The 41,616-nt window shown below is 55.7% G+C and carries 17 protein-coding genes and 2 pseudogenes; 11 read left to right on the forward strand and 8 right to left on the reverse strand.

Features of this window, described 5'->3' with window-relative positions; all coding sequences use genetic code 11:
* On the reverse strand, positions 1-1,658 hold a 1,658-nt coding region (gene ybaL / locus A7589_RS20160), incomplete at its 3' end, for a YbaL family putative K(+) efflux transporter (protein WP_108188984.1).
* Positions 1,659-1,895: 237 nt separating this feature from the next.
* Positions 1,896-3,116 (reverse strand): fosmidomycin MFS transporter, encoded by a 1,221-nt coding sequence (gene fsr, locus A7589_RS20165; protein WP_001251623.1) that lies wholly within the window; start codon positions 3,114-3,116, stop codon positions 1,896-1,898.
* A 220-nt stretch (positions 3,117-3,336) separates the two neighbouring features.
* Between fsr and ushA the strand changes: the two genes are divergently transcribed.
* Complete coding sequence (ushA, locus tag A7589_RS20175) at positions 3,337-4,989, forward strand: bifunctional UDP-sugar hydrolase/5'-nucleotidase (RefSeq protein WP_108188985.1); 1,653 nt, start codon at positions 3,337-3,339, stop codon at positions 4,987-4,989.
* Between the two features lie 36 nt (positions 4,990-5,025).
* Here ushA and ybaK read toward each other — a convergent pair whose 3' ends face one another.
* Both ybaK and A7589_RS20190 read right to left on the reverse strand, forming a co-directional pair.
* On the reverse strand, positions 5,026-5,505 hold the full coding sequence (ybaK, locus tag A7589_RS20180; RefSeq protein ID WP_000186623.1) for a Cys-tRNA(Pro)/Cys-tRNA(Cys) deacylase YbaK: 480 nt from the start codon (positions 5,503-5,505) through the stop codon (positions 5,026-5,028).
* A 202-nt stretch (positions 5,506-5,707) separates the two neighbouring features.
* Positions 5,708-6,502, reverse strand: coding sequence for a TraB/GumN family protein (locus tag A7589_RS20190; RefSeq protein ID WP_000365168.1), 795 nt, complete (start codon positions 6,500-6,502; stop codon positions 5,708-5,710).
* 132 nt (positions 6,503-6,634) lie between these two features.
* Between A7589_RS20190 and A7589_RS20195 the strand changes: the two genes are divergently transcribed.
* Together A7589_RS20195 and A7589_RS20200 are read left to right on the forward strand one after the other, a co-directional pair.
* Positions 6,635-6,937: a type II toxin-antitoxin system RelE/ParE family toxin gene (locus A7589_RS20195; RefSeq protein WP_000372162.1), complete on the forward strand. Its 303-nt coding sequence runs from the start codon at positions 6,635-6,637 to the stop codon at positions 6,935-6,937.
* Between the two features lie 35 nt (positions 6,938-6,972).
* Positions 6,973-7,314 carry a HigA family addiction module antitoxin gene (locus tag A7589_RS20200; RefSeq protein WP_000806437.1) on the forward strand — a complete coding sequence of 114 codons (342 nt, stop codon included), beginning with the start codon at positions 6,973-6,975 and terminating at the stop codon, positions 7,312-7,314.
* Positions 7,315-7,371: 57 nt separating this feature from the next.
* Here A7589_RS20200 and copA read toward each other — a convergent pair whose 3' ends face one another.
* The gene (copA, locus tag A7589_RS20205) at positions 7,372-9,876 is read right to left on the reverse strand and encodes a copper-exporting P-type ATPase CopA (protein WP_000084003.1); all 2,505 of its coding nucleotides are present in this window, start codon (positions 9,874-9,876) and stop codon (positions 7,372-7,374) included.
* Between the two features lie 261 nt (positions 9,877-10,137).
* On the opposite strand from copA, the gene glsA reads away from it, so the two are divergent.
* The 7 genes and pseudogenes from glsA (at position 10,138) to cueR (ending at position 38,592) form a co-directional block, all read left to right on the forward strand.
* On the forward strand, positions 10,138-11,070 hold the full coding sequence (gene glsA / locus A7589_RS20210) for a glutaminase A (RefSeq protein ID WP_001278187.1): 933 nt from the start codon (positions 10,138-10,140) through the stop codon (positions 11,068-11,070).
* Between the two features lie 2 nt (positions 11,071-11,072).
* Positions 11,073-12,365, forward strand: a complete 1,293-nt coding sequence (locus A7589_RS20215; RefSeq protein ID WP_000982145.1) for an APC family permease — start codon at positions 11,073-11,075, stop codon at positions 12,363-12,365.
* A 341-nt stretch (positions 12,366-12,706) separates the two neighbouring features.
* Positions 12,707-14,062, forward strand: coding sequence for a TolC family outer membrane protein (locus A7589_RS20220; protein WP_000113316.1), 1,356 nt, complete (start codon positions 12,707-12,709; stop codon positions 14,060-14,062).
* A gap of 108 nt (positions 14,063-14,170) precedes the next feature.
* Positions 14,171-34,850: pseudogene (siiEA, locus tag A7589_RS20225) on the forward strand (BapA-related adhesin SiiEA).
* 3 nt (positions 34,851-34,853) lie between these two features.
* Positions 34,854-37,016 carry a type I secretion system permease/ATPase gene (locus A7589_RS20230; RefSeq protein WP_108188986.1) on the forward strand — a complete coding sequence of 721 codons (2,163 nt, stop codon included), beginning with the start codon at positions 34,854-34,856 and terminating at the stop codon, positions 37,014-37,016.
* Complete coding sequence (locus A7589_RS20235; RefSeq protein ID WP_001014327.1) at positions 37,013-38,188, forward strand: HlyD family type I secretion periplasmic adaptor subunit; 1,176 nt, start codon at positions 37,013-37,015, stop codon at positions 38,186-38,188. Before A7589_RS20230 ends, A7589_RS20235 begins: the two co-directional genes overlap by 4 nt.
* Positions 38,185-38,592 (forward strand): Cu(I)-responsive transcriptional regulator, encoded by a 408-nt coding sequence (gene cueR, locus A7589_RS20240; RefSeq protein ID WP_001026751.1) that lies wholly within the window; start codon positions 38,185-38,187, stop codon positions 38,590-38,592. Before A7589_RS20235 ends, cueR begins: the two co-directional genes overlap by 4 nt.
* 4 nt (positions 38,593-38,596) lie before the next feature.
* On the opposite strand, the gene A7589_RS20245 is transcribed toward cueR, so the two are convergent.
* The 3 genes and pseudogenes from A7589_RS20245 to A7589_RS23730 form a co-directional block, all read right to left on the reverse strand.
* The gene (locus A7589_RS20245) at positions 38,597-38,800 is read right to left on the reverse strand and encodes a hypothetical protein (protein ID WP_024257417.1); all 204 of its coding nucleotides are present in this window, start codon (positions 38,798-38,800) and stop codon (positions 38,597-38,599) included.
* Positions 38,797-39,219 carry a hypothetical protein gene (locus A7589_RS20250; protein WP_024257418.1) on the reverse strand — a complete coding sequence of 141 codons (423 nt, stop codon included), beginning with the start codon at positions 39,217-39,219 and terminating at the stop codon, positions 38,797-38,799. Before A7589_RS20250 ends, A7589_RS20245 begins: the two co-directional genes overlap by 4 nt.
* A gap of 101 nt (positions 39,220-39,320) precedes the next feature.
* Positions 39,321-39,704 (reverse strand): annotated as a pseudogene (locus A7589_RS23730) (YadA C-terminal domain-containing protein); the annotation flags it as partial.
* A 1,424-nt stretch (positions 39,705-41,128) separates the two neighbouring features.
* Here A7589_RS23730 and A7589_RS20260 point away from each other — a divergent pair.
* Positions 41,129-41,491, forward strand: a complete 363-nt coding sequence (locus tag A7589_RS20260) for a hypothetical protein (RefSeq protein WP_001001642.1) — start codon at positions 41,129-41,131, stop codon at positions 41,489-41,491.
* Positions 41,492-41,616 lie beyond the last annotated feature (125 nt).

Raw genomic sequence — 41,616 nt, forward strand, 5'->3', positions numbered from 1 at the left:
CCCGCCGGTGGCGTTTCCAGCAGTTCCAGCATAGTACGGGCGATTTCACGCTCACCCATCACCACCTGATTCGCGCCACGTTCGGTGATATACGCCACCTCATCGTCATAATGGGCGCGGGCGATAATCTCAATATCCGGGTTTTTGGCGCGAGCAGAGGCCACAATCTCGCCAGCTTCGTAACCGTTAGGAATGGTCAGAATCAGCCATTTTGCGCACTCCAGATGCGCCAGGTGCATAATCTCTTCATTCGCCGCGTTGCCCAGTACCGCGCGAACGCCACGCTCACGCAGTTCATCGACACGGGTTCGTGATGTTTCAATCACCACTAACGGAATATCAGAGGCGAGTAATTTCTCCCCCAGCAGACTGCCTACACGACCGTAGCCAACCAGTAGCGCATGGTTGCAAATATCCACCGGGATCTGCTTCTCTTCTTCGATAGCCTCTTCCAGCGTCTGTTCTTCCAGCGTTTCGGTCTTTGCCAGATATTTTTCCAGCAGCGCGAACAGCACCGGGTTGAGCATAATCGACAGGATCGCGCCTGCCAGTACCAGGTTTTGCCCGGCCTGCGGCAGTAAATTTAATGCCATTCCCAGCCCCGCTAGGATAAACGCGAACTCACCAATCTGCGCGAGGCTGGCGGCGATGGTTAACGCCGTGCGCTGGGAGTGACCAAACAACCGAACGAGGAACAGCGCCGCGACCGATTTACCAAACAGAATAATCGCCAGCGTTGCCAGCACCGCCAGCGGTTGCTGAATCAGAATTAACGGATCAAATAGCATCCCAACGGAGACGAAAAATAGCACCGCAAACGCATCGCGCAATGGCAGTGTATCATGCGCCGCGCGGTGGCTAAGTTCGGATTCATTCAGCACCATCCCGGCGAAGAACGCGCCGAGTGCAAAGGAGACGTCAAACAGTTCTACCGCACCAAAAGCAATGCCTAATGCCAGCGCCAGCACCGACAGGGTAAACAGTTCTCGCGAACCGGTTGCTGCGCTTCGCGCCATAATCCACGGCACCAGACGGCGACCCACTAACATCATAATGGCGATAAATGCCACCACCTTGCCGATGGTGATTCCCATATCAACCGCCAGCGTCGCAAAGCCCACGTCGCCCTGTTCCAGCATTCCAGCCACTGCGGGCAGCAACACCAGCGTCAGAACCATTACCAGGTCTTCCACAATCAACCAGCCGATGGCGATTTGCCCGCGCTGGCTGTCTATCAACTGCCGTTCTTCAAGCGCACGCAGCAGTACCACGGTACTGGCGGTAGAAAGACACAAACCGAACACAATGCCAGTCATTAACGACCAGCCGATCACGGCAGAAAGAGCCATACCCAGCAACGTCGCTACCGCTATCTGGGCGATCGCGCCGGGAATGGCGATGGACTTTACCGCCATCAAATCCTTGAGCGAAAAATGCAAACCGACGCCGAACATCAGCAGAATAACGCCCAGCTCCGCCAGCTCTGGTGCCAGTTTGGTGTCGGCAACAAACCCTGGAGTAAAAGGTCCTGCCAGCACGCCTGCTAACAGATATCCCACCAGAGGAGAAATACGCAGTTTATTAGCAATCATGCCGAGGATAAAAGCGAGCACAAGGCCGCCAACAATGGTGGTGATAAGCGGGGTGGCGTGATGCATTCCGTCTCCTGTTCCTGGTGGTTGTTGTCCATTTTTGGCTGGGAAAACCAAAATTACAGGTAATAGTTTATGACAATTTCATAGTTGATGTTTATGAATAATTGTTGAATTTTGCAGAAAAATGGAATTAACCGCAAAAAAGGCACGGATCGGAAAAGTGATAAGGTGTAGGAAGAGGAAAGGCTTATGGCTACTGTAAAATGAAGCAGCCAAAGTTTACCTTTGGCTGCCTGGAAATCAGGATTTATGCCGGTTATCAGGCAAGAATATGGTCAACATACCAAGAAGTGGAAGGAAAGCACAGATTTTATAAACTAACTCGATACTGGTATGGTCGGCGATAAGCCCCAGAACCGCAGCACCCAGCCCCCCCATACCGAAAGCGAAACCAAAAAACAGTCCAGAAACCATGCCTATACGCCCCGGAAGTAGCTCCTGAGCGTAGACCAGAATGGCAGAAAACGCCGAGGCGAGGATAAATCCAATAATCACCGTTAAAACCCCCGTCCAGTACAGGCTGGCGTAGGGTAAAATCAGCGTAAACGGCGCAACGCCGAGGATAGAGCCCCAAATTACATATTTTCGACCAATTTTATCCCCGACAGGCCCGCCAATCACCGTACCCGCTGCGACGGCAAACAGGAAGGCAAACAGATGAAGCTGGGCATTCTGGATGGATAATCCGAATTTTTGCATCAGATAAAAGGTGTAATAGCTGCTGATGCTCGCCATATAGAAATATTTCGAGAAAATCAGCACTAACAGCACGCAAACAGCCAGTACGACCTTATTACGCGGCAGTGGATTGATTATTATTGCTTTCGGTTTGCCTTTACTCATCCGATGCTGTGCAGAGTACCAACGGCTGATTTGCGCCAGAACCACTATAGCCAGCAACGCCGCCAGCACAAACCATGCAACGTTGCCTTTGCCGTAAGGGGCAATGATGACCGCCGCCAGCAATGGCCCCAACGAACTGCCAAAGTTACCGCCCACCTGGAAGATAGATTGCGCCAGGCCATGACGTCCACCAGACGCCATACGCGCCACGCGGGAAGATTCCGGGTGAAAGACCGACGAACCCGTACCGACCAGCGCCGCCGCCAGCAGAACCGTACCAAAACTACCCGCCAGCGCCAGCAGTATCAGGCCGCTCATGGTAAAGCACATGCCAATCGGTAATGACCATGGCATTGGGTATTTATCTGTCCAGTAGCCGACTACCGGTTGCAGCAGCGAAGAGGCGAGCTGAAAGGTGAGGGTAATCATCCCAATCTGCATAAACGTCAGGGAAAACTCTGACTGAAGCAGCGGATAAATCGCCAGAATTAGCGATTGGATCATGTCGTTCAGCAGATGCGAGAGGCTGATTGCGCCTAAAATACCAAATGATGTACGAGCCTTAGTGGTCGATGCAGCCGCGCCCGCCGCAGGCTGGGTTTGTTCACTCATTGCCATAGGAAAGTCACTTTTTCAGAGTTGCGATGTAAAGAATTATCTTATTTGTGATTATTACCCGACTAACATACCTGTATGCGCTGTCTGAAGGAAGTCTCAATGCTTAATACAGAATTTCCATTTTTGCATGTAGATTTACCATCACCGAACACAGACTTGTCTATTATGTCGCGTCATACTAATTTTCAACACGTTGATATCTGGTCAGGGAGAGAGAAATATGAAGTTTTTGCAGCGGGGTGTGGCATTAGCATTATTAGCCGCATTTACACTGGCGAGTGAAACCGCCCAGGCTTATGAGCAGGATAAAACCTACAAAATTACGGTACTTCATACCAACGACCACCACGGTCATTTCTGGCGTAATGAATATGGCGAATATGGTCTGGCGGCGCAAAAAACGCTGGTGGATGGTATCCGCAAAGAAGTCGCGGCTGAAGGCGGTAGCGTGCTGTTACTTTCAGGTGGTGACATTAACACTGGTGTACCGGAATCAGATTTACAGGACGCCGAACCGGATTTTCGCGGCATGAATCTGGTGGGTTATGACGCGATGGCAATCGGTAATCATGAATTTGATAACCCGCTCACCGTATTACGTCAGCAGGAAAAATGGGCAAAGTTCCCGTTGCTCTCCGCCAATATCTATCAAAAAAGTACCGGCGAGCGCCTGTTTAAACCCTGGGCGTTGTTTAAGCGTCAGGATCTGAAAATCGCGGTAATTGGCCTGACGACCGATGACACGGCGAAAATTGGTAACCCGGAATATTTCACTGATATCGAATTTCGTAAGCCCGCCGATGAAGCGAAGCTGGTGATTCAGGAGCTGCAACAGACAGAAAAGCCAGACATTATTATTGCAGCCACGCATATGGGGCATTACGACAATGGTGAACACGGTTCAAACGCACCGGGCGATGTAGAGATGGCGCGCAGCCTGCCTGCCGGATCGTTGGCGATGATCGTCGGCGGTCACTCGCAAGATCCGGTCTGCATGGCAGCAGAAAATAAAAAACAGGTGGATTACGTGCCGGGTACGCCTTGTAAGCCGGATCAACAAAACGGCATCTGGATTGTCCAGGCGCATGAGTGGGGCAAGTACGTGGGACGAGCCGATTTTGAGTTTCGCAATGGCGAAATGAAAATGGTCAATTACCAGTTGATTCCGGTGAACCTGAAGAAAAAAGTGACCTGGGAAGACGGAAAAAGCGAACGCGTGCTGTACACCCCGGAAATCGCTGAAAACCAGCAAATGATCTCGCTGTTATCCCCGTTCCAGAACAAAGGCAAAGCGCAACTGGAAGTGAAAATTGGTGAGGTTAGTGACCGCCTTGAAGGCGACCGCAGCAAAGTTCGTTTCGTACAGACCAATATGGGACGGTTGATTCTGGCAGCACAAATGGATCGCACTGGCGCCGACTTTGCGGTGATGAGCGGAGATGGGATTCGTGACTCCATCGACGCGGGTAACATCAGTTATAAAAATGTGCTGAAAGTGCAGCCGTTCGGCAATGTGGTGGTGTATGCCGACATGACCGGTAAAGAGGTGATTGATTACCTCACCGCCGTCGCGCAAATGAAACCAGATTCCGGTGCCTATCCGCAATTTGCCAACGTCAGCTTTGTGGCGAAAGACGGCAAACTGAACGACCTGAAAATCAAAGGCGAACCGGTCGATCCGGCAAAAACTTACCGTATGGCGACATTAAACTTCAATGCCACCGGCGGTGATGGTTATCCGCGCCTTGATAACAAACCGGGCTATGTGAATACCGGCTTTATTGATGCCGAAGTGCTGAAAGACTATATCCAGAAAAACTCGCCGCTGGATGCGAGTGCGTATGAGCCGAAAGGTGAGGTAAGCTGGCAGTAATCTGAAAGTGCCGGATGTTCGCATCCGGCACAATGCTTAATCGCGGCGGGCGATATCGGCAAATTTGGCATCGAGGATCTTCGCCAGATCGCCTGCCGCAAGTTCAATATCCAACCCGCGCTTGCCGCCGGAAACATAAATAGTGGCAAATTCTTGCGCGGGGGCATCAATAATCGTCGGCAGACGTTTTTTCTGCCCCAGTGGGCTAATTCCCCCAACCAGATATCCCGTCGAACGCTGCGCGACCATCGGATCGGCCATTTCCACTTTTTTGGCACCCAGCGCCTTTGCTACCTTTTTAAGATCCAGTTGGCCGGCGACAGGCGTAACGGCCACCGCCAGATGTTTCATATCGCCGTTCACTGCGACCAACAGCGTTTTGTACACCTGATCCGCATTCAACCCTAATTTTTTGACCACTTCATCGCCAAAGTTGGTTTCAGCCGGATCGTGATCGTAGGTATGAATCTGGAATGAAATCTTGTTTTTTTCGAGTAATTTAACTGCGGGTGTCATCGTAATTTTCCTGCCTCAAACAAAAAACGGAGAAAGCATACGCCTGATGGCGGCTCAAAAAAAAGAGTCATCTTGCCTAATAGTATTGGCAGGATGGTGAGATTGAGCGACAATCGAGTTACACCGTCGCTTAAAGTGACGGCATAATAATAAAAATATGAAATTCCTCTTTGACGGGCCAATAGCGATATTGGCCATTTTTTTAGCGCAACATTTGTGGCAAATTCCCTTCTCCATAAAGATGTAACGCACCGACCGCGACCACATAGCGCCCCGGTGGCATAGCGCGTAATTTATCCCGCCAGGCAAGATTTCGCCGATGCATCAGCACGTCGTACAGCGACTGGCTGAACGTATTGGGCAGTGTTATTTCATTATTTTGCGGCGGCGCATTCAGCCACCAGCTCATCATTTGTTGTAGTAGCCGTGCGTTGGTATGCCAGTGGGTCAGCGTATCGTCCAGCAGCGCCAGTCCTTTGTCGGGGAGCTGGAGCAACATGGCAATCTGGTTTTCTGCCCCTTCCAGTTCAATCACGGTTTTATGTTGTTGTTTCGCCGCCTGCAATAGCTGGTAATCGATACCATATTCAGCCCTCAGCCCCAGTTTTTGCGCCTGCGTCGCCTGAAGAACCATCGCGATTTGCCACAGTGGTTGGGTAGAAAAGAGCGACGGAGAAATGCCCATCTCCTGGCTGATGTGCTGCAGATTTTGCCATTGTTCTTCGCTGATGCGCTCTTCCAGCGCCTCGCAGGCAGGTAAATTAGCAAAAGGCGTATCGCTGGTGGAAACGTCCGCCTCGACAATCAGCGCATCGGCTTGTTTGAGCTTTTTAAGCAAACGGGCGGGTAGAGGAGCCATATCGTGGCTACCCATATGAATACTGCCAATCAGATGAAAATGGCGATTGCCGGTGAGAGAGATATCGATGGCAGGCCAGGTGTAATGATTACCGCGCAGCGCGGCCCAAAGTGTTTTTACCCGGTACAACAGATCCATACGACCTCCCTTTGTGAAATATCATGCTAGCGCGCGGGGAGGGATGGCGCAAATGGAGTTGATTGTTGCACTTGTGCACAGTGCTTGTGTGCATTATAATGATTAAATAATGGACAAGGAGATGAGAATGGAATGGATCAAAAAATCAACATAAGGAGTTTTCGTGATGCCTGGCTGGCTGATTTTTTTGTCCACTCAACGCCACATCGAAAGATCCCTGCTGAAATCCATAACGCGTTATCAAGAAAATTGGACATCATTAATGCTGCAACTTCTCATCGGGATTTACGTTCCCCACCAGGGAACCGGTACGAAGAGTTATCGGGGAAATTGCAGGAATACTCCTCCATTAGAGTGAATAAACAGTACCGACTGATTTTTAAATGGGTTAATGGCAAGGCCGAAGAATTGTATTTAGATCCACACGACTACTAAAACATAGCTGTCGCGATGACGAGAAAGGTAAAACCATGAAACAGGCAACAAGAAAACCGACGACACCCGGAGATATTCTGCTCTATGAATATCTGGAACCGTTCGATTTGAAAATCAATGAGTTAGCAGAGTTGCTACATGTTCATCGTAATAGCGTCAGTGCACTGATTAATAACAATCGTAAACTCACAACGGATATGGCATTTCGTCTGGCGAAAGTTTTTGATACCACAGTCGATTTTTGGCTAAACCTCCAGGCGGCAGTTGATCTTTGGGAAGTTGAAAACAACATGCGCACCCAGGAAGAATTGGGACGGATTGAAACAGCGGCTGAATATTTGGCACGCCGTGAAAAGCGAGCAAAGAAGGTCGCGTAGAATAATTTCCCCATAACGGATGCGCCACCCTAAAGCAGCGCATCCGCAATGACGTACTTATTCCTTCGGTTTAAACCGCAGCAACCGGTTGGCGTTACTCACTACGGTAATCGACGAGAGCGCCATTGCCGCTCCGGCAACTACCGGGTTAAGTAGCGTTCCGGTGAACGGCCACAAAATACCGGCGGCGACCGGAATACCGATACTGTTGTAGATAAACGCGCCAAGCAGGTTTTGCTTCATATTGCGCAGCGTCGCGCGGGAGATGGCGAGTGCGTCTGCAACCCCCATCAGGCTATGGCGCATCAGGGTAATCGCCGCTGTTTCAATGGCAACATCACTGCCGCCACCCATCGCAATACCTACATCCGCCTGGGCCAACGCCGGCGCGTCGTTAATGCCGTCGCCCACCATCGCCACCTGGCGTCCCTCGCTTTGCAGACGTTTAATCGCTTCGGCTTTACCATCCGGCAATACACCCGCAATCACTTCATCAATCCCTGCTTCTTTGGCGATCGCATTGGCGGTGGTTGGGTTATCGCCGGTTAACATTACCAGACGATATCCTGCTTTATGCAGGCGTTGCAGCGCCGCCACGCTATCGCTACGCAATGGATCGCGTACCGCCAACAGAGCCACCGCTTTGCCATCAACGGCCAGCAACACCGGCGTTGCGCCTTGTGATGCCTGGGCTGAAATATCAGCTTCAATCGCTTTCGTATCGACTTGCTGGTCATTTAACAGCGCCTGATTCCCCAGCAGCAGTGAATGGCCTTCCACTTCGCCACTTACCCCTAGTCCGCGCAATGTGCGGAAGCCATTGACCTGTGGCAGCGTGATATTGCCTGCTTTATCGAGGATCGCCCGTGCCAGCGGATGGCTGGAACCTTGCTCCAGCGCCGCCGCCAGACGCAACGCCTGCGCTTCATCAACATCAGAAAACGTTTTTACTGCGACAACCTGCGGTTTACCTTCGGTCAGCGTCCCGGTTTTATCGAACACCACGGTGTCGAGCGTGCTGGCACGTTGCAATGCGTCGGCGTCACGCACCAGCACACCAAATTCTGCCGCGCGCCCGACGCCGGAAATAATCGACATCGGTGTTGCCAGCCCCAGCGCACATGGACAGGCGATAATCAGCACCGTGGTGGCAATCACCAGGGTATAAACAATTTGCGGTGCTGGCCCAAAGAAATACCAGATTGCCGCACTGATCAACGCAATCACCACTACCACCGGTACAAATACGGCAGAGATTTTATCCGCCAACTGACCGATTTCTGGCTTACTGCTCTGGGCCTGGCGCACCATGCGAATGATCCGCGACAGCGTGGTATGGCTGCCGACTGCGCTGGCGCGAAACAGCACACTACCGTCCTGCACCACCGTCCCGGCATGAACGCTGTCGCCTTCGCCTTTTTGCTGTGGAATAGGTTCGCCCGTCAGCATCGCCTCATCCAGCCACGCTTCGCCCTGAGTGATTTCGCCATCCACCGGCACACGGTCACCGGTTGTCAGGCGCAGCAACATACCTGGCTGAACGTCTGCCAGCGGCACACTCTTTTCACCTTCGTCAGTGACCAGTCTCGCCGTCGGTGGGGTTAAATCGAGTAATTTCTCCAGCGCCTTCGATGAACGCTGGCGTGCACGCGCTTCCAGCATATGACCGAGGTTGATCAGACCGATAATCATCGCGCTGGCTTCGTAATAAAGATGCCGCGCTTCCATCGGGAACCACTGCGGCCACAGGTTAACGCTCATCGAATAGAGCCACGCCACGCCAGTACCCAGCGCCACCAGCGTATCCATCGTCGCCGCGCCGTTGAGCAGGCTTTTCCATGCACTGCGGTAAAAATGCCCGCCCGCGAAAACCATTACCGCCAGCGTTATCAGACCGATTACCAGCCACAGGCTGCGGTTGTCGGCGGTGACCATCATGTTATCGCCGATCATCCCCCAGACCATTACCGGGATACCCACCGCCAGGGCGACAATTGCCTGCCAGCGGAAGCGTTTCATGGTTGCGACGACAGTTTCTTGCTGGCGCTCACGGCGTTTAGCGTCATCTTCAATCGCTTCCGCGCCGTAGCCTGCTTTTTCCACCGCCTGCACTAAATCTTGTGCGGAGGCACTGCCCATCACCAGCGCAGTGCGCTCCGCCAGGTTTACCCGTGCCTGGGTGACGCCCGGTACGCTTTGCAGCGCATTTTGTACGCGGGTGACACAGCTGGCGCAGCTCATGCCGCTCAACAGCAACTGCTGGCTATCGTCGTCATCGGCGGTTGCTGCCGGAAGCTCCTCAGAAACCGCTGTCAGTGCTTCCGACGGGATTGATGACTCCGCCAGCGGTTTAGCCTTTGGGTGGCTTACAGATGCGTCATAACCCGCTTGCTTGATGGTTTCGATAAGCTGTTCCGCGCTGGCAGTACCGGTGACGTGCGCTTCCGTAATTGACACCTCTGCCTGCTCAACGTCCGGGCGCTGTTCGAGACTTTCTTTCACGCGTTTAACGCAGTGACCGCAGGACAGGCCGTCCAGGGTCAGGTCGATAGTTTGTGACATAACGTACTCCTTTAAGACAGTTTTGACTGACTGTGATAAAGGGTAAACCTTCCAGCAAGGGGAAGGTCAAGAAATTATTTCGTCGCGCAATGAAAACGCGGTAGAGATTAAAAAATTGGCTCAATTTGCATCAGGATCAGACATTTATCTCTTTGTTTTCCTGTGGTTAAGTTGCGGGTGCTAAGTTAAATCAGGATGCCTGAAAATTGGCATCGGGATGAGGAATAGCCTCCCGCATCTATAAAAAGGAGTTAACAACAGATGTCAGATGCAAAAAATTTACAGCAGGCAGTGGATCAGGCATATACCCAATTTCACTCACTTAACGGCGGGCAAAATGCCGATTACATTCCCTTTCTGGCGAATGTCCCCAGCCAACTGGCGGGGGTAGCTATTGTGACTTGCGATGGCAATATCTATCGCGCGGGTGATAGCGATTACCGCTTTGCGCTGGAGTCCATCTCGAAAGTCTGTACTTTAGCCCTCGCGCTGGAAGATGTCGGCCCGCAGGCGGTACAGGACAAAATTGGCGCTGACCCGACCGGATTGCCTTTTAACTCAGTTATTGCCTTAGAACTTCATGGTGGCAAGCCATTGTCGCCACTGGTGAATGCTGGCGCTATCGCCACTACCAGTCTGATCAAAGCCGATAATGCTGAACAACGCTGGCAGAGAATTTTACATATCCAACAACAACTTGCTGGTGAGCAGGTGGTGCTCTCTGAGGAAGTAAACCAGTCGGAACAGACCACCAACTTCCACAACCGGGCGATTGCCTGGCTGCTGTATTCCTCCGGATATCTCTATTGTGATGCGATGGAAGCCTGCGACGTGTACACCCGCCAGTGCTCCACGCTTATCAATACCGTTGAACTGGCTACGCTTGGCGCGACGCTGGCGGCGGGCGGTGTTAATCCGCTAAGCCAAAAACGCGTTCTTCAGGCCGACAATGTGCCGTACATCCTGGCCGAAATGATGATGGAAGGGCTGTATGGTCGCTCCGGTGACTGGGCGTATCGCGTTGGCTTACCCGGCAAAAGCGGCGTCGGTGGCGGCATTCTGGCAGTAGTGCCAGGTGTGATGGGTATTGCCGCGTTCTCGCCACCATTGGATGAAGAAGGCAACAGTGTTCGTGGACAAAAAATGGTGGCATCGGTCGCTAAACAACTCGGCTATAACGTGTTTAAGGGCTGATCATGATGAACACGGAAGGTAATAACGGTGACAAACCCCTGGGACTATGGAATGTGGTTTCCATAGGCATCGGGGCGATGGTAGGGGCGGGGATCTTTGCCCTGCTGGGGCAGGCGGCGTTGCTAATGGAAGCCTCGACCTGGGTCGCTTTTGCTTTTGGCGGCATTGTGGCGATGTTTTCTGGATATGCCTATGCGCGCCTTGGCGCAAGTTATCCCAGCAATGGCGGGATTATTGACTTCTTTCGCCGGGGATTAGGCAACGGTGTTTTTTCGCTGGCGCTCTCGTTGCTGTACCTGATGACGCTGGCGGTGAGCATCGCGATGGTTGCCCGTGCCTTTGGTGCTTATGCCGTGCAGTTTTTGCATGAGGGCAGCCAGGATGAGCATCTTATTTTGCTCTACGCGCTGGCGATCATTGCCCTGATGACGCTGTTCAACTCTTTAAGCAACCATGCGGTAGGGCGGCTGGAAGTGATCCTTGTCGGCATCAAAATGATGATCCTGCTGTTGCTGATTATTGCGGGCGTCTGGTCGCTGCAACCGGCGCATATTTCCGTCTCTGCGCCCCCCAGCTCCGGCGCGTTCTTCTCCTGCATCGGGATTACTTTCCTCGCCTATGCGGGCTTTGGCATGATGGCGAACGCGGCGGATAAAGTGAAAGATCCGGCGGTCATTATGCCGCGAGCATTTTTGCTGGCGATAGGCGTTACCACGCTGCTCTATATTTCCCTGGCACTGGTACTGCTTAGTGATGTTTCGGCATTAGAGTTAGAAAAATATGCTGATACCGCCGTAGCGCAGGCTGCTTCTCCACTGCTCGGGCATGTGGGTTATGTGATAGTGGTGATAGGTGCCTTGCTGGCGACGGCATCAGCCATCAACGCAAACCTGTTTGCGGTGTTTAATATCATGGACAACATGGGCAGCGAGCGCGAGTTGCCAAAGATAATGAATAGATCCCTGTGGCGGCAGAGTACGTGGGGTAACATCATCATCGTGGTGTTGATCATGCTGATGACGGCGGCGCTTAATTTAGGTTCCCTGGCCAGCGTTGCCAGCGCCACCTTTTTGATCTGCTACCTTGCGGTGTTTGTGGTGGCGATCCGTCTGCGTCATGATATTCACGCCTCGTTGCCAATTCTCATTGTCGGTATGCTGGTCATGCTGTTGGTAATCATCGGTTTTATTTACAGTTTATGGTCCCAGGGCAGCAGCGCACTAATGTGGATTATTGGCGCACTATTACTAAGCCTTATTGTGGCAATGGTAATGAAACGGAATAAAACCATATAAAATCTACCTGCGCGCAGTGCTTTCTGCGCTGCGCCTTTATTTTTTCTTAATCAAATCCTCCGTCTTATACCTTTAATAAATAAGTCACAAAAAAATGGTATATACAGGATAAAACTGTGATTCTTATCACTTCTTCCTATAGATTATTCTCAATGCGGATGATGGTAATCTGAAACTCGTAGTGTATTCTTAATAAATAACGTATAAGATTTTTAGCTGCATTTCTTTTAATAGGGGGAATAAAAACGAAAGAGATGCACAAGTTATTACCCTTCTTAAATAAAATGAGGCTGGTTATAAAAACCAGTTAAAATAATGACCTGGAAGGAAGTGACTTATCTATGGCGCGATTACAATTAAAAAACCGTAAAAATAAATGCCTGATATTTTTAATAAGTTTTATTGTGATGGGAGAAAACGCGCTTGCAGCGCCATTACCACAATGGGCTAACGCCCCTGCGGTTACGCCAGTTGCCAGTTTATCCTTACAGGAAAGTATATTACGCGCATTTGCGCGAAACCCCGACGTCACCCAACAGGCGGCGCAGATAGGTATTGGCGAAGCGCAAATCGATGAAGCCAAAAGTGCCTGGTATCCGCACATTGGCTTAACCGGTAACGCGGGGCCGTCCCGACAAACGGACTCCAGCGGCAGGCTTGATAACAACGTTTCGTATGGCATAACCCTGACGCAGCTAGTATATGACTTTGGTAAAACGAACAACGATATCAAACTGCAAACTGCCGCTCGTGACAGCTACCGCTTTAAATTGATGGCAACCCTAACCGATGTCGCAGAGAAAACGGCGACCACCTATATGGAAGTTAGCCGTTATCAGGCTTTGTGCGATGCGGCTCAACGCAATATTCACTCGCTGGAAAATGTCTACAACATGGCGGCACTGCGCGCCAACGCCGGCCTGAATTCATCTTCTGATGAATTGCAGGCTCAGACACGCATTGCCGGAATGCGCTCGACGCTGGAGCAATATCAGGCGCAAATGGCGAGCGCCAAAGCGCAACTGGCGGTGCTGACTGGCGTACAGCCGGAGGCGATAGCCGCGCCACCTGCGGAATTAGCCGAGCAGTCGGTATCGCTAAAAAATATTGATTACCAGTCCATTCCGCTGGTGCTGGCGGCAGAAAATTTACGCCAGTCGGCACAGTACGGCGTGGAAAAAACCAAAGCGCAATACTGGCCGACGCTCAGTATTCAGGGGGGTAAAACGCGCTACCAGACCAGCGATCGCTCGTACTGGGACGACCAGTTACAGCTGAACGTTAACGCGCCGTTGTATCAGGGCGGCGCGGTTTCAGCCCAGGTACAACAGGCCGAAGGGCAACAAAAAATCTCCGCCTCGCAGGTCGAACAGGCAAAACTGGATGTATTACAACGGGCATCGGTGGCGTATGCCAACTGGACTGGCGCACGGGGGCGCGAAGAAGCCGGTTTAGCGCAATCCGAAAGCGCACACAAAACGCGAGATGTGTACCAAAATGAATATAAATTAGGTAAACGCAGTCTGAATGATCTATTAACCGTCGAGCAAGATGTCTTTCAGGCGCAATCGGCTGAAATAAATGCCAATTATGATGGCTGGGTTGCCGCAGTAAATTATGCCGCTGCGGTTAATAACCTTATTCCATTAGCGGGAATTAAACAGGGCTTATACAACGACTTACCCGACTTAAAATAATCCTGCCATTATTAATATCAGGTAGGCATCGTTGTTGAGTTATTACCTTTGTCTTATTTAGATAAATGGACTCGCTAAGGATGTGCGCCATTTATCAGGAATGCCATTATGAGCCTGATTATTGATGTTATTTCGCGTAAAACATCCGTCAAACAAACGCTGATTAATCCTGGCGACGTCACGGTTGTTATTTATGAGCCCTCTGTGGTGCAGGTTCATGCTCAGGCATCTGCCGTTGCGCGTTACGTTCGCGAAGGAAATGACCTGCTGATCTATATGCAGGATGGCACGGTTATCCGTTGCAACGGCTATTTCCTGCAAGCGACAAATACCAGTGAACAATCTGAACTGGTCTTTACCGATGGACAACAGCTAACCCACGTAACCTTTGCCGATGCCGCAGCGGGGGGATTAGCCCCCGTAGAACTGACCGCCCAGACCACCGCTATTGAAAGTATTGCACCATTTCTTGATACCGTTGCTCAGACCAGCACCTTCCCGTGGGGATGGTTAGCGGGGGCAGCGGTAGGTGGCGGTGCGCTTGGCGCTTTACTGGCAAGCGGTGGTGATGACGATTCAAAAACTGAAGTGGTTAACAACCCTCCGCCACCCGCCGAGCCAGGCAATGCAACCCCATCATTTTTAGTCACCGATAATCAGGGCGATCAGCGCGGCATTCTCGCCACCAATGACATCACAGATGACACCACGCCAACCTTTAGCGGTAGCGGGCAGGCGGGGGCGACCATCCAGATCAATGACAGCAACGGCAACACCATCGCCAGTACCCAGGTAGACAGCAACGGGCACTGGAGCGTCTCTTTACCCACGCAAAGCGCAGGTGAACATACCTGGTCAGTGGTGCAAATTGTCGGCAGCACCATCACTGACGCTGGTTCGATAACGTTAACCATCGACGACAGCCAGGCCAGCGTGCAGGTCGCCACCACCGCAGGCGATAACATTATTAACGCCAGCGAACAGGCCGCTGGATTTACGCTTTCAGGCACGACGAGCAACTTGCCGCAGGGAACAGAACTCAGCGTCACGCTAAACGGCAAAACCTACACGACCAGCGTAGGTGCTAACGGCGCGTGGAGCGTGCAGGTGCCGACCGCTGACGCCCAGGCGTTAGGCGAAGGGAATCAGGCAGTGCTGGTCAGCGGGAAAGATGCCACGGGCAATACGGTCACCGGCGCGCAGCTGTTAACCGTCGATACCCAGCCGCCGACGCTTGCTATCAACACCATCGCCCAGGACAACATTGTCAGCGCCGCAGAACATAACGCCGTGCTGGTACTGAGCGGTACTTCGAATGCTGAAGCCGGGCAAATCGTTACACTGACAGTAAACGGTAAAAGCCATACAGCAACCGTCGGTAGCGACGGCACATGGCAGGTGGCGCTGCCTGCCGCAGAAGTGCAGGCGCTGGCAGATGGTAACTACGCCGTAAATGCCAGCGTCAGCGACCGGGCAGGAAATACCACCAGCAACAGCGCGAATTTCGCGGTAGATACCAGCGCGCCGACGATCAACGTCAACACCGTGGCGGGCGACGATATTCTTAATAATGCCGAACAGGCCGTTGCGCAGATCATCTCCGGAAACGTCAGCGGTGCTTCTCCTGGCGATACGGTGACTGTGAAATTGGGCGCTCATGTCCTGACGGGCGTCGTGCTGGCAGACGGTAGCTGGAATGTGGCGCTGGACCCGGCGGTAACCCGCACGCTGGATCGCGGAGCCAATACGATTTTCGTCACCGTGACAGATGCCGCCGGAAATACTGGCACGGCATCACGTGCAATCACGCTGGTGGGTGTTTCTCCGTTGATCACCATTAACACGGTTTCCGGCGATGACATTATCAGTGGTGCAGAAAAAAATGCGCCACTGACCCTCACCGGCAGCACTCAACAAGCTGAGCCAGGACAAACGGTTACAGTAACCCTCGCCGGACAGAGTTTTACCACTACTGTGCAGGTCGATGGCTCCTGGAGTCTGACAGTACCCGCTGCCGATATGGGTAATCTGCCTGACGGTGCGGTGGCAATTACTGCATCTGTGACGGATCTCAGCGGTAATACCGGGAACACCTCCCGCACCATTACCGTCGACAGCCAGGCGCCGGCCTTAAGCATCGACTCGCTGACCGCCGACAACATCATCAACGCCGCCGAAAGCGGGCAGGATTTGCTCATCACTGGCACTACCGACGCCCAGCCAGGGCAGACGGTTACCGTCACGCTGAATGGACAGACCTATCAGGGCATAGTGCAGTCAGATGGCACCTGGAGCGTGACCGTTCCCGCCGCCAACGTTGACGCGCTGGCTGACGGCAACGCCACGGTCACCGCCAGCGTGAACGATGTCGCCGGTAACCCGACCAGCGTCTCACGCGTGGCGCTGGTCGATGCCACGCCGCCGGTGGTGACCATTAATCCGGTGGCAAGCGATAACGTCATCAATACGCCGGAACACACCCAGGCGCAAATCATCAGCGGCACGGTTACCGGCGCGCAGGCTGGCGATATCGTCACCGTGACCCTCAATAATGTGGATTACACCACGGTGGTGGATGCTTCTGGCAACTGGAGTCTGGGCGTTCCGGCTTCCGTCGTCAGCGGACTGGTGGACGGCAGTTATCCGATCAACGTTTCAGTCACTGACCGCGCCGGAAACAGCGGCAGCCAGTCACTCACTGTCACGGTCAACACCGCCGCGCCGGTCATCGGTATTAACACCATTGCTGGCGATGATGTGATTAACGCCAGCGAAAAAGGAGCCGATGTCCAGATTACCGGCACCAGCGATCAACCTGCTAATACCGCCATCACCGTGACGCTGAACGGGCAAAATTATGCGGCGACGACCGACGCCTCCGGCAACTGGAGCGTCACGGTTCCGGCATCGGCGGTAACCGCATTAGGCCAGGCCAACTACACGGTAACGGCAGCGGTGACCAGTAGTATCGGCAACAGCGCCACCGCCAGCCATAACGTGCTGGTCGATAGCGCACTGCCCGGCGTGACCATCAATCCGGTGGCAACCGACGATATTATTAACGCCGCCGAAGCGGGCGCAGCGCAAACCATCAGCGGACAGGTGACTGGCGCAGCCGTTGGCGACACGGTAACTATTACGTTGGGCGGCAATACCTATACGACTACCGTCCAGGCTGGTTTAAGCTGGAGTGTGAGCGTTCCGGCAGCAGATATTCAGGCGCTGGGTAATGGTGATTTAACGGTTAATGCCTCGGTCACCAATCAAAACGGCAACATTGGCAGCGGCTCGCGTGATATCACCATCGACGCCAATCTGCCTGGCCTGCGGGTCGATACGGTAGCGGGTGATGATGTGGTCAATATCATCGAGCACGGGCAGGCACTGGTGGTCACCGGCAGCAGCTCGGGGCTGGCTGAAGGCACGCCGCTTACCGTCACGATTAATAACGTCGAATACACTACAGCGGTGCAGGCCGATGGTAGCTGGAGCGTGGGCGTTACAGCGGCGCAGGTTAGCGCCTGGCCTGCGGGGACGGTGACGGTTGCCGTGTCCGGGGAAAGTAGCGCCGGAAATCCGGTGAGCATCACCCATCCCGTTACGGTCGATCTCACTCCGGCAGCGATCACCATCAACACCATCGCCACGGACGACGTGATTAACGCCGCAGAAAAAGGCACCGATTTAACCCTTTCCGGCACCACCACTAACGTAGAAGCCGGACAAACGGTCACCGTCACTTTTGGCGGTAAAAATTACACAGCCACGGTTGCAGGCGATGGTAGCTGGACAACCACTGTACCCGCTGCCGATTTAGCGTCATTAACCGATGGTAGCGCCACCGCGCAGGCCAGCGTCAGCAACGTCAACGGCAATAGCGCCTCGGCGGTGCATAACTACAGTGTTGATAGCAGCGCGCCGACCATCATTATCAATACTGTTGCCAGCGACAATATCGTCAACGCCAGTGAAGCCGATGCGGGCGTGACGGTGGGCGGCAGCACCACCGCCGAAGCGGGGCAGATTGTTACTATAACGCTCAATAGCCCGACCGTGCAGACGTATCAGGCAACGGTACAGGCCGACGGCAGCTGGAGCATCAATATTCCGGCGGCAGATCTTGCCGCTCTGACCGATGGCAGCCATACCCTGACGGCGACGGTCAATGACAAAGCGGGCAACCCGGCGAGCACCACGCATAATCTGGAGGTGGATCTCACTGTTCCGGTGCTGACCATCAACACCATTGCGGGCGATGACATTATTAACGCCACCGAGCACGGGCAGGCGCTGGTGATCTCCGGTTCCAGCACCGGCGGGGACGCGGGGGATGTCGTTACCGTCACGCTAAACAGTAAAACCTATACCACGACGCTGGATGCCTCCGGCAACTGGAGCGTCGGCGTTCCGGCAGCGGACGTCACCGCGCTGGGCAGCGGTTCACAAACCGTAACGGCGAGCGTTACCGATGCGGCGGGCAATAGCGATATTGAGACGCACACGGTCACCGTCAACCTTACCGCGCCAACCATTGGCATTAACACCATCGCTACCGATGACATAATTAACGCCACGGAAAAAGGCTCGGATCTGCAAATTACCGGCACCAGTAATCAGCCAGCAGGCACCACAATTACGGTGACGCTGAACGGGCAAAATTACACCGCGACGACGGACGCCGCAGGCAACTGGAGCACCACGGTGCCCGCTTCCGCAGTAGGTGCGCTGGGCGAAGCCAGCTACGTGGTGACAGCGAACGTCACCGACAGCGCGGGCAACAGCAATTCCGCCAGCCATAACGTACAGGTGAATACCGCGCTACCTGGCGTCACTATTAATCCGGTGGCGTCCGACGATATTATTAACGCCGCCGAATCGGGCGTAGCGCAGACCATCAGCGGGCAAGTGACGGGCGCGGCGGCGGGCGATACCGTCACCGTGACGCTTGGCGGGAAAACGTATACCGCCACCGTACAGGGCAATTTAAGCTGGAGCGTGGACGTTCCGGCGACGGATATTCAGGCCATCGGTAATGGCTCTCTCACGGTTAACGCCTCGGTGACCAACGGCGTTGGCAACACCGGCAGCGGCACGCGTGAGATCGCGATAGACGCTAATCTTCCGGGGCTGCGCGTCGATACCGTGGCGGGTGATGATGTGGTCAACAGCATCGAGCACGCTCAGGCGCTGGTGATAACCGGTAGCAGCAGCGGGCTGGCGGCGGGCGCGGCGCTGACGGTGGTGATTAACACGGTCACTTACGCTGCGACCGTATTAGCCGATGGCACATGGAGCGTTGGTGTTCCGGCGGCAGATGTGGGCAACTGGCCTGCGGGTACGGTGAATATTACGGTTTCAGGTGCTACTAGCGCAGGAAACCCGGTCACTATCACTCATCCGGTCACCGTCGATCTGGCAGCGGTGGCGATTTCCATTAACACCGTTTCTGGTGATGATGTGATTAACGCCGCCGAAAAAGGGGGAGAGTTAACCCTTTCCGGCAGCACCTCCGGCGTGGAAGCGGGGCAAACGGTCACCGTCACCTTTGGCGGGAAAAGCTATACCGCCGCCGTAGCGGGCGATGGTAGCTGGACAACCACCGTACCTGCCGCCGATCTTGCTACATTACGCGACGGCGACGCCACCGCGCAGGCCAGCGTCAGCACTATTAACGGCAACACGGCTTCGGCAACGCACGCCTACAGCGTCGATGCCACAGCCCCGACACTTGCCATTAACACCATCGCCACCGACGATATTCTGAACGCCGCCGAGGCGGGCAATCCGTTAACCATCAGCGGCAGCAGTAACGCCGAAGCGGGTCAGACGGTGACCGTCACGCTTAATGGCGTGACTTACACCGGCACTGTCCAGGCGGACGGAAGCTGGAGCGTCAGCGTGCCGACGGCAGATCTCAGCAATCTGACCGCCAGCCCGTACACGGTCAGCGCCTCGGTAAACGACAAAGCGGGTAACCCGGCGTCCGCCACTCACGGGCTGGCGGTGGATCTCACCGTGCCGGTGCTGACCATTAACACCGTCTCGGGCGATGGCATTATTAACGCCGCCGAACACGGACAGGCGCTGGTGATCTCCGGTTCCAGCACTGGCGGCGAAGCGGGCGATGTCATCACCGTCACGCTAAACAGTAAAACCTACACCACCTCGCTGGATGCTTCCGGCAACTGGAGCGTCGGCGTTCCGGCGGCAGATGTCACCGCGCTTGGCAGCGGCGCGCAAACCATCACCGCGACCATTACCGACGCGGCAGGCAACAGCGACGACGCCAGCCACACGATCACTGTGAATCTCACCTCGCCAACCATTGGTATCAACACTATCGCCAGCGATGACGTGATTAACGCCACGGAAAAAGGCGCAGATCTGCAAATTTCCGGCACCAGTAATCAGCCTGCTGGCACTACGGTTACGGTGACGCTGAACGGGAAAAATTACACCGCCACCACAGATGCTTCCGGTAACTGGAGCGCCACGGTGCCAGCCTCGGCGGTTAGCGCGCTGGGTGAAGCCAACTACCCGGTAACGGCAAACGTCACCGACACGGCAGGCAACAGCAATTCCGCCAGCCATAATGTGCTGGTCAACAGCGCCTTACCTGCTGTCACCATTAACGCGGTGGCGACCGACGATATTATTAACGCTGCTGAATCCGGCAACGCGCAAACCATCAGCGGGCAGGTCACGGGCGCAGCGCAGGGAGATACGGTCACCGTTACGTTGGGCGGCAACACCTACACCGCCACGGTGCAGGCCAATTTAAGCTGGAGCGTGGACGTTCCGGCGGCGGATATTCAGGCTATCGGCAACGGTTCTCTCACCGTACACGCCTCGGTGACCAACGTCGTAGGCAATACCGGCAGCGGTTCGCGAGACATCACTATCGACGCTAATCTGCCTGGCCTGCGGGTTGATACCGTGGCGGGCGATGACGTCATAAACAGCATTGAGCACAATCAGGCGCTGGTGATCACCGGTAGCAGCACCGGGCTAACGGCGGGAACGGCGTTAACGGTCGTGATTAACAGCGTCACCTATGGCGCAACGGTGTTAGCTGATGGTACATGGAACCTCGGCGTTCCGGCGGCAGACGTCAGCAACTGGCCTGCGGGAACGGTCGATATTACGGTAAGCGGCACCAACAGTGCCGGAACAACCTCCACCATTACCCATCCAGTCACCGTCGATCTGGCGGCGGTCGCTATCACCATTAACACCCTTTCCGGCGATGATGTGATCAACGCCGTCGAAAAAGGCGAAACGCTGGTCGTAAGCGGCAGCACCAGCGGTGTGGAAGCCGGGCAAACGGTGACCGTGACCTTTGGCGGCAAAAATTACACCACCACCGTGGAAGCCAACGGTAGCTGGACGGTGAATGTGCCGCCTGCCGATCTCGCTGCGCTGCCGGACGGCGCGGGCAATGTGCAGGCGAGCGTCAGCAACATTAACGGCAACAGCGCCCAGGCGGATCGCGCGTATAGCGTCGATACCACCGCGCCGCTTGTGACCATTAACACCATCGCCAGTGACGATATTCTCAACGTGAGCGAAGCGGGCGCGGGAGTAACCATCAGCGGCACCACCACGGCGCAGGCCGGGCAGACGCTGACCGTCACGCTCAATAACAACACTTACCAGACCACCGTCCAGGCCGATGGCACCTGGAGCGTGAACGTTCCGGCAACGGAATTAAGCGGATTAACCGCCAGCACTTATACCGTGACTGCGACGGTGAGCGACAAAGCGGGCAACCCGGCAAGCGCCGACCATGCGCTGGCGGTGGATGTCACCGCGCCGGATCTCACCATTAACACCGTCGCGGGCGATGACATCATCAACGCCATCGAACACGGGCAGGCGCTGGTGGTGAGCGGAACCAGTACGGGCGCGGCGGCGGGCGATGTGGTTACGGTTAGCCTGAACGGTAAAAACTACACCACCACGCTGGATGCCTCCGGTAACTGGAGCGTGGGTATTCCGGCGGCGGATGTCACGGCGCTGGCAACCGGCAGCCAGACCATCACCGCCAGCCTGATCGATCGCGCGGGCAACAGCGACAGCACGACTCACGATGTGACCGTTGATCTCAGCGGCCCGACGTTGACCATCAATACCGTTTCCGGCGATGACATCATTAATAATGTGGAGAAAACTCAGGATCTGACCATCAGCGGCGGCTCCAGCGGTCTGGCGACCGGCACCACGGTCACGGTGATGTTGAACGGCCTGGCGTACAGCGCCACCACCGACGGTTCTGGCAACTGGAGCGTTACCGTGCCAGCTTCGGCGGTCGGCGCCCTGGGCGAGGCGGTTTATTCGATTAGCGCCAGCGCCACCGACAGCGCGGGCAACAGCGGCAGTACTACCCATACAGTGAATGTCGAATCACTCCTGCCAGGGGTGATCATTAATACCGTGGCGGGCGATGACATTATCAACGCCGCTGAAATCGCCGTTAACCAGACCATTAGCGGTCAGGTAACGGGAACGGCGCAGGCGGGGAATACGGTCACAGTCACGCTCGGCGGCAACCAATACGTCGCCACCGTGCAACCAGATTTAAGCTGGAGCGTCAGCGTGCCTGCGGCAGATTTGCAGGCGTTGGGTAGCGGTGAGCTGACCATCAGCGCCTCGGTCACCAACACTACAGGCAATACCGGCACCGCCACACACGACATCGTGATAGATGCCAACCTGCCAGGTTTGCGCGTCGATACCGTAGCAGGCGATGATGTGGTCAATATTATCGAACACGGTCAGGCACTGGTGGTAACCGGCAGCAGTACCGGGCTGGCGGTGGGAACGCCACTGACAGTGGAAATCAACAGCGTCACCTACGGCGCAACGATACTCGCCGATGGCACCTGGAGCGTCGGCGTTCCGGCGGCAGATGTCGCTAACTGGCCGGCGGGGACGATCGATATTGCGGTTTCAGGCACCAATACCGCCGGAACGACTACCAGCATTAGCCATCCGGTTACGGTCGATCTCGCTACTGTGGCGATCACCATCAACACTCTTTCTACTGACGATGTGATTAACGCCGCCGAAAAAGGCAGTGATTTACAGCTCTCCGGCACCACCTTCGGCGTGGAAGCGGGGCAGACCATTACCGTCATATTTGGCGGCAAAAGCTACACCACCACGGTGGCAACGGGCGGGAGCTGGGGGCTGACGGTTCCAGCCGCCGATCTCGCAACCTTGCCAGACGGCATAGCAAACGTACAAGCCAGCGTCAGCAACGTAGCTGGCAACATTGCCCAGACAACACATGCTTACAGCGTTGATGCCACCGCGCCTTCCGTTACTATCAACACCATCGCCACGGACGATATTCTTAACGCCGCCGAAGCCGGAACGGCGCTGACCATCAGCGGCACCAGTACGGCGGAAGCCGGGCAGACGGTGACCGTGACGCTTAACGGCGTTAATTACAGCGGCAACGTACAGGCAGACGGAAGCTGGAGCGTCAGCGTACCGACTGGCGATTTAGCGAATCTCACCGCCAGCCCGTATACCGTCAACGCAGCGGTCAGCGACAAAGCCGGAAATCCGGCCTCGGCAACGCATAATCTGGCGGTGGATATGCTTGCCCCGGTCGTGACTATCAACACGGTAGCGGGCGATGACATCATCAATGCCACTGAACACAGCCAGGCGCAGATTATCAGCGGCTCGGCAACGGGCGCGACGACGGGTAACACGGTTTCCGTGACGATTGGCACGACCACCTACACCACCGTGCTGGACGCCAACGGCAACTGGAGCATCGGCGTGCCTGCCAGCGTGATTTCCGCACTGGCGCAGGGCGATGTGACCATTACCGCCACGGTCACCGACTCCGCAGGCAACAGCGGCACAGCCTCGCACACTGTCAGCGTGGCGCTCGGCGCGCCGGTGCTCGGCATTAACACCATCGCCGTCGACGACATTATCAACGCCACGGAGAAAGGCGCGGTTCTGGCAATTTCCGGCACCAGCAACCAGCCTGCGGGCACGCAGATTACCGTTACGCTAAACGGGCAAAATTACACCACCACTGCCGATGCTTCCGGTAACTGGAGCGTGACCGTTCCGGCGTCTGCGGTTGGTACGCTTGGTGAAGCGACTTATACCGTGACCGCCGCCGCAACCGATGCTGATGGCAACAGCGGTTCCGCCAGCCATAACGTGCAGGTTAATACCGCGCTGCCGGGCGTCACCATTAACGTTGTGGCGACGGACGATATTATTAACGCTGCCGAAGCCGGGGCAGATCAAACCATCAGCGGTCAGGTTACAGGCGCGGCGGCAGGCGACACGGTAACCGTAACGCTGGGTGGCGAGACTTACACGGCGACAGTGCAGGCCAATTTAAGCTGGAGTATTAATGTTCCGGCAGCCGCTTTACAGGCGTTGGGTAACGGCGAACTAACAATTTCTGCGTCAGTCACAAACAGCGTGGGCAATACTGGCAGCGGTACGCGCGAAATTGTGATTGACGCTAATCTCCCTGGTCTTCGGGTCGATACCGTCGCTGGCGATGATGTGGTGAATATTATCGAGCACGGGCAGGCACTGGTGGTAACCGGCAGCAGTTCTGGTCTGGCAGCGGGGGCGGTACTCACGGTTTCGATTAATAGCCAGACCTATAGCGCAACGGTTTTAGCCGATGGCTCATGGAGCGTCGGCGTTCCGGCGGTGGATGTCAGCGCCTGGCCTGCGGGGACGGTCACCATTACGGTAAACGGTATCAGCAGTGCCGGAAATCCGGTCAGTGTCACGCATCCGGTCACCGTCGATCTCACGGCGATCGCTATCAGCATTAACACCATTACCGCCGATGATGTGATTAACGTCGCCGAAAAAGGCGCGGCGTTAACGCTCTCCGGCAGCACGTCCGGCGTGGAATCAGGGCAAACGGTCACCGTCACCTTTGGCGGCAAAAACTACACGGCAATCGTCGCGGCAGATGGTTCCTGGAGCACCACGGTTCCGGCGGCGGATATGGCAACCCTGCGTGATGGCGATGCCAGCGCACAGGCCAGCGTCAGCAACGTTAATGGCAACAGCGCCACCACCACCCACGTTTACAGCGTCGATGCCAGCGCGCCAACGGTGACCATCAACACTATTGCGGGCGACGACATTCTTAACGCCACCGAAGCCGGTACGGCGCTGACCATCACCGGCAGCAGCACGGCGGAAGCGGGGCAAACGGTCACCGTCACGCTCAATGGCGCAAACTATAGCGGCACGGTACAAACGGACGGTAGCTGGAGCGTCAGTGTGCCGCCAGCAGCGTTAAGCGCCTTGACCGCCAGTAACTACACCGTTAGTGCGGCAGTGACGGACAAAGCCGGAAACCCGGCCTCGGTTAACCACAACCTGACGGTGGATACTTCCGTTCCGCTCGTCACCATCAACACGGTGGCGGGCGATGATGTGATCAACGCAACGGAACACGCTCAGGCGCAGATTATCAGCGGCTCCGCCACTGGTGCGGCAACCGGTAGCACCGTCACGGTAACTATCGGCACAAATACCTTCACCACCGTGTTGGATGCCAGCGGTAACTGGAGCGTCGGCGTACCGGCAAGCGTTGTCTCGGCGCTGGCGAACGGCACGGTGACCATCAACGCCAGCGTCACCGATGCCGGGGGTAACAGCGGCAGCGCCACGCATCAGGTGACGGTCAATACCGGGCTGCCGACCATTACCTTTAACGCCATCAGCGGCGATAACGTGCTGAATGCCGATGAAAAAGGCCAGCCGTTGACCATCAGCGGCGGCAGTACGGGGCTGGCGACCGGCGCACAGGTTACCGTCACGCTCAACGGTCACAACTACAGCGCCACCACCGACGCGGCGGGCAACTGGACGTTAACCGTACCGGTGAGCGATCTGGCGGCCTTAGGCCAGGCTAACTATACCGTCAGCGCCAGTGCCACCAGTGCGGTGGGTAACACCGCCAGCAGCCAGGCGAATTTACTGGTCGACAGCGGTCTTCCGGGCGTCACCATCAACACGGTTGCGGGCGACGATATTATCAACGCGGCTGAAGCGGGCGCCGATCAAACCATCAGCGGGGTGGTGACCCGCGCCGCCGCAGGCGATACGGTTACCATCACGCTGGGCGGTAATACTTACACAGCGCAAGTTCAGCCCGATTTAAGCTGGAGCGTCAGCGTTCCGGCAGCCGATCTCCAGGCGCTGGGCAATGGCGATTTAACCATTAACGCCTCCGTCACTAACGCCAGTGGCAACACGGGTAGCGGCACGCGCGACATAACTATTGACGCCAACCTGCCAGGTCTGCGGGTGGATACCGTCGCGGGCGATGATATCGTCAACAGCATCGAACACGGGCAGGCGCTGGTGATCACCGGCGGCAGCAGCGGCCTGAATGCAGGCGTGCCGTTGACGATCACGATTAACGGTACGGCTTATTCCGCCACGGTACAGGCGGACGGGAGCTGGAGCGTCGGTATTCCGGCAGCAAACGTCAGCGCCTGGCCTGCGGGGCCGTTAACTGTTGACGTGACAGGCGAGAGCAGCGCCGGAAATCAGGTCAGCGTCAGCCATCCGTTCACCGTCGATTTAACGGCGGTGGCTATCAGCATCAACACCGTTGCCAGCGACGACGTAATTAATGCCGCCGAAAAAGGCACCGACCTGACCCTTTCCGGCAGCACCAGCGGGATTGAAAGCGGGCAAACCGTTACCGTTACTTTTGGCGGCAAAACCTACACTGCAAGCGTCGCCGCCAACGGAAGCTGGAGCGTAACTGTTCCGGCGGCGGATCTGGCAACCCTGCCAGACGGCGCGGCAAACGTGCAGGCCAGTATCAGTAGTGCGAGCGGCAATAACGCTTCGGCGACCCATGCGTACAGCGTCGATGCCAGTGCGCCGACGCTCACCATTAACACCATCGCCAGCGACGATATTCTTAACGCCGCAGAGGCCGGAAGCCCGCTCACTATCAGCGGCACCAGCACCGCCGAAACCGGGCAGACGGTGAGCGTCACCCTTAACGGCGTAACCTACACCGGTAATGTACAGGCGGACGGTAGCTGGAGCGTTAGCGTCCCTGCGTCATCACTCGTGGCGCTGACCGCAAGCAATTACACCGTCAGCGCCACGGTCAACGACAAAGCGGGCAACCCCGGCAGCGCCAGCCATAATCTGGCGATAGACACCACCGCGCCGGTTCTCACCATTAACACCGTAGCGGGCGATGACATCATCAACGATGCCGAACACGCGCAGGCGCTGGTGATCTCCGGCACCAGCAGCGGCGGATGTGACGGCGCTGGGTAGCGGTGCGCAGACCATCACCGCCAGCGTCAGCGATCGGGCAGGCAACAGCGACGACGCCAGCCGCACCGTGACCGTCAGCCTCAGCGCGCCAGTGATTAGCATTAACACCATCGCGGGCGATGATGTGATCAACGCGACGGAAAAAGGATCCGATCTGGCGCTTTCTGGCACCAGCGATCAGCCTGCGGGTACGGCGATCACCGTCACCCTGAACGGACAAAACTACAGCACCACTACCGACGCCTCCGGTAACTGGAGCGTCACCGTTCCCGCCTCGGCGGTTAGTGCGCTGGGCGAAGCGACATATAGCGTCACGGCGAGCGTTACCAATGCTCAGGGCAACAGCAGCACCGCCAGTCATAACGTACAGGTCAATACCGCGCTGCCGGGCGTTACCATTAATCCGGTCGCAACTGACGACATTATCAATGCCGCCGAAGCAGGCAGCGCGCAAACCATCAGCGGCCAGGTAACCGGTGCGGCGGCGGGCAGTACCGTCACCGTTGCGCTGGGCGGTAAAACTTACAGTGCCACTGTACAGCCAGATTTGAGCTGGAGCATCAGCGTACCTTCCGCCGACTGGCAGGCGCTGGGTAACGGTGAGTTAACCGTTAACGCCTCGGTGACCAACGGCGTTGGCAACACCGGCAGCGGCACGCGCGATATCACCATCGACGCCAGTCTGCCTGGTCTGCGGGTCGATACCGTCGCAGGTGATGATGTGGTCAATATCATCGAACACGGTCAGGCGCAGGTGATCACCGGCAGCAGTTCCGGCTTTGCGGCAGGCACGGCGCTGACGGTGGTGATTAATAACCAAACTTACGCCGCCACAGTGCTGGCGAATGGCAACTGGAGCGTCGGCGTTCCGGCGGCAGATGTCAGTAACTGGCCTGCGGGAACGCTGAATATTACCGTTAGCGGGGCGAACAGTGCCGGAACGCAAACCAGCATTACCCATCCGCTGACCGTTGATCTCAACGCCGTCGCCATCAGCATGAACAGCATCACCAGCGATGATGTGATTAATGCCGTTGAAAAAGGCGCGGCATTAACGCTCTCCGGCAGCACATCCGGCGTCGAAGCGGGGCAAACCGTCACCGTTACCTTTGGCGGTAAAACCTACACCACCACGGTGGCGGCTAACGGTAGCTGGACCACCACCGTTCCGGCGGCGGATATGGCGACGTTACGTGATGGCGATGCCAGCGCCCAGGTGCGGGTAACTAACGTCAACGGCAACAGCGCCACGGCAACGCATGAATACAGCGTCGATAGCGCCGCGCCAACGGTGACCATCAACACCATTGCCAGCGATAACATCATCAATGCCAGCGAAGCGGCAGCGGGCGTAACGGTGTCCGGCACCAGCACGGCGGAAACCGGGCAGACGCTCACCATCACGCTTAACGGCACTACCTACCAGACCACGGTGCAGGTAGACGGCAGCTGGAGCTTAACGCTGCCTGCCAGTGCTTTAACCACGCTTGCTAATAACAGTTACACGCTCACCGCAACGGTCAGCGATCTGGCGGGTAACTCCGGCAGCGCCAGCAAAGGCGTAACCGTCGATACCACCGCGCCGGTGATCAGTTTTAACACCGTGGCGGGCGATGACGTAATTAACAACGTCGAACACACTCAGGCGCAGATTATCAGCGGCACCGCCACGGGCGCGGTGGCGGGCGACCGCCTGGTGGTGACCATCGCCGGGCAGCAGTATGTCACCAGCACCGATGCCAGCGGCAACTGGAGCGTCGGCGTGCCTGCCAGCGTGATTTCTGGCCTTGCGGACGGCACGGTGACTATCAGCGCCACCATCACTGATAGCGCAGGCAACAGCAGCACGCAAACGCATAATGTGCAGGTGAATACGGCGGCGGTGTCGCTCTCGGTCAGCACCATCAGCGGCGATAACCTTATTAATGCCGCCGAAGCAGGCAGTGCGCTGACCCTGAGCGGCACCGGCACCAATTTTGCGACAGGCACTGTGGTGACCGTGCTGCTTAACGGCAAAGGCTACAGCGCCACCATTCAAAGCAACGGGAGCTGGAGCGTAAATGTGCCAGCGGCAGACGTTGCGGCACTTGCTGATGGCACCAGCTATACGGTTAGCGCCTCCGCCCAGGACAGCGCAGGAAACAGCGCCACGGCCTCGCGCAGCGTGGCCGTGGATCTCACCGCGCCGGTTATCAGCATTAATACCGTTTCGACGGACGACCGACTCAACGCAGCCGAACAGCAGCAGCCGTTAACCCTTAACGGCTCGACCAGCGCGGAAGTCGGGCAGACGGTCACCGTGACCTTTGGCGGCAAAACCTATACCGCCACGGTTGCCGCCAATGGCACCTGGGCGCTGAACGTACCTGCGGCGGATCTGGCAACGCTCGGGCAGGGCGCGCAGACCATCACCGCCAGCGTGAACGATCGCGCGGGCAACCCCGGTCAAACCACGCACACCCTGACCGTTGACACCGCTGCGCCGACGGTGACCATCGCCACGGTAGCGGGCGACGATATTATTAACAACGCCGAGCAGCTTGCCGGGCAGACCATCAGCGGCACCACCACCGCCGAAGTGGGACAGACGGTAACCGTCACCTTTAACGGTCAGAGCTGGACCGCAACGGTCGCCAGCGGTGGAAGCTGGTCGGTATTTATTCCGGCGCAGCAGTTTGCCGGATTAAGCGACGGCAGTTACACCATTAGCGCGACGGTCAGCGATCAGGCCGGAAACCCCGGCAGCGCCAGCCGTGGCGTCACGTTGAACGGTGACGTCCCCACCGTCACCATCAACACCTTTGCGGGCGATGATGTGGTGAATGCGGCGGAACATGGCTCATCTCTGGTTATCAGCGGCACCACCACCGCGCCAGTCGGGCAGACGCTGACCCTGACCTTAAACGGCAAAACCTACACCACCACCGTGCAGACGGGCGGTAGCTGGAGCTACACTCTCGGCAGCGCCGATGTCACCGCGCTGGCGGACGGCAACGCCTACGTGATTAACGCCTCGGTGAGCAACGCCATTGGCAATACCGGCAGCAGCAATCACAGTATTACCGTCGATCTCAGCGCCCCGGCGATGGGGATTAATATCGATTCCCTGCAAGCCGACACCGGCCTTAGCGCCAGCGACTTTATCACCAGCGTCAGCCCGGTAGTGGTCAATGGCTCGCTCACCGCCGCGCTTGCCAGTAACGAGACGGCGCAAATCAGTATCGACGGCGGCGCAACCTGGAGCACGCTCACCGTGACCGGCACGACCTGGCGCTATAACGACAGCCGCACGCTGACTGATGGCAATTATCTCTATCAGGTGCGGGTGATTGATGCGGCGGGCAACGTCGGCGCGACTGACAGCCAGAATGTGGTGATCGACACCATCGCGCCAGATCCAGCGGTGAAAACCATCGCCATCAGCGCGATCACCACCGATACGGGCTTGATCACTAACGATTTTGTCACCAGCGATACGACGCTTGCGGTGAGCGGCTCGCTGGGGGCGACGCTGGCTGCCGGTGAGTTCGCGCAAATCAGCATCGACGGCGGTATAACCTGGCAGAATCTTTCCGTAAGCGGTTTGACCTGGACGTACCTTGACGGGCGCACGCTGACTGACGGCAACTACAACTATCAGGTGCGGGTTATCGACACCGCCGGAAATATCGGCGCGACCGCCAGCCAGATTGTCACCGTTGACACCAGCGCGCCGCTGGCGAGCAAAACCATCGCCATTGCGGGCATTAGCGATGACACCGGTTTAAGCAGCAGCGATTTTGTTACCCGTGACACGACGCTGACCGTGCGCGGGACGCTCGGCGCGACGCTTGCCGCCGATGAACGGGCGCAAATCAGCCTCGATGGCGGCGTTACCTGGACCACGTTAACCGTTATCGGCACCAACTGGAGCTATGCCGATGGTCGCACGCTGACCGACGGCACCTGGAACTACACGGTGCGGGTAGTGGATCTGGCGGGGAACGTCGGGCAGACCGCGACGCAAAACGTGGTGGTCGATACCACCAGTCCCGAAGCGGCGAAAAGCATCACCATTATCGGTATCAGCGATGACACCGGCGCCAGCAGCAGCGACTTTATTACCAGCGATACCACGCTTACCGTTCGCGGCGTGCTGGGCGCGGCGCTCGGTGCTAACGAGTTCGCGCAAATCAGTACCGACAACGGCGCAACCTGGGTGAATGTGACGCTGGCGGCTGACGGCCTGAACTGGACATACGTGGATGGGCGCACGTTGACTAACGGCACGACCACCTGGCAGGTGCGAGTGGTCGATCTGGCAGGCAACGTCGGCGCAACGGGCAGCCAGACGGCGCAAATCGACACCGTTAACCCGGCGCAGGTGTTGACCATCGCCAGCATCAGCACCGACACGGGGAGTTCAGCCACCGATTTTATCACCAGCGATACCACGCTCACACTGACCGGTTCGCTGGGGGCGGGGCTTGCCAGCGGCGAAGTGGCGCAGATTAGCCTCGACGGCGGCGCGACCTGGACTACGCTCACCACTAACGGCACGCAATGGACTTACACCGACAGCCGCACGCTGACCGACGGTAGCTATGTTTATCAGGTGCGGGTACTGGATCTGGCGGGAAATACCGGTCCGGTGGTATCGAAAACGGTGGTGGTCGATACGATTAACCCCACCGCCACGCCAACCATTGTGTCGTATACCGATGATGTCGGGCAGCGACAGGGGACGTTAAGCAGTTCGCAGGCTACCGACGACACCACGCCGCTGCTGAACGGTGTGCTCTCCGGCCCGCTGGCCAGCGGCGAAGTGGTTTACCTCTACCGCAACGGCCTGCTGTTAGGCGCGGTGACGATGGTCGGCGCACTGAACTGGACCTACAGCGACAGCGGGCTGGTCAGCGGTGCCTATACCTACAGTGCGCGAGTAGTGGATTTGGCAGGGAACATCACCTCCTCCAGCGATTTTATCCTGACGGTGGATACCTCTATTCCGACCACGCTGGCGCAAATCACCAGCCAGACCACCCGCGACACCACGCCAATTATCAGCGGGGTGATCACTGCCGCACTTGCCAGTGGGCAGTATGTTGAAGTGGTGATCAACGGTAAAACGTACACCTCGCAGCCGGGCGGTGCGGTGGTGGTCGATCCGGCGCACAATACCTGGTATGTGCAACTGCCGGATACCGATGTGCTGGCAACATCTGCTACTGCGTATAACGTCACCGCGCAGGTGAAAAGCTCGGCGGGCAACGGCAACACCGCCAACGTCAGCAACGGCACGGTGACGGTCAACGCGGCGATTGATTACACGCCAGCCTGGACGACCGCCAATAAAACGACGGCCTGGGGGCTGACCTACGGCCTCGACAACCACGGGATGTGGACGGTGCTTGCCAACCAGCAGGTGATGCAATCAACCGACCCGCTCACCTGGTCGAAAACCGCCCTGACGCTGGTGCAAAGCGGTAACAACTACGCCACCAGTTCTATTGCCGATTACGATCGTAACGGCACGGGCGATCTGTTTATCACGCGTGATGACTACGGCACGGGGTATATCAACGGCTTTACCAATAACGGCGACGGTACGTTTTCCAGTGCCATTCAGGTTAACGTCGGCACGCTGACGTGGTTCGGTTCGATTGTGGCGTTCGATAAAGAGGGCGACGGCTATCTTGATTTCTGGATTGGCGACGCCGGGGGGCCGGACTCCAATACCTTCCTGTGGAACAACGCAGGCACGCTGGTAGGAAACTCCACCACCGCCAACAACGGCGGGAGCGCCACGGTCGGCGGGGTGGTGACGGGGTATCTTTCGCTCAACGAAGGTTCCGGCGTCGATCTTAACAATGACGGCAGGATTGACCTGGTTCAGCACACTTTCAACCTGAATAACTTCTACACACTTTCGTCGCTTATCAGCCAGGGCAACGGCACGTTTGTCTGGGGACAAAACACCATCAACACCTTCCTCAGCACGGCGGGCAGCGGCGGTAACTCGACGTCTGTCTCCATGACCTGGGCAGATTTCGATGGTGACGGCGATATGGATCTCTTCCTGCCCGCCAGCCAGGGAAGAGCTAACTACGGCTCTCTGTTATTCAACACCAACGGCGTGCTGGGAAGTCCGGTGGCGGTGGGGGCAACGGCGACGACCTATGCCAGCCAGTTTAGCCTGGCGGTGGACTGGAACCATGACGGCCTGATGGATATCGCCCGTATCGCCCAGACCGGACAATCCTACCTTTACACCAACGTTGGTGGAGCCAGTAACTGGACGCAGTCGGTACTCGGCGGCAGCCAGAGTGGCACCACCAGCGGCGTAGCGGCAATGGACTACGACTGGGATGGCGCGGTGGATGTGCTGGTAACCAAACAGTCGGGCAGCGTGTTCCTGATCCGCAACACCAACACGGTGAGCTACGGCACGTCGCTGCACCTGCGCATCACCGATCCCAACGGGATTAACGTCTATTACGGCAATACCGTAAAACTGTACAACTCGGCGGGTGTGCTGGTTGCCACGCAAATCATCAATCCACAGTCGGGGATGGGGGTTAACGACACCTCGGCGCTGGTCAACTTCTACGGGCTGAATGCCGGAGAAACCTATAACGCGGTGCTGATCAAATCCACCGGTGCCACCGCCAGCAATATCGACCAGACGGTCAATACCACCTGGGGCGGTTTACAGGCCACCGATGCTACCCACGCTTATGATCTCAGCGCCGAAGCAGGCACCGCGAGCAACAACGGTAAGTTCGTTGGCACCGGTTATAACGACACCTTCTTTGCCACCGCAGGCACCGACACTTACGACGGCTCCGGCGGCTGGGTGTACAGCTCCGGCACCGGAACCTGGCTGGCGAACGGTGGGATGGACGTGGTTGATTTTCGGCTTTCGACGGTGGGCGTGACCGCTAACTTAAGCAGCACCGCCGCACAGGCCACCGGTTTTAACACCTCGACATTTACCAATATCGAGGGGATTTCCGGCTCGAATTTTAACGATACCCTGACCGGCAGCACGGGCGATAACCAACTGGAAGGGCGCGGCGGTAACGACACGCTCAACATCGGCAACGGCGGGCACGACACCTTGCTCTATAAACTGCTCAACGCCAGCGACGCCACCGGCGGCAACGGCTCGGACGTGGTGAATGGCTTTACGGTAGGGACATGGGAAGGCACTGCCGACACCGATCGCATTGATATTCGTGAACTGTTGCAGGGCAGCGGCTACACCGGCAACGGCAAAGCCAGCTACGTCAACGGCGTAGCGACGCTGGATGCGCAGGCCGGAAACATCGGTGATTTTGTCAAAGTTACCCAGAGCGGCAGCGACACCATCGTGCAGATCGACCGCGATGGCACGGGCGGCAATTTTGCGACAACTAACGTGGTCACGCTGACGGGCGTGCATACCGACCTCGCCACGTTGCTGGCGAATCATCAGTTGATGGTGGTGTAGATAATGAAAAAAAATGCCCAGTCCGTGGAAGCCTGGCTGGAGGCGATGATCGCCGTGGCACGCTATTATCGCCTCGATTTTTCTCAGGAGAACGTGCGCGCAACTGTCAACTGGGAGCGCGACAGCAAGCGGGAAGAGTTACTTACCGACATGGCGCGGCAGTTGGGGATGGGGCTGCGGCTGGTCGAGTTCTCCGCCGACTCGCTCAACCCGTGGCGGCTGCCGTTGATCGCGGTTTTTGATAATCAACAGGTTGGGGTGATCACCCGCCGCGACAATCACGACAATATCAGTATTCAGTTCAGCGGTGACGAAGGGCTGGAAACTACGCTGAACGTCGCGGATGTTGAGGATAAAATTGTCGAACTGGCGCTGCTGCGCCCGCTCAGCGCCATCCCTGATGCGCGCGTAGATGACTATATTCGCCCGTATCAGGCGAACTGGTTCTGGAATCTCTCGCTGAAAGACTGGCGGCGCTACGGCGATATTATGCTGGCCTCGCTGGTGGCGAACGTGCTGGCGCTGGCGGCGATGGTGTTCTCGATGCAGGTTTACGACCGCGTCGTTCCGGCGCAATCCTACCCGACGCTGTGGGTGCTGTTCGCCGGGGTGATGATGGCGATCCTGTTTGAGTTTTGTATGCGCATGGTGCGCACACATCTTTCCGATGTGATTGGTAAACGGGCGGATTTACGGATTTCGGATCGCGTTTTTGGTCATGCATTACGGCTGAAAAATAACGTGCGATCGAAATCCACCGGCTCGTTTATCTCGCAGATCCGCGAACTGGAATTGGTGCGTGAGCTGATTACTTCCACCACCATCGGCGCGGTGGCGGATCTGCCGTTCTTCCTGCTGTTTGTCTTTATTTTGTGGATGATCGGCGGCTGGCTGGTGCTGGTTGTTTTGCTGGCGCTGCCGTTATTAGTGATCCCCGGCCTGCTGGTGCAACGCCCGCTGGCGCGGCTGGCGAACGAAGGTATGCGCGAGTCGGCGGTACGCAACGCGACGCTGGTGGAAGCCGTGCAGTCGATTGAAGATATTAAACTGCTGCGCGCCGAACAGCGTTTCCAGAATCAGTGGAATCATACCAACGACGTGGCGTCCTCCATCAGCATGAAGCAACGTTTTCTCACCGGGCTGCTGCTCACCTGGACCCAGGAAGTGCAGTCCATCGTCTACGTGGTGGTGCTGTTGGTGGGCTGCTTTATGGTAATGAACGGTGACATGACCACCGGCGCGCTGGTCGGGACGACGATCCTGGCTTCGCGCACCATCGCGCCGCTGTCGCAGATATCCGGCGTGCTCTCGCGCTGGCAGCAGGCAAAAGTGGCGCGTAATGGCCTTGATGAACTGATGAAGCGCCCGGTGGATCAGCCGGAACACGGCAAACTGGTGCATAAAGCGGTGCTGAACGGCAATTATCAGTTCAGCAACGCTATCTTTTATTACGACGAAGAAGAAAAGATTGCCGATGTGGCGATTGGCAAACTCAACATTCAGGCCGGAGAGAAAATCGCCATTCTCGGGCGCAACGGCGCGGGTAAATCAACGCTACTGCAAATGCTCGCCGGAATGCGTATCGCCCAGCAGGGGCAGGTGCTGCTGGATAACATCAGCATCGGGCAACTTGATCCGGCAGATCTGCGCCGCGACATGGGGCTGCTGAGCCAAACCGGACGACTGTTTTTTGGTTCGCTGCGGGAAAACCTCACCATGGGAATGCCGGAGGCCAGTGATGAAGATATCGAACGCGCATTAATCCTCAGCGGGGCGCTGCCCTTTGTGCAGAAGCAGAAAAACGGCCTCAACTACATGATTCAGGAAGGGGGATTTGGCCTTTCCGGCGGTCAGCGGCAAACGCTGCTGCTGGCGCGGCTACTCATCTCTCAACCCAATATCGTCCTGCTCGACGAACCCAGCGCCTCGCTGGATGAAATGGCGGAAGCGCATTTAATCGAACAACTGAAACAGTGGATTGGGCATCGCACGCTGATTATCGCCACTCACCGCACGGCGATGCTGCAACTGGTGGACCGCATCATTGTGATGGATCAGGGTCGCATTGTGATGGACGGCGCGAAAGAGACTATTTTGCGTGAACAGGGCGAACCCACGGCGCGACGCGTGGTGTTGCAGGAGAAGAATAAGGGGTCTGCCGCATGAACGGACAACTGCAATACAACCGTGGCCTGACTGAACCTCGCCTGCCGCGTTCGGCGCTGGCGGTACGCGTTACCGCTGTGATGCTGCTCTGTTTTCTCGGCTGGGCGTGGTACTTCCAGCTTGATGAAGTGACCACCGGCAGCGGCACGGTAGAACCCTCCGGGCGTGAACAGGTGGTGCAGTCGCTGGAAGGCGGGATTTTGTATCATCTCGACGTGAAGGTTGGCGATATTGTTGAACAGGGTCAGCCGCTGGCGCAGCTTAACCGCACCAAAACGGAATCCGACGTTCAGGAAGCGATGTCGCGCCTGTACGCGGCGCTGGCAACCTCGGCGCGGCTGCGGGCGGAAGTGAGTAATAAACCGCTGGTCTTCCCTGACGAACTGAATAAATTCCCCGAACTTATCGAGTCGGAAACGGCGTTATACAACACTCGCCGCGACGGACTGAACAAAGCCACTACCGGGCTGACGCAGGGGATTAGCCTGGTCAACCGCGAACTGGCGATGACCCAGCCGCTGGTGAAACAGGGCGCGGCGAGCAGCGTCGAAGTGCTGCGTTTACAGCGCCAGGCCAATGAACTGGAAAACAAACTCAGCGACGTGCGCACGCAATACTACGTACAGGCGCGGGAAGAGTTAGCGAAAGCCAATGCGGAAGTGGAAACCCAGCGTTCGGTGATCCGTGGGCGTGAAGACTCCCTCACCAGGCTCAACTTTACTGCGCCAGTTCGTGGCATTGTTCAGGATATTGATGTCACCACGGTTGGCGGCGTCATTGCCCCCGGTGGTAAACTGATGACCATCGTGCCGCTGGATGAGCAACTGCTAATTGAGGCAAAAATCTCCCCGCGCGATGTGGCGTTTATCCATCCGGGGCAAAAATCGCTGGTGAAAATTACCGCTTACGATTACTCCATCTACGGTGGTTTGCCGGGGGAAGTGGCGGTGATATCACCGGACACCGTGCAGGATGAAGTGCGGCGCGATGTTTATTACTATCGGGTGTACATTCGCACTTTCAGTAATCATCTGGAAAATAAAAGCAAACAGCAGTTTCCGATATTTCCCGGCATGGTGGCGACGGTCGATATCCGCACCGGCAAAAAGAGCGTGCTGGATTATCTGTTGAAACCCTTTAACAAAGCACAGGAGGCGTTGCGCGAACGATGAACATTAGCGATGTAGCAAAAATTACCGGCCTGACTAGCAAAGCCATTCGCTTCTATGAAGAGAAGGGGCTGGTGACACCGCCGATGCGCAGCGAAAACGGTTATCGCACTTACACGCAGCAGCATCTCAACGAACTGACCTTACTGCGCCAGGCGCGCCAGGTGGGCTTTAACCTGGAAGAGAGCGGCGAACTGGTGAATCTGTTTAACGACCCGCAGCGCCACAGTGCCGACGTCAAGCGGCGCACGCTGGAGAAGGTGGCGGAGATCGAGCGACATATCGAAGAACTGCAATCCATGCGCGAACAGTTACTGGCGCTGGCGAATGCCTGCCCCGGTGATGACAGCGCCGACTGCCCGATTATCGAAAATCTCTCCGGCTGCTGTCATCATCGGGCGGGGTGAAAAATCAGTTAATTCCCGTTTGCACAGAAAGAATGTGCTGCAAACTTTCTACCATAATGCGCCCCGACTGAAATAAGCCTTCCTGGATTTCGTTGTTAACATTCACAGCGTGAACCAGGGAGGCTAATAACACCACTTGCAGGAAGGCAAAAATAAACGCACCGATAATCATAATATGCGTCATGGCTATTTTCTTTTGCTCCTTCATTTTAAATAGCCCACAAACTGGCCTTCTTTCATTAATGCGACTTTTCCTGTGTGATGATAAACAATGACATTATACAGACCCGACTGATAAACCGTAGCATCGGTATTATCTTCATCTATGGCACATAATGAATCATTGAGATAAGCAAAGTTTTTACTGCTCATTCTGAAGGTGACGCCAAATCCTTTATAAATGGATTTTTTAGCGGCCTGGGCATGTTGTGCGGCTTCTGCGTTCTTATAAGCCTGTGCCTCGGATGCGCTTAAAATAGCCGCCTGACGCTGCTGTTCGGCAAGATAACAGGTGTCATGAGATACGCCTTGTGTCTGGCAATCTGCGATGCGGGAAGCGGGAGAGCTACAACCTGCCAGCATGATTAACGCCAGAAGGGAAATCGATTTAATGGTGCTATTCATCATTGTTAACCTTAAAATGTAGTAAAGAGTAAAAACAGGCAAACGTCCTTGCTCTAATTTATTTAATGGTTTTTATTGATATTTATAAAGTATCCAGAGAAATATTAGAACGAATATCCCACACCGACACCCGCACCGAAATCAGATTGCGTATCCGCAGAAACTCCAGCTTTAATTACTGTGTGGATCCCGGCATTAAAAGACGTGCCGACAGATACCGCTGATTCACCATTAAACGTTCCTGCGCCCGCAGACACCATCATTAAATCACCGGTTTTCACCTGCGGCTGTGAGGCAATGGCAATAGCTGACGCGATCCCCGCATTGGCATCTTTACGGTTGTCTTCAACTTCGTTTTTCAGTGAGCTGAAATGGTTATTGAGCGTATTAATTTGTTGGCTGTTATCCGCTACTCGTTTTTGAGTGGTTGATAACTGCTGATGTGTATCGGTGGAATCCTGCACCAGGTTTTGAATTTGTTCACCGTAATGAACGCTATCTATCTGTTGTTGTGCCGCCAGCTTGCTTACTGCAGTGTTGGTTTTTGTTATATCGCCATGAATTTCTTCCAGTTCTTTTGTGTGGTTCTCGGTAGCAACACTTTGAGATACCGTCGTCATGGTAGAAGAAAGAGCGTCAATTTTTTTCCCTTGTTCCGCAGAAGCGCGCGTGCTGGCTTCATTTTCCGCAGCCAGTTTAGCGTTGACCATACTCTGATAACGGGCGGCGGTCTGAACATCACCGGTAGCTGCGACCGTTTTTTGTGTGGCTTCGATTTGCTTTTGTTGCTCGGTAATCTGCGTTTGTTGGGCTTCGGCTTGTTGCTGCTGTGCGTTATCCGCAGCCTCCTGACGGGCGTTTACCATACTCTGATAACGCGCTGCGTTTTGGACATCACCGGTAGCGGCGACTGTTTTTTGTGTAGCTTCGATTTGCTTTTGTTGTTCGGTAATCTGCGTTTGTTGGGTTTCGGCTTGTTGCTGCTGTGCGATATCCGCAGCCTCCTGACGGGCGTTTACCATACTCTGATAACGGGCTGTGTTCTGGACATCACCGGTAGCAGCAACCGTTTTTTGCGTATCGTTAATTTGGTCTTGTTGAGCTCTAAGAATGTTCTTCTGTTCGATAATGTCGTCAGTATTTTTATGAATAGCCGCTTTGCTGGCGTCAATCTCGGTTTGCGCTGACGTAATGGCCTGGTGCGCTTCATTGGCGGTCGACACTGCTGTGTTAGCGGTGGTTTGCGCATTCTGGATGGCTGTATCCTGTGCCGCATCGCGGTCTGCCTGGGTCTGTTCCGGGGAGATATTTTCGCCCGTCTCTGAAGATATATACCCATGCGAAAACAGATAGTCTTGCGCGGCTTCTGTATTTCCAGTACGAATCATGAAGCGTCCAATTTTCTGGTCAACTTCTTCATGTGACATCCCTGGTTGGATTGCCTCCAGTTCTGTCGCTGCCGCCTCAATCGTATCACCCGCAAATGCGGATGGACTTACAGCAGTAGCAATAACGACGGCCAGTAAAGACATCTTTACAGTTTTCATTCATTTTTTCTCAATCAAAGTAAGTCGCATTTGTGTTTCTTATAGCAACATTAATTGTTGTTATAAGAAATGTTATGCGTTTCGTATTTATCGAAATCTACGCTGGCATTTGTGTGATGTAAAGCGTGTTTTTATACGATGTAAGCGTAAACACTACTTAATGGAAACTAAAAATGTTTCCATTAGAAATAAAATGGAAAATAATTTTGTGCCATTTCTCTGTAAGAAATCGTAAAGACTTGTTTTGATAAGCGAAATAAACTCCGTTTCTGTACTAAACGTGATGCTGTTGCTGATGTATGTTAGAATGCGTTTCTTTGATAAATCTCAATTTTTAAGAGGTTTGCGCCAGGCAGGAAAATTAAATGAATGAATTTGAGAAGATTTTTAATGAAATGAATCTGGACAGGGCGCTACTCCCTATCCTTTTTCGTTCGAATCGCTCCACGGTGTGGAAGTATTTAAGCGGCGATAGTACGGCTCCTGCCTCTGCCATGTCGCTGATCATGCTGTTGCAGTTGATCCAGAAGAGGAACCCCGATCTGTTAGCCGAATGGTTAACGCTTTCTGATTTCACCATTCCGCCAGAAGTTTACCTGGATCAGCCCGATTACTGGAAAGGGTGGGTGTATACCCAACATAAGGTCAATAAAAACGTCCTGGAATATTTAAAAAAACATTATCCGGATGAAGACCAGAAAGGTATGAATAAAGGCCGGGAAGAGTAAATTACCAATGCCAGATTACATGGTGGATTCGGGCACAGACTTGTTGGCATGATAAAACGCGTTAGTATCGTATCAGGCATTCGTGCATAATTGCCGGATGCGGCGAGAACGCCTTATCCGTATAT

Origin of the sequence: Escherichia sp. MOD1-EC6475, from assembly GCF_003046645.1 — a bacterium.
Classification (GTDB): Bacteria; Pseudomonadota; Gammaproteobacteria; order Enterobacterales; family Enterobacteriaceae; genus Escherichia; species Escherichia ruysiae.

What these genes read in the sequence shown, in the direction of transcription:
- fsr (WP_001251623.1), bottom strand. Translation starts at nt 3,116, where the DNA reads ATGGCAATGAGTGAACAAACCCAGCCTGCGGCGGGCGCGGCTGCATCG.
- ushA (WP_108188985.1), top strand. Translation starts at nt 3,337, where the DNA reads ATGAAGTTTTTGCAGCGGGGTGTGGCATTAGCATTATTAGCCGCATTT.
- ybaK (WP_000186623.1), bottom strand. Translation starts at nt 5,505, where the DNA reads ATGACACCCGCAGTTAAATTACTCGAAAAAAACAAGATTTCATTCCAG.
- A7589_RS20190 (WP_000365168.1), bottom strand. Translation starts at nt 6,502, where the DNA reads ATGGATCTGTTGTACCGGGTAAAAACACTTTGGGCCGCGCTGCGCGGT.
- A7589_RS20195 (WP_000372162.1), top strand. Translation starts at nt 6,635, where the DNA reads ATGGATCAAAAAATCAACATAAGGAGTTTTCGTGATGCCTGGCTGGCT.
- A7589_RS20200 (WP_000806437.1), top strand. Translation starts at nt 6,973, where the DNA reads ATGAAACAGGCAACAAGAAAACCGACGACACCCGGAGATATTCTGCTC.
- copA (WP_000084003.1), bottom strand. Translation starts at nt 9,876, where the DNA reads ATGTCACAAACTATCGACCTGACCCTGGACGGCCTGTCCTGCGGTCAC.
- glsA (WP_001278187.1), top strand. Translation starts at nt 10,138, where the DNA reads ATGTCAGATGCAAAAAATTTACAGCAGGCAGTGGATCAGGCATATACC.
- A7589_RS20215 (WP_000982145.1), top strand. Translation starts at nt 11,073, where the DNA reads ATGATGAACACGGAAGGTAATAACGGTGACAAACCCCTGGGACTATGG.
- A7589_RS20220 (WP_000113316.1), top strand. Translation starts at nt 12,707, where the DNA reads ATGGCGCGATTACAATTAAAAAACCGTAAAAATAAATGCCTGATATTT.
- A7589_RS20230 (WP_108188986.1), top strand. Translation starts at nt 34,854, where the DNA reads ATGAAAAAAAATGCCCAGTCCGTGGAAGCCTGGCTGGAGGCGATGATC.
- A7589_RS20235 (WP_001014327.1), top strand. Translation starts at nt 37,013, where the DNA reads ATGAACGGACAACTGCAATACAACCGTGGCCTGACTGAACCTCGCCTG.
- cueR (WP_001026751.1), top strand. Translation starts at nt 38,185, where the DNA reads ATGAACATTAGCGATGTAGCAAAAATTACCGGCCTGACTAGCAAAGCC.
- A7589_RS20245 (WP_024257417.1), bottom strand. Translation starts at nt 38,800, where the DNA reads ATGAAGGAGCAAAAGAAAATAGCCATGACGCATATTATGATTATCGGT.
- A7589_RS20250 (WP_024257418.1), bottom strand. Translation starts at nt 39,219, where the DNA reads ATGATGAATAGCACCATTAAATCGATTTCCCTTCTGGCGTTAATCATG.
- A7589_RS20260 (WP_001001642.1), top strand. Translation starts at nt 41,129, where the DNA reads ATGAATGAATTTGAGAAGATTTTTAATGAAATGAATCTGGACAGGGCG.